60 protein-coding genes and 1 pseudogene are annotated in these 56708 nt (G+C 41.9%); 8 read left to right on the forward strand and 53 right to left on the reverse strand.

Annotated features, from left to right (window positions below):
• Positions 1-149 precede the first annotated feature (149 nt).
• On the reverse strand, positions 150-935 hold the full coding sequence (gene blaOXA, locus HP456_RS00280; RefSeq protein WP_172248008.1) for a class D beta-lactamase: 786 nt from the start codon (positions 933-935) through the stop codon (positions 150-152).
• Between the two features lie 140 nt (positions 936-1075).
• Between blaOXA and HP456_RS00285 the strand changes: the two genes are divergently transcribed.
• Complete coding sequence (locus tag HP456_RS00285; protein WP_172248009.1) at positions 1076-2434, forward strand: aminotransferase-like domain-containing protein; 1359 nt, start codon at positions 1076-1078, stop codon at positions 2432-2434.
• 94 nt (positions 2435-2528) lie between these two features.
• Here the strand turns inward: HP456_RS00285 and HP456_RS00290 are convergent, their stop codons facing one another.
• The 15 genes from HP456_RS00290 to HP456_RS00360 all read right to left on the reverse strand — a co-directional run bounded on the left by HP456_RS00290 (position 2529) and on the right by HP456_RS00360 (position 14353).
• Positions 2529-3359 (reverse strand): glycerophosphodiester phosphodiesterase, encoded by an 831-nt coding sequence (locus HP456_RS00290; RefSeq protein ID WP_172248010.1) that lies wholly within the window; start codon positions 3357-3359, stop codon positions 2529-2531.
• A gap of 293 nt (positions 3360-3652) precedes the next feature.
• Positions 3653-4408 carry an HAD-IIB family hydrolase gene (locus HP456_RS00295; protein WP_172248011.1) on the reverse strand — a complete coding sequence of 252 codons (756 nt, stop codon included), beginning with the start codon at positions 4406-4408 and terminating at the stop codon, positions 3653-3655.
• Positions 4409-4819: 411 nt separating this feature from the next.
• The gene (locus HP456_RS00300; RefSeq protein WP_172248012.1) at positions 4820-5131 is read right to left on the reverse strand and encodes a hypothetical protein; all 312 of its coding nucleotides are present in this window, start codon (positions 5129-5131) and stop codon (positions 4820-4822) included.
• A gap of 147 nt (positions 5132-5278) precedes the next feature.
• Positions 5279-5902: a class I SAM-dependent methyltransferase gene (locus HP456_RS00305; RefSeq protein ID WP_172248061.1), complete on the reverse strand. Its 624-nt coding sequence runs from the start codon at positions 5900-5902 to the stop codon at positions 5279-5281.
• Between the two features lie 14 nt (positions 5903-5916).
• Positions 5917-6387: a GNAT family N-acetyltransferase gene (locus HP456_RS00310; protein ID WP_172248013.1), complete on the reverse strand. Its 471-nt coding sequence runs from the start codon at positions 6385-6387 to the stop codon at positions 5917-5919.
• A 97-nt stretch (positions 6388-6484) separates the two neighbouring features.
• Positions 6485-6703 (reverse strand): hypothetical protein, encoded by a 219-nt coding sequence (locus HP456_RS00315; protein ID WP_172248014.1) that lies wholly within the window; start codon positions 6701-6703, stop codon positions 6485-6487.
• A gap of 562 nt (positions 6704-7265) precedes the next feature.
• Positions 7266-7970, reverse strand: a complete 705-nt coding sequence (locus HP456_RS00320; protein WP_216663123.1) for an alpha/beta fold hydrolase — start codon at positions 7968-7970, stop codon at positions 7266-7268.
• A gap of 136 nt (positions 7971-8106) precedes the next feature.
• Complete coding sequence (locus HP456_RS00325) at positions 8107-8763, reverse strand: zinc dependent phospholipase C family protein (protein WP_172248015.1); 657 nt, start codon at positions 8761-8763, stop codon at positions 8107-8109.
• Between the two features lie 45 nt (positions 8764-8808).
• Positions 8809-9738 carry a zinc-binding alcohol dehydrogenase gene (locus HP456_RS00330; RefSeq protein WP_172248063.1) on the reverse strand — a complete coding sequence of 310 codons (930 nt, stop codon included), beginning with the start codon at positions 9736-9738 and terminating at the stop codon, positions 8809-8811.
• Positions 9739-9913: 175 nt separating this feature from the next.
• Positions 9914-10294, reverse strand: a complete 381-nt coding sequence (locus HP456_RS00335) for a GNAT family N-acetyltransferase (protein ID WP_172248016.1) — start codon at positions 10292-10294, stop codon at positions 9914-9916.
• Positions 10295-10428: 134 nt separating this feature from the next.
• Positions 10429-11364, reverse strand: coding sequence for a sigma-70 family RNA polymerase sigma factor (locus tag HP456_RS00340; protein ID WP_172248017.1), 936 nt, complete (start codon positions 11362-11364; stop codon positions 10429-10431).
• Positions 11365-11484: 120 nt separating this feature from the next.
• Positions 11485-12066: a histidine phosphatase family protein gene (locus HP456_RS00345; RefSeq protein WP_246288611.1), complete on the reverse strand. Its 582-nt coding sequence runs from the start codon at positions 12064-12066 to the stop codon at positions 11485-11487.
• Between the two features lie 76 nt (positions 12067-12142).
• Positions 12143-12868: an alpha/beta fold hydrolase gene (locus tag HP456_RS00350; protein WP_172248018.1), complete on the reverse strand. Its 726-nt coding sequence runs from the start codon at positions 12866-12868 to the stop codon at positions 12143-12145.
• Positions 12869-12989: 121 nt separating this feature from the next.
• A complete protein-coding gene (locus HP456_RS00355; protein ID WP_172248019.1) occupies positions 12990-13445 on the reverse strand; it encodes a GNAT family N-acetyltransferase in 456 nt (151 codons plus the stop codon).
• 116 nt (positions 13446-13561) lie between these two features.
• Positions 13562-14353, reverse strand: coding sequence for an AAC(3) family N-acetyltransferase (locus HP456_RS00360; protein ID WP_172248020.1), 792 nt, complete (start codon positions 14351-14353; stop codon positions 13562-13564).
• Between the two features lie 835 nt (positions 14354-15188).
• On the opposite strand from HP456_RS00360, the gene HP456_RS00365 reads away from it, so the two are divergent.
• From HP456_RS00365 to ulaA, 3 genes are read left to right on the forward strand one after another with little or no spacing between them, the layout of a single operon-like run.
• A complete protein-coding gene (locus HP456_RS00365; RefSeq protein ID WP_172248021.1) occupies positions 15189-17300 on the forward strand; it encodes a BglG family transcription antiterminator in 2112 nt (703 codons plus the stop codon).
• A 19-nt stretch (positions 17301-17319) separates the two neighbouring features.
• On the forward strand, positions 17320-17586 hold the full coding sequence (locus HP456_RS00370; RefSeq protein WP_172248022.1) for a PTS sugar transporter subunit IIB: 267 nt from the start codon (positions 17320-17322) through the stop codon (positions 17584-17586).
• 28 nt (positions 17587-17614) lie between these two features.
• Positions 17615-18982, forward strand: coding sequence for a PTS ascorbate transporter subunit IIC (gene ulaA, locus HP456_RS00375; protein WP_172248023.1), 1368 nt, complete (start codon positions 17615-17617; stop codon positions 18980-18982).
• A 188-nt stretch (positions 18983-19170) separates the two neighbouring features.
• Here the strand turns inward: ulaA and pdxA are convergent, their stop codons facing one another.
• The 5 genes from pdxA to HP456_RS00400 form a co-directional block, all read right to left on the reverse strand.
• Complete coding sequence (gene pdxA / locus HP456_RS00380) at positions 19171-20169, reverse strand: 4-hydroxythreonine-4-phosphate dehydrogenase PdxA (protein WP_172248024.1); 999 nt, start codon at positions 20167-20169, stop codon at positions 19171-19173.
• Entirely contained in the window at positions 20166-21467 is a 1302-nt protein-coding gene (locus HP456_RS25470; protein WP_172248025.1) for a four-carbon acid sugar kinase family protein, read from the reverse strand. The genes pdxA and HP456_RS25470 overlap by 4 nt, the downstream gene beginning before the upstream one ends.
• Positions 21468-21482: 15 nt before the next feature.
• A complete protein-coding gene (locus tag HP456_RS00390) occupies positions 21483-22472 on the reverse strand; it encodes a 2-keto-3-deoxygluconate permease (protein ID WP_172248026.1) in 990 nt (329 codons plus the stop codon).
• A 160-nt stretch (positions 22473-22632) separates the two neighbouring features.
• A complete protein-coding gene (locus HP456_RS00395) occupies positions 22633-24333 on the reverse strand; it encodes a sigma-54-dependent transcriptional regulator (RefSeq protein WP_172248027.1) in 1701 nt (566 codons plus the stop codon).
• A gap of 249 nt (positions 24334-24582) precedes the next feature.
• Positions 24583-25743 (reverse strand): FtsW/RodA/SpoVE family cell cycle protein, encoded by a 1161-nt coding sequence (locus tag HP456_RS00400; protein ID WP_172248028.1) that lies wholly within the window; start codon positions 25741-25743, stop codon positions 24583-24585.
• 709 nt (positions 25744-26452) lie between these two features.
• Between HP456_RS00400 and HP456_RS00405 the strand changes: the two genes are divergently transcribed.
• The gene (locus HP456_RS00405) at positions 26453-26944 is read left to right on the forward strand and encodes a CBO0543 family protein (RefSeq protein ID WP_172248029.1); all 492 of its coding nucleotides are present in this window, start codon (positions 26453-26455) and stop codon (positions 26942-26944) included.
• 92 nt (positions 26945-27036) lie between these two features.
• On the opposite strand, the gene HP456_RS00410 is transcribed toward HP456_RS00405, so the two are convergent.
• The 7 genes from HP456_RS00410 to HP456_RS25275 form a co-directional block, all read right to left on the reverse strand.
• Entirely contained in the window at positions 27037-27273 is a 237-nt protein-coding gene (locus HP456_RS00410; protein WP_172248030.1) for a hypothetical protein, read from the reverse strand.
• A 442-nt stretch (positions 27274-27715) separates the two neighbouring features.
• Complete coding sequence (locus HP456_RS00415; RefSeq protein WP_172248031.1) at positions 27716-29182, reverse strand: sodium:solute symporter family protein; 1467 nt, start codon at positions 29180-29182, stop codon at positions 27716-27718.
• Positions 29182-29403 (reverse strand): DUF3311 domain-containing protein, encoded by a 222-nt coding sequence (locus tag HP456_RS00420; protein ID WP_172248032.1) that lies wholly within the window; start codon positions 29401-29403, stop codon positions 29182-29184. Before HP456_RS00420 ends, HP456_RS00415 begins: the two co-directional genes overlap by 1 nt.
• Complete coding sequence (locus tag HP456_RS00425; RefSeq protein ID WP_172248033.1) at positions 29400-31010, reverse strand: amidohydrolase; 1611 nt, start codon at positions 31008-31010, stop codon at positions 29400-29402. Before HP456_RS00425 ends, HP456_RS00420 begins: the two co-directional genes overlap by 4 nt.
• 114 nt (positions 31011-31124) lie before the next feature.
• On the reverse strand, positions 31125-32360 hold the full coding sequence (locus HP456_RS00430; RefSeq protein WP_172248034.1) for a Zn-dependent hydrolase: 1236 nt from the start codon (positions 32358-32360) through the stop codon (positions 31125-31127).
• Between the two features lie 701 nt (positions 32361-33061).
• Entirely contained in the window at positions 33062-34156 is a 1095-nt protein-coding gene (locus HP456_RS00435) for a hypothetical protein (RefSeq protein ID WP_172248035.1), read from the reverse strand.
• 67 nt (positions 34157-34223) lie between these two features.
• The gene (locus HP456_RS25275) at positions 34224-34544 is read right to left on the reverse strand and encodes a CPBP family glutamic-type intramembrane protease (protein WP_172248036.1); all 321 of its coding nucleotides are present in this window, start codon (positions 34542-34544) and stop codon (positions 34224-34226) included.
• A gap of 127 nt (positions 34545-34671) precedes the next feature.
• Between HP456_RS25275 and HP456_RS00445 the strand changes: the two genes are divergently transcribed.
• The gene (locus HP456_RS00445) at positions 34672-34833 is read left to right on the forward strand and encodes a hypothetical protein (RefSeq protein WP_172248037.1); all 162 of its coding nucleotides are present in this window, start codon (positions 34672-34674) and stop codon (positions 34831-34833) included.
• 348 nt (positions 34834-35181) lie between these two features.
• Here HP456_RS00445 and HP456_RS00450 read toward each other — a convergent pair whose 3' ends face one another.
• The 4 genes from HP456_RS00450 to HP456_RS00465 all read right to left on the reverse strand — a co-directional run bounded on the left by HP456_RS00450 (position 35182) and on the right by HP456_RS00465 (position 37407).
• Positions 35182-35343: a hypothetical protein gene (locus HP456_RS00450; protein WP_172248038.1), complete on the reverse strand. Its 162-nt coding sequence runs from the start codon at positions 35341-35343 to the stop codon at positions 35182-35184.
• 271 nt (positions 35344-35614) lie between these two features.
• The gene (locus HP456_RS25575) at positions 35615-35812 is read right to left on the reverse strand and encodes a YesK family protein (RefSeq protein WP_376766179.1); all 198 of its coding nucleotides are present in this window, start codon (positions 35810-35812) and stop codon (positions 35615-35617) included.
• A 149-nt stretch (positions 35813-35961) separates the two neighbouring features.
• On the reverse strand, positions 35962-36402 hold the full coding sequence (locus HP456_RS00460; RefSeq protein ID WP_172248040.1) for an NUDIX domain-containing protein: 441 nt from the start codon (positions 36400-36402) through the stop codon (positions 35962-35964).
• A 249-nt stretch (positions 36403-36651) separates the two neighbouring features.
• Positions 36652-37407: a YdcF family protein gene (locus HP456_RS00465; protein ID WP_172248041.1), complete on the reverse strand. Its 756-nt coding sequence runs from the start codon at positions 37405-37407 to the stop codon at positions 36652-36654.
• A 279-nt stretch (positions 37408-37686) separates the two neighbouring features.
• On the opposite strand from HP456_RS00465, the gene HP456_RS00470 reads away from it, so the two are divergent.
• Complete coding sequence (locus HP456_RS00470) at positions 37687-38442, forward strand: DUF2087 domain-containing protein (protein WP_172248042.1); 756 nt, start codon at positions 37687-37689, stop codon at positions 38440-38442.
• 19 nt (positions 38443-38461) lie between these two features.
• Complete coding sequence (locus HP456_RS00475) at positions 38462-38812, forward strand: GIY-YIG nuclease family protein (RefSeq protein WP_172248043.1); 351 nt, start codon at positions 38462-38464, stop codon at positions 38810-38812.
• Positions 38813-38868: 56 nt separating this feature from the next.
• On the opposite strand, the gene HP456_RS00480 is transcribed toward HP456_RS00475, so the two are convergent.
• The 21 genes and pseudogenes from HP456_RS00480 to HP456_RS00575 all read right to left on the reverse strand — a co-directional run bounded on the left by HP456_RS00480 (position 38869) and on the right by HP456_RS00575 (position 56613).
• On the reverse strand, positions 38869-39111 hold the full coding sequence (locus HP456_RS00480) for a hypothetical protein (protein ID WP_172248044.1): 243 nt from the start codon (positions 39109-39111) through the stop codon (positions 38869-38871).
• Positions 39112-39408: 297 nt separating this feature from the next.
• Positions 39409-39585 carry a hypothetical protein gene (locus HP456_RS00485; RefSeq protein WP_172248045.1) on the reverse strand — a complete coding sequence of 59 codons (177 nt, stop codon included), beginning with the start codon at positions 39583-39585 and terminating at the stop codon, positions 39409-39411.
• Positions 39586-39624: 39 nt separating this feature from the next.
• Positions 39625-39828, reverse strand: a complete 204-nt coding sequence (locus tag HP456_RS00490; RefSeq protein WP_172248046.1) for a hypothetical protein — start codon at positions 39826-39828, stop codon at positions 39625-39627.
• Positions 39829-40053: 225 nt separating this feature from the next.
• Positions 40054-41322: a histidine--tRNA ligase gene (locus HP456_RS00495; RefSeq protein WP_281357927.1), complete on the reverse strand. Its 1269-nt coding sequence runs from the start codon at positions 41320-41322 to the stop codon at positions 40054-40056.
• Positions 41323-42249: 927 nt separating this feature from the next.
• The gene (locus tag HP456_RS00500; RefSeq protein ID WP_172248047.1) at positions 42250-43098 is read right to left on the reverse strand and encodes an SDR family oxidoreductase; all 849 of its coding nucleotides are present in this window, start codon (positions 43096-43098) and stop codon (positions 42250-42252) included.
• Positions 43098-44168, reverse strand: a complete 1071-nt coding sequence (uxuA, locus tag HP456_RS00505; protein ID WP_172248048.1) for a mannonate dehydratase — start codon at positions 44166-44168, stop codon at positions 43098-43100. The genes HP456_RS00500 and uxuA overlap by 1 nt, the downstream gene beginning before the upstream one ends.
• A gap of 16 nt (positions 44169-44184) precedes the next feature.
• Positions 44185-44844: a bifunctional 4-hydroxy-2-oxoglutarate aldolase/2-dehydro-3-deoxy-phosphogluconate aldolase gene (locus tag HP456_RS00510; RefSeq protein WP_172248049.1), complete on the reverse strand. Its 660-nt coding sequence runs from the start codon at positions 44842-44844 to the stop codon at positions 44185-44187.
• A 54-nt stretch (positions 44845-44898) separates the two neighbouring features.
• Positions 44899-45921, reverse strand: a complete 1023-nt coding sequence (locus HP456_RS00515; RefSeq protein WP_172248050.1) for a zinc-binding alcohol dehydrogenase family protein — start codon at positions 45919-45921, stop codon at positions 44899-44901.
• Positions 45922-45957: 36 nt separating this feature from the next.
• Positions 45958-47232: a TRAP transporter large permease gene (locus HP456_RS00520; protein ID WP_172248051.1), complete on the reverse strand. Its 1275-nt coding sequence runs from the start codon at positions 47230-47232 to the stop codon at positions 45958-45960.
• Positions 47232-47708: a TRAP transporter small permease gene (locus HP456_RS00525; protein WP_172248052.1), complete on the reverse strand. Its 477-nt coding sequence runs from the start codon at positions 47706-47708 to the stop codon at positions 47232-47234. The genes HP456_RS00520 and HP456_RS00525 overlap by 1 nt, the downstream gene beginning before the upstream one ends.
• Before the next feature lie 207 nt (positions 47709-47915).
• The gene (locus tag HP456_RS00530) at positions 47916-48887 is read right to left on the reverse strand and encodes a TRAP transporter substrate-binding protein (RefSeq protein ID WP_376766180.1); all 972 of its coding nucleotides are present in this window, start codon (positions 48885-48887) and stop codon (positions 47916-47918) included.
• 132 nt (positions 48888-49019) lie between these two features.
• Positions 49020-50030 carry an ureidoglycolate dehydrogenase gene (allD, locus tag HP456_RS00535; RefSeq protein WP_172248054.1) on the reverse strand — a complete coding sequence of 337 codons (1011 nt, stop codon included), beginning with the start codon at positions 50028-50030 and terminating at the stop codon, positions 49020-49022.
• A gap of 27 nt (positions 50031-50057) precedes the next feature.
• Positions 50058-50603 (reverse strand): 6-phospho-3-hexuloisomerase, encoded by a 546-nt coding sequence (gene hxlB / locus HP456_RS00540; protein WP_246288617.1) that lies wholly within the window; start codon positions 50601-50603, stop codon positions 50058-50060.
• A gap of 41 nt (positions 50604-50644) precedes the next feature.
• On the reverse strand, positions 50645-51595 hold the full coding sequence (locus HP456_RS00545) for a sugar kinase (protein WP_172248055.1): 951 nt from the start codon (positions 51593-51595) through the stop codon (positions 50645-50647).
• Positions 51596-51624: 29 nt separating this feature from the next.
• Complete coding sequence (locus HP456_RS00550) at positions 51625-52629, reverse strand: substrate-binding domain-containing protein (protein ID WP_172248056.1); 1005 nt, start codon at positions 52627-52629, stop codon at positions 51625-51627.
• Between the two features lie 1142 nt (positions 52630-53771).
• Positions 53772-54328: pseudogene (locus tag HP456_RS00555) on the reverse strand (DEAD/DEAH box helicase family protein).
• A 71-nt stretch (positions 54329-54399) separates the two neighbouring features.
• Positions 54400-54609: a hypothetical protein gene (locus tag HP456_RS24810; RefSeq protein ID WP_216663124.1), complete on the reverse strand. Its 210-nt coding sequence runs from the start codon at positions 54607-54609 to the stop codon at positions 54400-54402.
• A gap of 800 nt (positions 54610-55409) precedes the next feature.
• Entirely contained in the window at positions 55410-55646 is a 237-nt protein-coding gene (locus HP456_RS25580) for a DUF2651 family protein (RefSeq protein WP_172248057.1), read from the reverse strand.
• Positions 55647-55653: 7 nt separating this feature from the next.
• Positions 55654-55989: a hypothetical protein gene (locus HP456_RS00565; protein WP_172248058.1), complete on the reverse strand. Its 336-nt coding sequence runs from the start codon at positions 55987-55989 to the stop codon at positions 55654-55656.
• A gap of 74 nt (positions 55990-56063) precedes the next feature.
• Positions 56064-56246 carry a DUF4083 domain-containing protein gene (locus HP456_RS00570; protein WP_172248059.1) on the reverse strand — a complete coding sequence of 61 codons (183 nt, stop codon included), beginning with the start codon at positions 56244-56246 and terminating at the stop codon, positions 56064-56066.
• Between the two features lie 118 nt (positions 56247-56364).
• Entirely contained in the window at positions 56365-56613 is a 249-nt protein-coding gene (locus HP456_RS00575; RefSeq protein ID WP_172248060.1) for a DUF4181 domain-containing protein, read from the reverse strand.
• Between the last annotated feature and the right edge of the window lie 95 nt (positions 56614-56708).

Raw genomic sequence — 56708 nt, forward strand, 5'->3', positions numbered from 1 at the left:
CCACCATACTCCCGAAAATCTTTGTATACATATATTCTTTCATTTCTTCACCTGCCGCCATCTCTTCTTTGTAGGTATCGCCTCTTCCACTTTCCTCTATATTCTCCAAAATCAGGGGTAACTTTACTTTGATGGCTGGATGCATTTCTTTACTTTATTATGAGTTGTTTCTTCAATGCTTTGAGTGCAATGTTTTTCGCCTCGGATCCGCTTCCATTAATATTGACGGCGAAAACCCATGTGTCTTTTTTCGTCTCAACGTATCCAATGTACCATCCAAGCCCCGCGTCTGACAGTCTTGTACCTGTTTTTCCGTGGAGGGTATAGGAATCCTGTTCGTCTTGAATCATCGTTCTTTTCACAGTTTTTTGATGTTTTTCATCGAATGGCAATGTTTCATTTACGAGTTTTTTCATAAACTGCAACTGATCAAGAGCTGATATTTTCAGTGTGCTGTTCAGCCAGAATGAATCGATTCCTCCAGATATGTCCTGATTTCCGTATCCCATTTCACCCACGTATCCTTGCATTTCAGTTTCCCCGATGTCCCTTGCCATATCCTGATAAAACCATATGGCAGACTCTCTCATCGCAGATGCCAATGTGTGGTCACGGTTCCATGTTTCGAATTCCCTCACGACCCTATCCCAGCGCTTTACCTCGTACTCATCTCTCACTGCGTTCGTTTGTAAACCGATTAATGCGTTAGCCACTTTAAAAGTTGATTCAGGAGTTAGGTTTCGGGTGCTTCTTTTTTCATTGTAGACGTAAGTGTGGTTATTCTTAAGATTTGTCAACACCATCGTCCCCTCATCCCCGTTGAAAAACTCTTCAATCTGCAGTGCCTTTGTCTGCTTGGCACCGGACTCTGCTGTACCCGAAAAAACGAGTGCGAATGCAAATAATAATAGAACTCCTGCTCTCCATAACTTCATCTTTCATCCTCCCCGCATAATAGGAATATCTAATGATGTCCGATTCCTGTTGATACCCTATACTATAAGCAACTACATAGAAGACGGAAAGCGTTGTTATTCCCATCTGTACCCATACAGAACGAAGGAGAGAACCCATTATGCTGACGAAATATGAAGAAGTCATAAAAGAAATCGAAGCCAGAACGGAAGATGGCCGGCTCATGCCTGGGGAAAGACTCCCTTCTGTTCGAGTCCTGTCGAAAGAACTTCAATGCAGTATCAATTCAATCATCAAAGCGTATGCAGAGTTGGAGAGAGAACATAAAGTATATGCGGTTCCAAGGAGCGGTTACTTTCTTGTGGGAACCTCTGCCAAACAACAAAGCCGGCCATCCGGGCTTATCGATTTTTTATCTGCCGGACCTGACCGCAGCAAGATGCCATACCGGGACTATCAGCATTGTATGAATCAGGCGATCGACCTTTATAAAGAAAAAATGTTTCAATACTCCGAACCGCTTGGTCTACTTTCCCTTCGCCACCAGCTCTCCAAACAGATTCAAGATCTTCAGGTGTTCGCAGACCCTGAAAGAATCGCTGTTGTAACAGGATCTCAGCAGGCACTGGACATCCTTGTTTCCCTCCCCTTTCCAAACGGGAAAGAGGAAATCTGTGTGGAACAGCCCACACATTTTAGCTTTATAGATTCGATTACGTCCAGAGGCTTGCCCTTTGTCGGCATCGAGATGACGAATCGGGGCATCAACCTTGATCAATTGGAAGAGATATTCAGGGACCGAAATATAAAATGTTTTTACACGGTGTCAAGATTCCAGAATCCAACCGGCTACTGCTATTCAAACGAGGAGAAAAAGAGAATCGTAGAACTCGCGCAAAGGTATGACGTGTATCTCATTGAGGATGATTATATGGGAGATCTCGATACAAGCAGAAAGGCGGATCCAATGTTTGCTTACGATCCATCCGGCAGGGTGATTTATACAAAAAGCTTCTCTAAAGTGCTCCTTCCCGGCTTAAGGCTCGGCACTGCAGTCCTTCCCGAGACCATGATCGATGACTTCACGAAAGCGAAATTCGCAGCCGATGTGCACACACCTGTTCTCACCCAAGGTGCTTTGGAAATCTATCTGGAAAGCGGCATGTACGAAACGCACATCCATAAGTTAAGACAACAATACAAAAGAAAGGGAACGATCCTAAAGCAGGCGTATCTGGATTACCTGCCCAAAGGGACAACCTTCTCAGGAGCAGAATCAGGTTTCTATTCGACCATCGAACTGCCAGGGCACATAAAAGCAAAACACCTGGCCGAGCACCTCAAGAAAAAAAGAGTCCTGGTCCAAGACGCAGCAAATATGTATCTCCCTCCTTATAAGAAGGAAAACTTAATACGGCTCAGCGTGTCCCAGGTTGCAGATGAGCACATTGGGGAAGGGGTTAGGAAGATAGGTGAAGGGATAGAGGAAGTTTTGGTGAAGTCGGTTTATTTTATGTAGGGAGAGCCTGAAGGACAGGTACCTAAGCTTTATTTTTCCGTACAAAAAAACCACGGGATTCTTGTCCCCGTGGTTTCTCCTTTTAACAAATGTATTAATTTCTAGGATCTACATAATCCGGGTAATCCGTGATAATGGCATCGACGTTCATATCGAATAAAAAGTCTGCCGCTTCTTGACTGCGTACCGTCCATGATCCGATTTGCATGCCTTGGGCGTGAACTTGATCCACTACTTCTTCTGTTACAATTCCATAGCTTGGGTTGAACCATTCCGCATAGGTTGAAAATTCTTTCAACGCCTCTGCTGTTGTATGTGTCCGATTGGATGTTAATACGCCGACTGGCACTTTGGGCAGCAGCTGGTCCGTTTTCTTCATTGATTGAAAGTTAAAGGATTGAATAATGATCTTTTCATTTTGTGGTTGATCAAGATTTCTCTCTTTCAATGCTTCGGCCACTTGTTCTTCGATTCCCGGGTACAGTTCTGGAGCCTTCAATTCGATTAGAATACCGACTTTTCCGTGGTATCGGTCAAGAATCTCTTCAAACGCAGGAATGGTTTCTCCTGCAAATGATTCTTCTTTCCAACTGCCTGCATCAAGTTGTTGAAGCTGTTGAAGTGTTAAATTCCCTACTTTTCCTGTTCCATCTGTTGTCCGATCCACTGTTGTATCATGGATGACGACCAATTCACCATCTTTACTTCTTTGTACGTCGATTTCGATATAATCAGCCTTCATATCAACTGCCAGATCAAAACCGGCAATTGTATTTTCAGGTGCATACCCTGCCGCCCCGCGATGTGCTACATTATCCACTTGCTTTCTTTCCCCCGTTGTCGGCTCCTCTGCAAACGCCTGACTGAAAGAGCTGAATAATAACGAAAAAGCCACTCCTGTACCGATTAATAATTTTTTGCTCATTATTTCATCTCCAATCTAAAATATGTATTCAACTGTATTTTAGATTGGAGATGTTGATCTTGTGTATCGATAGATGTATAGCTTCTTAAAGATTGCGTTAACAAAATTCGTTCTTTTTCCTTACGTATTTTTACAATCTACTTAACAATCTTAGATGTGTAATTGGGGTAGTCTTCCCGTTAATTGACTTGTTTTCATCTTTTACTCGTTAATAAACCATAGGTTAACAGCGTAATCGAAATATGTTAAAGAGAATGCCCAAACAATATAGTTAAGGCACCCTTTTTTTGGAATTAAGAATTGATTAGTAAACCATTCTTGAACGATTCACTCATATTTCTAATGGCTGCGGAAACACATTCGACTTCAACTACAAGATTGGCATTTAAATGTACTGGATGGTTCCCCACACATACACTGTATTTGGCATTTTTGAATAACTCCAGGTCATTTTGATCATTTCCGAATGCAATGAACTCCCCGGGGTGTATACCTAAACCTCTCAGTCCCTCCATCTTATGTATTCCCGACGGACTAATGTCCAACACCCCCTCCTGGCCATGTTCGCAGACTTCCAAGGGTAAACTCTCCAGTTGCTTTTTGATCGATTCATCAGCAGTGAATAATAAACATTTGGCTATCTTCTTCAGATGACTTAATTCCATGTTTACCGCACGTTTTTCAGGGTCAAGATTTCGAAAGATGGGATGTTGTACATCTCCTGTATAGCTGTAATCCCAATCACTGTCTATCAAATAAGTAAGCTGATTTTCTCCAATAATTTCTTGAATTTGTTCCACCAGTTCTGGTTTGAAAGTATGGACGCTGATTTCCTCATCTTTATATGTAAACGCACCATTCCCTCCAACCATTCTAAAATGCCGATACTTCTCAGGCAAAACAGGTAGTAGATCTCGAATCGGCCGGGCTGAAGCAAAAATAACTTCATGCCCCTGGTGCAGACAAAAGTCCAATGCTTCACAAATGTCGTTAGTCAAAGGTTCACCCTTAAAACAAATGGTTCCATCTAAATCAAATACAAAAATCACATGTTTCACCTCTCTGCTGGAAATTCAGGAATGATTACTGTTGAAGCAACGATCAGGTATTAAAGGGTACTTGATCATTTAGTTATTTCTTCTTTTGAATTCTTCTCCTTATGAATGATTACTAATACAATAGACATACTGATAACAGCCACAAAGGATAAGAATATTGATAAGTAGTTAAATAAAGATTGAACATTGACTAGATCAAAGGCGGTTCTGATGAATGAAAAGAATAAAATAAGAAATAAAATCAAATGTGCTTTTGATATGATTTTATCTACCAAAACGATTCATCCCTCCCTTACGTATCACTTCCAAATCATTGTATATTCTGCAATCAATCATTTTTGTTAACAATAAATCCGAAGCCCCCGGTTCATTCGATATGCAAAGATGAACTTACCCTGTTTTTTAACTTGCCTTCCTCCCAAGGTACCTTCCAAACAAATAGCCTGTACCTGTTAAAGCTATTGATACATCATTCACACCAATCCCTATACTGAAAAATTGGTCAATAATCAGCAGCACTAAAGTCACTGCACAGTAAATGAATAGAAACTTTTTTCCTTTAACAATCGTGTATCCCAGAAAGCCTCCGGCAAAATAATTTATAAAATAAGTCCAATTATAAAAGTCATTGTAAAGACTGATACAGTAGAATAATGCAATAGCAGTTAAAAAGATTAGAACAAAAGGTACTAAGGGTAATTTTCTACATTCCACGATCAATCCTCCGCAACACATGGTCTTGTTAATTTATACAACAACAATGACAGGCTGTAGTGTCCGACTCATATTAGAACCAAAGCACCTGTTGAATGAATATAGAAGTAAGCTTACTGTCAGCAGGAAAGTAACTTTGAGAAATCGTTAAACATTGATTTTGCCCAGCACGATCTTTCGATACATCCCCCTGAGCATTAGTGACGTGTCTTCTTTGATATATGTAGTATTCTTATTCTTCTCACACAACTCTTCAAAATTGATTCCAATGTCAGTACCCAAAAGCTTGATAAACGGTCTAATTGCTTTTTTAATACGAGAAAGCCCTTTTTCTTTTGGGGCGAATTTGTCAAAGATGACCACTTCTCCGTTCGGCTTTAATACTCTCAGCATTTCTTTAAGGCATCTGTCAGCATCGGGAACAACTGATAATACGAGACTCCCTACAATTACATCAAACTGATTATCTTGTAAACTCATTTCTTGAGCGTCCATCTTAATGAATTGAATAGTCGACCCCTTGAATTTCTCTCTAGCTTTATTAAGCATGTCATCGGAATAATCTATTGCTGTGATCATTAAATTGTTGTGATCAAACAGTTCCAAATCCGCTCCAGTTCCTACCCCAACGAATAGAATCTTTTGATTTTCAGCAAAGTGATATCCGCTGAATATCTCCTTCCGTGCCTTGAGGAATTGCCCGCTGTTAAAAAACTTATCGTAATAAGGAGACCAGACTTTATATATGAATTCATTCCAGCGATTATCTATTTCCTCACCTCATTTTATGCGAGTTGACTGCTCTTCAAACTTAAAGAAAGCCGAATCATATCCCTGCACTGTATCCCATTTTCATAGATTTCTTCAGGGTAATGTCTAATGAAAAAGTCCAGATCGACACCCACGATTCTGAATCCACATTTCTGATAAAGAGCCAATTGTCCAATGCCGGAGTTCCCGGTACCCACTTCGATTGTTTTGCAGCCTTTGGTCCTGGCTGTCTTGATCGCATCCATCACCAGCTGTTTCCCAATACCCCGTCCCTGCTGCTCCTCTGCAACAGCAACGTTCACCAACTCGATTGTTTCCGGTCTTGTTGGCAGCAGAACATACACCCCGACAAAATTCTGCTCCTGTTCCACAACGAAACATTCTCCCCTGTTCACATATTCCATAACAATTTCTTCTGAAGGATCGGCCAATAACAATAATTCCATCGGAAGTTTTTCACCTTGGGTTAGTTTTCTGATATTCATTTTTTAACCTCATTTTTACTTTTGATGTGCTTTAAAAGAGTACCATCAAATGTTGCGAGAGAATAATTTAGCAGTTCTTTTGCTTCAATGGTATACATTATTCAGTCGGACCTCCGCCGCCACCTGGTTGATTAGTAGCATTCATGGCTTGTTGGGAATGTTGAGCAGACTTTTCGTATGCTTGGTCCCTCCTATTGTTAGATGTTTTCTTAATGCTGTCACCGTAAAACTCTATTTTCCTTGAACCGATCCAAATTCTGATTCCAAAGTATAAAACTAAAACCCCTGCAAAAATAAAGAAGTACATCATTTTCATTTCCCCTCCCAATCTCATACCGGAAGGTACATATTACCTGCCAAAAAATTTTGGAAAAGGTACACCCATATCAAACAAAGCACTAGTGATTATAAAGAAAAACAAAATGATCACACAGATGCTCACAATAATCTTCCACATTCCATTATTGTTTACAGCTGCCTTCTTGTGGTACTTTTGCCTTCTATATACGCCTTGCACTTTCCTTAGACTATCCTTTTTATTTGGATTCACCGATATCACCTCTGTTCCAAGAGTGAATTTCATCCTAAGGAATTCCATATAGTGAGCACTAAACTTAATACCAATTATTTCACAATGCCACAGCTAATCATCTTTTCTTTTTACTTGTTCGTAGATCAAATCTACTTTCCTCTCAATTGTTTCGAGCTGTTTCCTGCGTTTAGACAAAGAACGAAAATGGTTCACAATGAGGAAATAATCAGTGCCATACATGCAAAACAAAAAATTTGATACTACATGTCACCGATGAAATATCCATTCGTACTAAACACCTCCTCACGTTTCCCTAAAGAACTTGCTGTTTATATTAGTCGAGCTCTCACAAAAATTCTTCAATCATTCTATTATATATTTCCGGCTGGTCTATATTTGCCGTATGACCTGCATAAGGAACCAATCCAATATTCACTTCATGATTCATTTTCTTGATATAAGCAGCTGCTTCGACTTCATGTAATTCATTACCGCCATTCAGAATGAGTGTTGGAACTTTAAGGTTTTGAATGTCCTCTTGAGCAGCAGCAGGATAACGAAAAGTCATTGTTTGAAGAACGTTCTTCATGGTCTTTTTCCACTTATCTCCGTGCAGAGTGTTAAAGTGCTCAGCTGTATTTGGATCGTTTTCTTCAATATTTAAGAAGTATTCATATTGTTTTTTCATTACGTCCTCTAACTCTTCAGGGATGAACGGTGAGTAACCTGTAAGCACAATTCCGTTCACGAGCTCCGGTTCTTCAAATGCAAGATGTATTGCCAGAGAAGCTCCTAATGACAAACCTATTACATACCCTTCTCCTTCTTCCCTGATTTTAGTTGTAACCCAGTTAAGTGCATCTTCAAAATAATGATCAGTTGCCTCCACTAAAGAATTTCCATGCCCAGGTAAATCTAATAGAATGAGTTCATAACGATCCTCCAAGCCAGCTATCTGATTTGAAAAATGCGTTTTAGCTGTACCCATAAAACCATGTAAGAAATAGATTCTCTTTATGGTAATCTCCCCCTTTGTCCTACTTACTTCCATATTAACATATTATTCCATTAAACATCTTTTATAAAATAAAGACGATCACTTACTATTGGTGATCGTCCTTTAAAATGAATGGGGCCAGACCGGCAGTTTCTGATGAAGTGATTCAATTGTTAGTCAAGATCACCCCTTAAACCAGCTGCAGCCCTCTCTTCTCGTTCAATCCTTCTTTTACCTCTTGTAACGTTTTTCTCACGAAATCATTTACTTCATCTGCCTTAAGATAAATAAACTCGTGATCTTCTGAAATCGAGCTGGTTTGATAGAAACTCTTTATGTTCTGGATCTGTTCAAATGTCTGGCCGTTTTTGAAGAAGCTCAAGTACTCTGGAAAGGCTGTGATATGTTGAAATTCCGACCAGAATATATTGTCTTTATGATGCTTGAGGTATAAGAAATCCAACCCGTACCAATCTTTCTTGACGAGTCCAGCGTATTCGGGAGAATTCAATATATCCTGATACACTTTTTCCTTCTTCTTTCTGTCTAAGAGCTTAATCCATTTTTCATCCGTCACCAGATGAATGTAATAGCCAAGATAATATGAGAACTCACGAGACAGGGTCACTTTGTCATCGCGAAGATACTGCTTATAAAAAGAATCCGCGCTGATTCTGCCTTCAACCTCAAAATGTGTAATCTCCTTTGGAGGCTGCGGGACGCCATCCTCTCCAATAAGTCCACAATCCGGACCGATATTGCCAACCAAAAACTCTATTGGTGAAACAGGGATATCTGTTTTTAACAGTTCCTCAGCAATCCTAAAGTGGGTCACCCAAGTAGCCAACTACGCTCACTCCTTTATTTTGTAAGTAACGGATCCTGCAGCTCTTCAAAGATACCTCACTAATACTTTTAATGGCCTGATTGTTTGATTACTGAGCTCCGCGAAACAATCGATTAACTGGTCTGAGGAGATTTCATGTTCAAATAGGGTTGATAAATAGGGGGCTTTGACACTCTCCGGAAAGAACCATCTCGAGTGTTCCTGGTAATCCCAACCGTCACTTGAACATACAATTCTTAATTCTTTTTCGTAAAAATCTTCATTAAGGCAGAAAAGTTCCTTATTGCCATCTGATAAAATGCAAGCTTCCGCGTGATGCTTCAGTGATTTTAGCAAGGTATGAAATGCATTCCCGCTCGCCGAACATTCCAGTCCAAAGTCATAAAAAGCTGTTGGAACCTGTTCTCTATCAGAATAGGAATTGGCTGCACCAAAAGTATATGTCAATGCTCTTCGCGATTCATCTGGCTCCAATACATCGATATGTTTTACATTCATATAATTTTTAAGGAAATGAACGGTTAATAATCCGATAGTCCCTGCACCAGTGACTAGAACTCTATCATCGGGTTCAGGTTGAAGTTTCAACACCCCTTTTCCGGCATCACAAGATAGCGTATTAAGCAGAGCATGCCGATATGGCACAGCATCTGGAACCTTGACCACTTTATTGGCTTTTACTATTTCTGCATTTTTATGCCCGTAGGATGCCAGTACATGATCCCCTGCTTCAATGTCTGTCACACTTTCTCCTATGTCTATGACTCTGCCATAGCTTTCATAGCCTGTCTCCCTTGGGTAATGAGGATTGGAATCAGTAACGTCCGATTCATTATATTGTGGCAATTCTGCACCAATACTGATTGCTCCAGCGATGGTTTGGACTAAAATCTCATCCTTTTCTATGTGCCTTAGCCCGTTTCTTCTCCAGTCTAATTTTTGCTTTCCGAGTAGAACAAGTGAATGTTGAATCATCATTTCAGTCCTTAGTAAAAAAAATTTTTCCTTCGAGTTTATACTTTAATACTTTTCCTGATAAATGAACTTACTACCAATTATTTCAAATAAAGACAGTTAACTCAATCGTTTATTTCAAAAAAAGCCTACCCTGTTACGGATAAGCTCCCTTACGCTGAGTCTCGTTTGTTATTTACTTTCTATGCATCACTAAATGTGATTTGCTAAACTTAAAGTTATTCTTCTCGTAAAACGGGAGCAATTCTTCTTCGCAAAACAGGCTAATAATATCTATGTGTGAAAGTTCGTCTACGAGTTGTGCCAGAAGCTTCGTTCCTGTACCAGAGTTTTGATAGTCTTTATGTATGACAACATCTTCTATGTATGCTCTGAATTTACCGTCTGATACAGCTCTGGCAAACCCTATAAGTTCACCTTTGTTCCAGGCACCAACTGAATCCCCCTGTTTTAGCATCTCTTCAATATCCTCTTCTTTTCTTTCTTCCCACCAACCTTCCCCTTTATAAAGTTTAACAAGTTCAACAGCCTTTATTTGTCTTACTTTATAACTCATAACTTCCACCTTAGATTCCCCACCTTTACTTATATAACGGGATTATTATTGCTACGTCTATGAAATAAAGATTTGCTGAAGAACCACCTGACGTTCTTCAGCAACCTTTATTCATCGCTCTTAGTCATTTTCAGTTATGCCCCAAAATAAATATATCCATTTTCATGAACTGGTACTTGTAATTCCCCGGCGACTGCCTCCAGCAAGTCCTGACAGAAGTAATAAGTTCGTTTTTTAACAATAGCACCAGTATCAAACTCTAATTCTATTAAGCTATACACCGCTTCATTTCCATCTTTTTCAGTCATAACAACAATGGCTGGTTTGCCCCAGAGCATTTGGTAAACAGCTTTCATTGGCATTGGATCATTTGCCCATCCCGCCAGAGAATGATTCCTGATTGTGTCCTTCCCGTATTCAAATGAAGTATGGACAATGTCGTTTACAGCATTTTCATCAAGCATTTCAGCAATTGCATCAGGGTCTCTCCGGTTAAAAGCGTCTAAGTAGGCTTCAACCACCTTATCTGTTGCAATAACACTTTCTTGTTCTATTGCAGAATGGTGCTTCCCTTGATTTAGTTTCTTCAAATTTGTACGGGCTCTATGCAGAAGTGCCTTCACACTCCCTTCCGTTGAACCCATCATTTCTGCCACCTCACTTCCTTTAAATTGAAAAACGTCAAACAGTAAGATAACTGCACGCTGCTTTGGAGACAAATTGGTTACCAGCCTCTCGATCGCTTCTCTAATCTCAAACGGATCCAAGTCTATATGTAACTCATCGTTATGTTCTTCCACTATTATTCTATCTAGCTTTCTTTGTTGATTCAGCCATGTATTCGTAGCGATTCGAAATAAGTAACTTTTCGGAATCAACGGCTGAAATATTCTTGGCAGAGCGCTGTATGCCTTTAAAAGTGTTTCCTGTACTAAATCCTCTGCATCCCAAGGCGAGCTGGTGATCATCCTGCAATATTTCCATAGTGCCGGCCTGTGGGGAATTATAAGCTGATCAAACTTCTGTTTCAGATCCCGCATATCGCTGGATACAGTTTCAAGTTTATCCATTGACACTCCCTCCTTCTATTCTTTCACTTTATAAAACACAGTTAGGAGAATAAAAGATACGGGTAAGTTTTATTTTCAACTAATTAGCAATTACGTTAACTCTAGCATTTTCAAGAATGCTTAAGGAGCAGGCACCTCCCATAACCGTTGAATATCCACTAATTCCTGACCATTGAATTCCATTCTATAAATATCCGGTTTAGATGTATTTTGTAAGAATTTCAAATCAAAGCCGCGATCGTAATGTGCCATCATCAACGTCATAATGGCTCCGTGAGTACCTACTACTACTTTCTTTCCTCTATATATGTCCGATAGATCTGTCAATACATTTATCGCTCTCTTTTGACACTCAGTATTTGACTCTCCACCTTTTAAAGAGTAACGTGGGTCAGAAAAAGATTTTTCCAACAACGAAGCTAATTCCTTGTCAGATACTCGTTCGGGCGCAGATGAAAATACCCTTTCTTTTAAATTTTCCATTACAATCACTTCTTGTCCTATTTGTGCTGCTGCTTTTTCAACTGTTAGTATCGAGCGCAAATATGGACTTGAAACTATAACATCTACGTTTTCTACTTTCAATCTGTCAGTTATTCGTTGAACATCCAGAAGACCTTTCTGAGTTAACCCTCTTGTTCTTTCATTACCCTCTTTAGGTGAATCTCCGTGTCTTACCATATAAACCATTGTAGTCGACATACATTTCCTCCAAAATCAGTTTCTCCTGCTAGTAGGTTTAACATCAAGTTCTTTCCACTGAGTCACACTCACATTCTTAACAGAGGTCTATCAATCTTCTCATTGCATCGATGACCACTTCCGGCTGATCATTCTGAATATAATGGGCACTATTTTCAGCAATGATGAACTCAGCATCTGCAGATAGATCCAGAAGTTCACTCTGCATTTCATTCCATAATTCCTGTGAGGCTTTTGAGTAATGAGCTTTTTGGCCAGCTGAAAGAACGATTAGTGGCATATTCAATTTTGTTTTTGAGTCTTTTATCTGTTTTAAACTTTCCATAAATTCATCATAGTTGCCTTCGTGAACGAATTGCTTGTTGTATAATCTTTGAAACTCTTCTGACATTGCAGGCAGAAATCTCTCTCTATAATTTTCAGGAGTTGAATCTATCAAAACCATGCCGCAGACTTCCCTCTGAAATTCAGTTGCATATAATCGTGCATTTACTCCCCCAAATGAGTGACCGACTAATATGTATGGAGGCTTTACCTTAGTTTCTTTAAGAAGCTGGTTCAATTCTTTTACCATCTCTCTACTGGTTCTTGGGGCATTACTTGGTTCACTCTTTCCAAGACCTGCGCGATCATAAATGAGAACATTAGACATTTCTGATAAATGATCGATTACTTTATCCCACGCCTTCGAGTAGTCTCCATATCCCGCGTCCATTACAATAGTAGGTTTGCCGGTTTTATTGCCAACTAATTTAGCAAATAGTCTACAATCGTCTATTTTAACCATCATTTCTTTTGCCATTAATGCAGTGCCTCTCTTTCTATTATGCTGCAATTCTAATTGAGCAGTGGTATCTAAAAAACAAATCTCAATTACCAGCTGTCTCGGAAAGTGGTTTCATTCCGAAGCTGCGTTATTTACATCATTTTTTAAACGTCCACTCATATAGAATATCCGGTAGATTTTCTTCATTCTCAGTTCCCCTGCCGATGATAATAAATCCATGCTTTTCATAAAACCGCTGCGCGTTTTTATTTTTTTCAAATGTATATAAGGTCAGGCTGCCGCTTGAATGTTTTTTTGCGATATTAAGCAGTGCTTCACCTATACCGATCCCTTGGTGATCAACATGAATATATAGTTGGTTGATTTCAGTTTTGTTATAAGCAATCAGGCCCACTACTTTTTCATTGATTACCGCTAAATTGATTTGAAACCGTTCGGGTAAAATATGGTTGATAAAATAAACATGATTTTCAAAGGGATGGATTTCTTTTTGATCTATAGCTTGCTCCTTGCTATCCCGCCACATTTTAACTGTCTTTGATGCATACTTGGGATGGTATTCAATGATTGCATATTGTTTGTTCACATTCATTTCCTCCATGGATAATTGATAACACTTGCCGCGATGGTCCCAACGTTCCCGTAAACAGCAGCCCGCCCCGAAATATCTGAAATCCAGATCCAAAACCTTCATTAAAATGCTGAGCCTTACCCTCTGTTTGCATTCATCCATTTAACGGCATATTCCACCATTTGCCTCATTGGTATTAGATAACTTCTTGCATCACCAACTTTGCCCCCTGCTATATAGTTTGTTTCTTTCTGAAAATCAGCAAATATTTTGTCGAAGTCATCTGAGTCATTGTTGATGTCTTGGTACGTTGTCCACCTTTCTTCATTATTTATTTCAACCTTCACATCCCATATTTTTTCTTTACAAAATGTATTTTCCTGTCTGTATTCAGCTAAGTGCAGGGAAGTATTTGAATCTGCCGGCGCACCCAGCATCAGTATGAATCCATTTAATTCGTAAATTTTCCCTAAAGGAGATTGTTCATTTAAAGCAAAATCCATATTATGATTTTCTGTTATATATTCAGCGTTTTTTCCCCACGCAGCAAATGAAGTGTGCGGATGGGAGCTTCGGTGCACCCCATTTTGCTTCCTAAAAGTTTCAGGGATAAAGCCCATATAACAAGTAGGTGTCAGATCCGGGTGGTAAATCGGCATGTGCTCTCTTATGATCTGAATTTCTTCATCTGTATAACCGCTCCCGTAAACTGTCGGATCACAAAGTTGCTCGGTCTGTGTGGGCATGACAATGTTTCCGTCTGTTCCGACAGCTTCCTCTAAAGCTAAGATAACAGAAACCGGACCTCCAATAACTCTTCCTAATGATTTTAATGAAGAATGCACAATGACTGTCATCCCTTTTGTTACACCTAATTTCACCAGATCATCCGTTATATGACTTTTCGTCAGTAGGTTTCCTTGTTTCATTGAACGCCCAGCCTCTCATTCTTTGTTTGAACTCGATATCCGTATCTTTTTCCGATTCCAATTATCCATTAATTTCTATTTTTTCTCAATGCTTATATCTATTAAATGGGCATCAAATAGGAAAACAAATCCATCATTTGTCCAAATAATAAAAAAAGAAAAGCTGGAGATCAGTCTTCTGAACTACAGCTTTTCTTTTCTCACTTTCACCCCTTCAAATAAAGATACACAATAAGGAAAACGATCAACCCCATAAGGAAGACAGGGCCAAGCCCCATACTGTATACGATGTAGACTTTCGCGTAGAGGATGAAACGAATGACATGAATAATAAGTAAGCAAAAGAGTATGAAAATGACTAGATTCACAAGTGAGCTCCGCTTATTCCGATACAAAAAATCAGCCCCAATCCAGAGCTTTAGTAAAGATGCTAGTGCCAAAATCGAACTTGTACCATGAGTCTTTATATATACATATTCCCGTCAGCTCTTATCATTCATGAAAATTTGTCTGTATGGATTTTGGAGGTAAACAAAGGGACTGAAAGTATCTCACCGTACTCAATCATCCATTATTCTTCGGGATAATTATGTACTAACGCCAGAATCACAAAAAATGGTTCCCAACCAAAATGACAATAATTTACACTCACATTCGTGCATACCCACCCCTTCTGTTCAATTTTGCAAAAATACACAAACGAAATCTGCACACTGAAACCCCTTTCATCCCAAACAAATAGCGAATATACTAGATATATAAGATGATCATCGATTAATATAACAATATAATTATGCAAAAATGACATGGTTGAAATAATACAAGGAGGATCCCCATGGTACTGGATAAAAGACGTGCACACCTATTATCCATCATTCAACATTCGCATGAGCCGGTTCCGGCAAAAGATCTGGTTGCCAGAATGAATTTGTCTCAGCGCACCATTTATTATGACCTAGATCACATTAATAGTTGGCTGCGCTCTAAAGAACTAGAACCAATTGAAAGTAAACATGGAAAGGGATTATTTTTGCCTCCTGCATCAAAATCAAGCTTGATGGTCTATCAAGATCAGAGTTTTGAAGATTGGCAGTATCAATTATCAAAGCAGGAGCGCGAAGTACTGATTAAAGCAAAAATATTACTGGAAGAACAAGATGCATCAATGAAAAGGTTTATGGATTTAACAAGTATGAGCCGAGGAACGATCACCAAGGTGATTAAAGTGATCAAGCAAGAGTTCAATGAGGCTGGATTGGAGCTGTATTACAAGAAAGGATCAGGATATCGATTGGGTGGTCCCGAGGATGCAAAACGAACCATGCTTTCAACTATACTGGCAACTATATTCTCTCACCCGGATTGGCAGAACGTCCGGAATGAAGTCTATAAGATGATCCATCCAGAAGCCGCCACATGGTCACACGAAACCGATCAGAGACGCTTGGTGAGAGAGATTCTTTTTGAAGCTGAAAAAGAACTTGGATTGACTCTGACTGACGAAATGGTTGAGATGCTTTCCCTCCAGATCCTAATGGTCATGAACCGTATAGAGCTGCACAAGTATATCCTTGTTCCACGTGCAGAAAAAGAGGTTCTAAAACAAACAAAAGCATACAAGGCAGCCATGCTCATTACCAATAAGCTTGAAAATGCTAAAGGAATTACTTTCCCTGATGATGAGGTTTGCTTCATTACCATGAACCTGCTCGGTTCGAAAGTCCAGCATGATAACTTCGACCGATATACCGAATGGGAATTATCAGGACTTAAGGAAGTCGTTCAACAGATGATTGATGATTTCCAACTCTATTCCTGTGTTGTGTTTGATGATAGAAACGGCCTTGAAGAAAACCTGATTTCCCATATAAAACCGACGTATTATCGCCTAAAGTATGGATTGCAAATCGCGAATGACCTATCTGACAGCATTCAAAGGACTTATCCAGACATCTTTCATTTGACAAAACGGGTGATGAGGCACTTGGAACTGTATGCAGGGAAGACCATTCCAGATGAAGAAGCGGCATACATTACCCTGCACTTCGGAGGATGGCTGACGAAAGAGAAAAAGAAGGTAGAGACGAAGTTCAAAGCCCTTATTGTTTGTGAAAATGGAATCGGAACTTCCAATATGCTGCGCACCCAGTTGGAAAACTTGATTGCCGGGCTGAATGTCGTCACTACTATATCGATGAGAGAATATCGAATGAATGAACACGTAGCAGATGTAATCTTTTCAACGAATTATATCAAGGCGAAAGAAGTTCCCGTTATCCACGTTCCCGCCATCTTAACGAATCCCGAAAAGGAACGAGTCATACAACGCATGAATGAACTTTTCGATTCGAAACCACCGGAAAAGAATGAAGCCGATCGTCTGATGGAAGTGATCAAACGCCATTCTACGATTCATCAAGAAGACGAACTGAAAAAAGAGTTGATCCACCTGTTAGAACAAAATACTCCCCGAACAAAGGAGCTCAGAAAGCCTATGCTCAATGAATTATTGACAGAACAAACGATACAGCTCAAAGATCAGGTAAGCAGTTGGGAGGATGCAATCAAAGTGGCTGCTCAGCCATTGATCGAACAGCAATCGATTCGCCCGGGTTACGTTGAGGCAATGATTACTAACGTGAAGGAGTTAGGTCCTTATATTGTCATCGCCCCGGGAATCGCCATCCCCCATGCGCGTCCAGAGACTGGAGTCGAACAACTGGGGATGAGTTTCTTACGACTCAAAGAACCCGTTAATTTCTCAGAAAAAGAAAAACATCGTGCTCAGTTAGTCATCGTGCTGGCAGCGATTGATAATCAAACCCACTTAAAAGCATTAGCCCAGCTCACAGAAATGTTATCCAATGAAGACAACGTGGAGCAGTTAATCTCAGCGAAGGATAAAAAAACCGTAATTGAATTAATCAACCAAACAATCGAAGGTTAAATTAGAGGAGGAAACAAAGATGAAAAAAGTATTAGTTGTATGTGGAAACGGTTTAGGCAGCAGTATGATTGTAGAAATGAATGTGAAAGCAGCACTTAAGGAAATGGGGAAAGAAGCGGAAGTTTCCCACACAGATTTAACAACAGCCAAGACGGAACAGGCTGATATTTTCATAGGTTCTGAGGATATTGTCGAAAGCCTGGAAGACGGCCATAAACATATTGTGAAATTGAAGAATTTAATGGATAAGAACGAACTCCGCGAAGCGCTAGAACAAAATATGTAGACCACTATAATTCGAAGGAGCGATAAAAATGGTTGATATAATAATGAAGGATATCTTAGGAACACCTGCAATCCTTGTCGGTCTATTCGCCTTAATAGGGCTCCTTGTGCAGCGCAAAAATTCAGGAGATGTCGTTTCCGGAACACTTAAAACAGTAATGGGCTTCGTCATCCTTGGGGCAGGAGCGAATGTACTCGTCCAGTCGCTGGGGCAATTCAGCAGCATGTTCAATAAAGCCTTTGCCGTCGACGGAGTGATTCCGAATAATGAAGCAATCGTTGCCCTGGCACAGGAAAGCTTCGGTACAGAGACAGCAATGATCATGCTGTTCGGTATGATTGTCAATATTCTGATAGCACGTTTCAGCCCTTTTAAATATATCTTTTTAACCGGGCATCATACCATGTTCATGGCCTGTTTAATCGCTGTCATCTTAACTACTGGAGGATTTTCCGGTCTGACACTGATCATTCTTGGTTCGATTATTCTTGGGGCATTGATGGTGCTTTCACCGGCAATGCTTCAGCCTTTCACACGCAAAGTCACCGGGTCGGATGACTTTGCCATCGGCCACTTTGGATCAATTGGTTATTTGGCTTCTGCCCTGGTCGGTAAAGCTGTCGGCAAAGGGTCAAAGTCAACAGAGGAAATCAAAGTCCCAAAATCACTCGGTTTTCTAAGAGACACATCCGTCTCAGTATCGTTAACCATGGTCATCTTGTTCTTTATCGTCGCAGGGGCAGCAGGTCCGGCATTTGTTGAAGCAGAATTAAGCGGCGGACAGAACTTCCTTGTGTTTGCCTTTATGCAGGGGATTACTTTTGCCGCTGGTGTTTATATCATTTTAGCAGGTGTACGTATGCTTCTTGGCGAAATTGTCCCTGCCTTCAAAGGAATTGCGGATAAAATCGTCCCGCATGCTAAACCGGCACTAGACTGTCCAGCCATTTTCCCATTCGCAGGTAACGCCGTCATCATCGGTTTCTTGTTCAGTTTTACCGCTGGTCTTGTCAGCATGCTATTTTTACCTTTATTAGGGTTGAAAGTAATCGTACCAGGACTTGTTCCTCACTTCTTCACTGGTGCAGCTGCCGGGGTCTTCGGCAATGCAACCGGCGGGCGGAGAGGGGCCGTCATCGGTTCCATGGCGAATGGTGTGATGATCAGCTTCCTGCCAGCCCTCTTGCTGCCGGTTTTAGGCTCATTAGGGTTCCAGGGAACAACGTTTGGAGATGCAGACTTCGGTTTAGTCGGAATCGTGCTTGGTAACCTCATCAAAATTGTCGATTCAAATATTATCGTGTTCGCATCCATCATTCTCATCCTGGCCATCTTGTTTTTCATCGGTTTCAAATCAAAAGCAAACCAACAAAAAAAAGAAACAGATGCTGCATAGTCCAACTCAAAAACTCGCTTTCTGATTCAAGGAAGCGAGTTTTTGACGATATAAATGAACATCAAGATCTGATTTCTGTGATTTGGCACTTTTATTTATTCCAAATCCATCAGATAAACTGAAAGCCGGCGTGCTTGTAAAAAGAGCACACCGGCATATTCTAAACTATTCGTTGTTGCAGGTTCCTCTTACCCCGCGAACTCCACAGCCTGGCGAATCGCTTCCATCAAACTTTTCTCATCTGCAATTCCTTTACCAGCAATATCAAATGCTGTTCCATGATCTACACTTGTACGAATGATCGGCAATCCTACTGTAATGTTCACTCCTGCATCCAAGCCAAGAACTTTAACCGGGCCATGTCCCTGATCGTGGTACATCGCTACAACGATATCAAAGTCTCCGCGAACAGTACGGAAGAATAAAGTATCTGCAGGAAGTGGACCAACAACATCCATTCCTTCACCTTGTGCTTTTTCTACACCAGGAATGACTTTTTCTTCTTCTTCTCCGTATCCGAATAGTCCATTTTCCCCTGCATGGGGGTTTATCCCGCAAACAGCTATTTTTGGAGAAGTAATGCCTGATTTTTTCAGCGTATCATGAGCAAGTTTTATTACATGATAGACACGTTCAGGGTTAATCATTTTCACTGCGTCAATAATTCCCACATGTGTGGTTACATGAATAACTTTTAAGTCAGGGGCAGATAACATCATTGAGAAGTCCTCAGTATCTGTTAGATCAGCAAGAATTTCCGTATGTCCGGGATATTTATGTCCGCCTTTGTGTAAGGCTTCCTTATTTAATGGAGCTGTACAAATCGCATCAATTTTGTTTTCCTTCGCTAATTCAATCGCTGCCGCTAAATATTCAAATGCTGCATGACCGGCTTCTGGCGACACTTGCCCAATTGGCAGACTTGCATCTAATAGATTCAAATCCAAACAGTAAACGGTTCCTAATTTGTAAGGAAGATCTTGAATACGATCAGCTGATACAGATTCAATGTTAAGCTCACTGTTTACAAAACTCTTTGCTCTTTCAAGAATTTTGCTGTCTCCGATAACAAGCGGACGACTCATATCATATATCTCTTTTACGGCTAAGCTTTTTAATATAATTTCAGGACCAACGCCCGCCGCGTCTCCCATTGTAATCCCAACGATAGGTTTCAGTTGATTCATGCTCTCACCTTTCTCTTGTTTGTCATATAGTTCACAACGTTTACTAATGATTGCTCATGTCCAAAGCCACCGGCTTTTGTCACTGCCCAATAGGTGCGCTCCGGACTGCGTAAGCGGCCGAACGGCAGACCTGGTTCGACCTCAGAGTATAGCTCCATTTCGGAAATGTTTAATTCTGAGCAAACCGCCTTTGCTGTATCTCCACCTGTAAGGACTAACCCTTGGATAGACGTAAACTTTTCTAAAAGCCCTTTTGCAATCCGGCCTAAACCTCTTGATATTACTTCGCTTATCTCAGTAAATGTTAATCCAAGCTCATCTCCCGCTTCCTTTGCAGATAAGCGGTTTTTCTCCGACGCTTCCACATATAACACATAGTGTGATGAATGCGCATTCTGTTTTAATTGTGCAATATAGGAATCAAGTTCAAATGCATCTTTCACTAAAATGGCAGGATCTACTTCCATAAAGTAAGAATTCTGTAATGAATCCACCTGACAAAGCTGTTGTCTCGTGACCTCAGATAAACTTCCAGATACGATCAACGTCTTATCAATACTGGTTTCTTCCTGATATGCCTTAGTTGAATTTGTTAATTGAAGTGCTTCGGGCAGATATTCAATCAACCCTGCTGAACCAGCCCAGACTGTTTTTTTGTTAAGGCTTGAAAACAAGCTGCATATTCTTTGAAGATCTTCTTCTGTTTCACTATCGCACACAAACCATGTTACCCCTTCATTTAGGAAACTATTAATGGTTTGTTTTATTTCTTTTTCATTTTGGTCCAACATATTCTTTTCCACTAAAGCAATTTCTCTGTCTTGATATTGCTTTAATAGTTCTGGTATAAACGCCTCTGTTACCGGCGTTTTTGGATCCTGTGAAAATTCGGTATCGGTGATTAACTCGCCATTCACATAGTGATTTCCATGTATCGTTTGACGCTTCATTTTTGGAAATGCCGGAGCAATCACAACGATCTCAGGTTGATACACCTGTTCAACCGCAGTTAATTCTGCTGCGATATTCCCTCTCAATGTTGAATCAACCTTTTTATATAGATGATGATAGCCTTCACTTTTAAGGAATAAAGCAGCTTGGGAGGCTGCTTTATACGCTTCTTCATCCTCCTTGGCCCGGCTATCCGTATCAACGATTAATACGTCAGGCTTTATTGGAACAGATGCTGTTTCATAATCAAACACTACTATTGAAGATAGATGTTTCTTTGCTAATTGTACACCTGAGTCATTTGCACCTGTTAAATCATCCGAAATAATGCCTATTCTTCTCTCCACTCTAATCACACACCCTTAGACGTTTGCTTCTTTTACGTCTTGTTCAAATTTATATCCTTTTTTCTCCAGTCGTTTTACCAAAAATCCAACATAAATCGGGAGTAAAATAGCTGTTGTCACAGTTGATGCAGCAACTTGTACAGTTGCAATGTCTACAACTGATGCAAAGCTTGCATTCGCGGCTGCAATCGCAGCTGGTGTTGCGACTGCGTTTCCAGCTGTTGAACCTTCCGCAGCTCCAACAATCGGGTTCCATTTCAATGCTTTAAATACGAAATAACCGGCAGTACCAGTTACAAACACCGTCAATAACCCAAGAATAATACCTGCCAATCCACCTTCAAGGATTGCTCCAAAATCAATCCCCATACCAAGTGCAAACGCGAAGAATGGAATTAACATTGAGCTCCCTTTGTCTAAGAAAGAACGCATATCTTCATCAAGGTTACCTAATACCATACCAACAACGATTGGAAGTAACACAGAAATAAATGAAGTGATTGAGAACATACCGTCAACAAAGCCCATTGCTCCGAAAATAGATAACGCAATCATCGTTAAGAATGGACCATCATTAAGTGCTAAAAGTGAATAAGCTGCACGGTCTTCTTTGCTTCCGTATTGACCCACTAATGCAACAAATAAACCGCCGTTACTATTCGTCATGGCTGCAATAACTGCAATTGGAGCTAATCCTAACCATAAACCATTGTCACCTGCAAGCATGTAAGCGATCAATCCAAACACCGCACCTACTGCCCATTTTGTCGCTAAAAGAGTTGCTCCTTTACCAACGGAAACACCAAAAGATTTCACATTAATTTGCGCTCCTGTACATAATAGGAAAAGTGAAATCAGTGTGCCTGCACCATCTACAAACAACGCTTGAGTAAAATTACCAATTCGTAATATATCCGGGAAGAATGTATTAATTAATGCTGCAATCAGCAACGGCACAACCATCATACCGCCAGGAATCCAATCTAAAGTTGCTTTAATCTTCATAATTGTAACACTCCTTTTATATTTGTTTCAATATTAAACACTAAATAAAATAAGTAACCGGTTTCAAGGATTATTGTAATGGCTTACATGATATTTTGCAACACTTTGATTTAAAGTTGTTTAATTTTGCAACAAAAATAAAAAAACAAGCTGAAACATTTTACTGTTTCAGCTTGCGCCATAAAGTGGAGCGGTTAATACCTAATCGATCCGCAGCTCTTGTTTGATTATAATTCTCCTCTTGCATAATATGCTCAATAACTCTTTTTTCTATTTCCTCCAGTGTGCCGGAAAGAAATTCTTTATCTGCAGTTATTGTTTCTGCATCCTTTTCTTCCTCTAATTGTTGTTGAATAAGCCTTTTACCGATGACATATCCTCTTTCCCCTAAAACAGCAGCATGAAGAAGTGACTTTAACTGCGCCACATTGCCCGGCCACGAATACTGCTCTAAGAGATCCATCGCCTCTTCCTTCATCTTGATAGCAGAAGTACCGATCTGACCGTGAAAAAACGCGATGAAATAAGTGGCTAACGGTCTAACATCTTCCCTTCTAGCTTTTAATGAAGGAATATGAATCGTTAATATATCTTCATGATAAATGAGAGAATGATAAACCTCCTCTTCATTAGATAAGCCTAATATAACGGTTAAATTCTCTCTTTTCAATTTTTGAACAACGGAAGAAAGTTTTTTTACTTCTTTCATTGATAAAACTTCTACATCATTAATGTATAGAGTACAAATGTCAGGATCAATCCCGTCCTGTATTGCCAGCAAATTCTGGGCCGTTACGTTTGCATAAAGCCCATTACCGGTATGTTTACGATAATGAATATACTGAGAAATCAACTGCTTCCCAGTCCCTTCTGCTCCTAAAAGCAGCCATTGGCTGCTCTTCAAGCTCCTATCAATCATAGAGACACATCTCTTCATTGACTGGCTGTTTGAAATGAGCATTGGCTGCTGGGAGATCGTTTCAACATGAAATCCTTGTTGATGCACTTGTTGGGTGATTATCCCTGAGAACAAAAACAGGTAGTACGTCTGGTTGTTTATCTCTTTCTTCTTAATCCGTTGTTTAATCTGCTGCTTCTCACCAGTCTCTATAATGTTCACTTCATTACTTAAGTCGCTTTCCTCTATCTGCTGGGTAAGTTTAGTTATTGGCAATGGGCACGATTTGAAGTCCGTCCAATTCTGATACACGGTGCGGCCATCCTGTGATAATACAATCATGTTTGATTCAGTTTCTTCTATAAGAGAATGGAGTAAATTTATTTGCAGTTGCTGACTTCGATGCAAGCGATAAATAGACTTCGCTTTTTGAAACGCTTCAAATATCGCTTCCCTGCCAGACTGGATGAGAATTCCTTCGACGTTATGCTTTAGCGCAGCATCCATTGTAATAACATCACCCATGATGAGCTCATAACCCTCAATCTTAAGCTTTTCAACAAGGGAATCCACTTCTTTTGCCTCTTCAACTGTAAACACATCAATTTGGATTTCAAGTAAGTCCTTGATCGCCTTTCCGCCAAGCGTAATGTTTGAGAACCCTACAATCGCCTTCTTACCTGGGAAATCATTCGCTAACGTCAAAACCCTCAGCATATCATAACCTGATACATGAATATCAATGACGGGAATAGTAACCGCTTCTTCAATCAACTTAGAAGTTCCCCCGCGGCTGATGATCACATCAAATCCGCGGTCTTCTGCAGCTTTTGCAACCGGAAGTGCCTCCTGAAGATTCGCAACCTCAATATGTATATCAAGTTCTTTATACTCATGACGGCATTCTTCTAATAAATGAGTCATTGCCGGATAAGGAGCAATGATAAGTGTTTTAATTTTCATTGAATCACACCTGTTTGTTTATTTAACATGATAGCATTAGTATGTTTATGTTTATTTTAACGGTTCGTGGGAGATTAACCAAGCGAGAGCTGGTTTGGTAGAAAATGCAATACATCTCCACTTTGGTAATTTATTGACTGCTTGTCATCATTCATTACTTCAATTAAAAATAATCAGCTATTATGAGGGCAATATCGATTCCCTACTAATGTCTTAAACGAGAAAAGAATCTTATTTGCTCTTGATAAGTCAATCTCTACTTCCAAACATATAATGGTTTGTAGTTGCAGATATATTATTAATAATACTTAAAGCTAATATGGTAGCCAGCACCGAACTCCCTCCGTAACTTAACAAAGGGAGGGGAATTCCTGTGATGGGAACTAATCCGATCACCATCCCGATATTTTCAAAGATATGAAATGTCAGCATTGAAATGACCCCGGCACCGACCAGGATCTCATATTCACCTTTATTTTTCAGAACGATCGTAACAATCTTATAAATTAAAACAAAATATAAGCAAAGAACAAGGGATGAACCGACAAATCCGAATTCTTCCCCTATCACTGTAAAGATAAAGTCTGAATGAGCTTCAGGAACTGCCACTACTCCATCATAAAACCCTTTACCCGTAATGATTCCTGAACCGGAAGCCAATATCGACAACCTCAGTTGATAGCCTATACCCTGCCCATTTTCGAACGGGTTCAGCCAGGAATGGATTCGATCAAGCTGATAATGATCCAGGAATACCAATAATAATTCAGGTTTGTATAAAAAAACGAGGACCAGAGAGGCAATGACCATAATCCCCATAGAAGAAAATAGAAAGAGTATTTTTTTATTTATACCTGAAAGAAATAACATCGCGATCATAATACTCGTGATGACCATTCCAGTCCCGGCATCGGGCTGTTTCAGAATGAATGCCAGCGGGACAAGGGTAAATGAAAACACTTTGAAAAGTAAGAATGTATCTGAGGTTAACGTCCTTTCTCCGTGTTTCTCATTATGGGTTTGGATCACATTTGCTAAAAAGAGAATTAAAAATACTTTCATAAATTCCGAGGGTTGTAAAGAACCAAAGCCAGGAATAGAAAACCATGCTTTCGTTCCTTTAATAACAGGTGCGACACTAGCTGGAGCCAGCATCAATATTGATAGCAGCAGAACACCAAAGCCAAACAAAAATGGTGACAATCTTCTGAGCTGTTCAAAGTCAAAATAGTATACGATGGATGTAAGGGTCATCCCACCAATGAACCATACCGACTGCTTCAGAGCAAAATTCTCCTCATAGGGCAGAAATTTCTGTGCACTATAAATGGATATGCAGCTAATTGCCATAAAAACAAAAACGATAAACATTAAATCAAGATCTAGCTTCTTAAATTTACTAGTTTGCATAAAATCTCCTGTCTATTAAGGTGTGGAAAGTTATGTAGTAATAGTTCGTTTGCTTATAAAAGATAAAGATGGTACTCATTTTCCATTAGGTGGCAATAGGCTCTTCATACTACGCAGCACATGTTGAATGAAACAATAGGATAGGAATAAAAAAGAAAATGCCCAAATAGTTCAAGTTTAATCCTAATCATTATAGTTAGACGATCAATCTAGAGTTTTGGTTTCAAGTTATTACAGAGTTTTGGGATTCTTATACACTAAAATATGAAGTGTCGCCTCTTTTTCACTTTCCTCTGGACATATAAAAAAGAACCTCACCCTGTTTTAAGAGTGAGGTTTTCGCCGGTCTTGAAGTTGTTAAGTACAGGGCTCTGAAGGACGATCGTCCATTATTGCCTCATTGGATAGAGATCAGTCAGCTGCATGCTCCCGTCAATGGAAAAATGCCTTAAACGAATCGTTCACCTATTCACTCCATTGGACAATTTCTATTTCTTCTATATAGTCCAATCTCTCTCAGCTAAATCAAACCAGTTCTTTTGGCATCTATAATCAAGCTGAACTTGCCCCTCAAAGGTAACAAGAGTTGGTGCAGATCTTCAGACAAAATCTGCATACTGAGATGTACCTGCTAGTATAAATTTGCATTTAAAACGCAATATTAATTTAAAGCGCATTATTGCATTACTCAAATGGAGGTGTAACTGAGTTGAATCAAACTTTCGAAAAAAACACCCTTAGATTTCTGTTGGTTTTTGGACTAATAGCTTTTTGTAAATTAATGAAAAAGCCTCCTACAAAGGATTGGATGATGGTTTTTTTATTTAAAGGCTATTTGTCATCTATTTTGGATAAACTCGTTGTTCGTAAAGGATATATTGCATATCCAGTTAAGTTATTTAAATCATTTGATATCAGCTTTATTTTTGATTATTTACTTTATCCAATATCCTGTGTCTACTATAATCAAGTTACGAGAAGTTCAAATATTTTTGGAATCATATTAAAATCATTTTACTTTAGTATCCCCATGGCGCTCGTTGAACATTTTTTTGAAAAAAAGACTAGCTTAATCAAATTCAAAAAAGGGTGGAATACATACACAAGTTTAATTTCATTGACGATCACATTTCTTATATCCCGCGGGTTTATCGCTATAATAAGAAAAGCAAACAACAAGCCTGTTCCTGAGAATAGTTAACGCAGATTTCCATTGGATGATCTGATGTCCCAGGGTACCGTCCTCTCCCTCAGGTGTCATTACAGAGAAAAGAAATTTAGCGAGGCGGATAACTATTCTCCACCATCATGGTGGTATCCGGCAAAACCGTCACTGCCTCCATCATTACCCTCACCATGAAAAATATCATTTATAGTCTCAATTAGGTTCTTTTTCTGGCGTTCATCTTCTAGATATCGAGTATTTATAAAACTCTCTAACGTCATCACTTGTATTGCTTTTTGTTTGTATTTGAAAATAAAGTAGAGACAAAACATTATAATTACAATAACAAGAAACACGATAGACAATACAACAAACCCTATTCACATAAATCTCCCCTTACTTGTCCTGCTGTATAAATATGAGAAGATCAAAGTTAAAATCACAAATTTTAACAAGAAAAAAAATAGAGTCAGCATTAAAAAACAGCGGTTTCTACTTTTCACAGGGAGTGCAATATATCCGAACCTTGTCAACTTATCATCAAACTATACTAAATGTTCAAATTTAGAAAATGAAGAAATATCAACAAATTTGCCCGAATACCAGCGGATACATATGGCTGACCTGCCTCCTTCTTCGTTGTAATCTGCAAAATAAGGGTGTACATACTTTCCCTTTCGTTAGGTGTTCAGTCTCCATTGCTATTCGTTGAGTAAGGGAGACTGTCATAAATCATAAGGTGAGCCAAGGGTCTTTACCCTTGGCTCACCTTGCACAAAAGCGGGACAAGGGACCTGTCCCCCTGTCTCACCCGATATTCCGGTACTCTTCCGCCATTTTCCCGCTTTTTTGCCGGGTGATGGCGCTGATTGCGACGACGATGATGATGTTGCAGATCAGGCCGAGGATACCGGCGTGGATGTCGAATGGCGTTGTTTCAGCGACGAGCTGGTAGTAGTAGTTGACGAATGTGCCGACGATGAGGCCGGTGATGACAGCCGGGCCTGTTACTTTTTTCGAGTAAAGGGCTCCGTAGACACCAGGGGCGAATTGAACGATCGACCCGTATGCTCCGAGCAGGAGGGAAATGAGCCCCTGGCCGCCGAAGACGGTAATGACGTAGGCAAGTCCGCCGACTACGAATACACCGGCTCTCATAAGGAATAACGTCGTTTTATCCGGAAGATCCGGTTTCATGTTCTTGATGACGCCGTCCGTGAACTCGAGGGATGCACTGTGCGTGATGGCATCGGCTGTCGACATCGCTGCGGCCAACGCCCCCGCACCGACGAGTCCGTATACCCAGCCCGGCAGACTGAGGACGGTGGTGATCAGATAAGGAAGGATTTCATCCGGTGCCCCGACATCCGCCGGGTTGACCACATTTACTGCGGAATAACCGACGAACAACAGCGGGATCAGAAACAGGGCAAAGATCGGATAGACCAGCACCGTCTTCTTAATTGTACGGGCATTGGACGCATACGATTTCGAGAACAGATGCGGCCACATCAGGAATCCGATCAGGGATACAAGGATCGTTGTCGTATAGGCCGTTCCTGACATCGTCGAGCCTTCATTCCCTATTTCAAGGAATTGAGGGTTGTCCCGGACGAGATTTGAGAACATTTCTCCAACGCTCCCATGCATCTGGTTGACGATGGCGAGACCGACGACCCAGGAGATGATAATCATCAGCAGCCCCTGGAAGACGTCTGACCAGGCTGCTGCCCTGAGTCCCCCTGTTGCAACGTACACGACGACGATTCCATATGCGAGCAGGGCACCAAGCCATAGCGGAATCCGTCCCTCCGTCATGATATTGAATATGTACGCCATGCCTTTCATCTGTGTGGCAAGGTATTGAATCGAAGCAAGCAGCGCGATGACTCCGATCAGGACCGGCAGCGTCTTGCCGCCGTATCGTTTTTTCATGAAGCCTGCAACGGTGTAAATATTGAACTTGCGGCCGATTTTCCCGATCTTTGGGCCAATGATATACCATGGGAGAATTGCAAAAGCAGTATAAGTTAAAATATAAAGTGCAGGGGCGCCTTTCGAGTATGCCCAACCGGGAGCTCCTAGGAATGAAAAGGCACTGAACACAGCCCCTCCCATCAAGAACCACATCACAACCAGGCCGAGCCCTCCGCCCGCAACCGTAAACTCATCCAGCGAATTTTTGTCATGACCTCTTCCTGCCATCACACCCACGATGAGTGCGATCACCAGGTAGCCGATCATCATGATCATTGCAATCTGCCAATCTGCCATCAGTTTACCTCCTCTTCATCTTTATCGGGATCGATTCGATAGAGTGCCAGTACGATCAGAAAGGTAATGATAATCCACACTATTACCCAGAACACTGAGAATGGCATGCCCATCACGACCGGCGTTGCCCTGTTCCCGATCGAAAACAATGGGAAAATCAGTAACAGAAACGGAATTCCCAGAGAAATGCAATACAATTTGGTAAACGTACTTTTACTCATGTGACGCCCTCCTTTTTGGCTGCGTATTCAATTTCCCCATCTAAAATCGTGCACTCCACCTTTAACTCTCGCAATCTATCAAGTTCACAAGTCAGTATGGAACCATTCAAGATGACCAGGTCAGCAAGCTTTCCCGGCTCGATGCTGCCTTTCACGTGTTCTTCGAAACTGGCATACGCCCCATTCCATGTATATGCCTTGATCGCTTCCTGGACGGTGATCCGCTGTCCGGCCCCGATGATGTTACCGGAATTACTTCTCCTGGTGACTGCCGTGTAGATGCCATGAATCGGGTCCACCGAAGTGATGGGACTGTCAGATCCAATGGCAAAAGGGACGCCGTATTCTGAAAAGCTCCTCAACGGAAAGATACTGTTTACCCGGCCGCCATAGTCTCTGATATATCCGTCCCCGAATTCATAAATAAAAGCAGGATTCGGGATCGGGATTACCTCAAGATCTTTCATTCTTTGAAGAAGATCCGGTGGTGTGATGCCCGAATGTTCGATCCGGTGGCGGTGATCTTGCCTCGGCTCCACCTCAAGCGCGGTTCGGATTGCTTCAATCATCATTTCGACGGCTTCATCCCCGATCGCATGAGCCGTAATCTGCCAGCCGTCCTTGTGCGCTTTTCCGAGCGACTCGTTCAGTTGTTGTTTATTCAAGTAGAGAATTCCCGAATCATCCGGGTTATTTGTATAAGGTTCCCGGGTTTTGGCGGTCGGTCCGCTGCTGCTTCCGTCAATGAAGACCTTGGCAGGGCCGATTTTCATCCAATCGTCGCCGAGGCCGGTCCGTATCCCGCTTTCAAGTCCTTTTGCTACCATTCCGGGGGAATCATGAAGCGAACCGTACAGGGCATAGATTCGTTGTTTGATCCGTCTTGCCGAGACGGCCTCTTGAAGAAAACGGATATGGTCGGGACCGTAGCCGCCTGCATCATGCACACTCGTGATCCCTTTTTCCAAATAGTCTTCTGAAGCGAGTGCAAGCCCTTGCTGAACCTCCTCCTTTGAGTAATTCGCAAACAAGAACATGTTCATATGCGCAGATTCCATTAGAAGTCCTGTCATCTCGCCGTTCTCCCGTACATATTTACCGCCGTTCGGGTCTTCCGCTTGCGGGTCAATCCCCGCAAGTTCCAGAGCTTTGCTGTTCACGCAGGAGATATGCCCGCACGTCCGGACAACGATGATCGGATGATCGGTGGACACCTGATCGAGATCCCAGCGAGTCAGATGCCGGCCTTCTTCATAGTGATTCTGGTTATAGCCCCATCCCCTGATCCATTCACCAGCCGGCGTCGTTTTCACTTTCTCTTTCAGTTTCACGAGAAGTTCCTTGATACTGCCCGCTTCCTTGCCGTTCACCCCGAGCTTGTTCGTACCATAAAGCTCAAGGTGGGCATGTGCATCGATGAAGCCGGGAAGGATACTTCTGCCCTCCAAATTGATGATGGTAGACCCTTCACTTCCCTGCGCAAGAATTTCTTCATTCGTTCCCACTGCAATAATCTTGTTCTCCTCAATCGCCACCGCTTCTCTTACAGAAAATTCAGAATCAACAGTGACCACTTCTCCGTTTATAAAGAGCATTGCTGCGCTCATATCAACACCTCCTGGTATATATAGTTGACGTGCCATTGAGATAGCTTATCGATAAGGCAAATTGAATCGGATGCCTTGGCGGGAATCGCTGTCCAAAGAGTTGAGCCCCCTGGCTTATGCTTGGCTGATTCGTACCGCCGTTCTATAAAGCAGCTGGACTCCTTTTTCAATATCCTCCATTTCAGCGAATTCGAGCGGATTATGGCTGATTCCTTTTTCGCAGCGGACGAAGATCATACCGTAATCGCTGATATAAGACATGATCAGCGCATCATGAAACGGACCGCTCATCAAGGTCGGGGAATCAAGGCCGAGCTTCCCATCTTCCTCTTTCATGATGTCCTTTATCCAATCCGCACAATATCTCGGCTCGCTGCGCGTGTCCTCTTTGATTTCATACTTCAGTTTGTATTCCGCTGCAGATTCTTCAATGATGTTATACATCTTTTCTTCAAGACGTGTGCGCGCTTTGAGGTCGATATCACGCAGATCGACTGTGAACTCCACTTTTTCTGCAATGATATTCCGGGAGTTAGGGAATACCTGCATGCTTCCGACCGTCCCGACTGTCGTTTCGGTCCCTTCCTTTTTAACGAGATCATCGAATTTACGAATGATGTCGGATGCACCGAGAAGGGCGTCCTGCCTCATAGGCATCGGCACCGACCCTGCATGACCGGCGAAACCTTCAAGCGTGACAGTCAGCCAGATCGGACCCGAAATGCCGGACACGATCCCCACCGGTTTCTTCTTCTGCTCAAGGACTGGCCCCTGTTCGATATGCAGCTCCAGAAACGCAGCGATATCCCCTTTTTGATAGACCGGGCTTTGAGAAAGATCAGGCTCGACGCCGAATTCCTTCAATGCCTCCCTTCTCGTCACCCCTTGTTTATCCTTGCGATCAAGTTCGCCTTCCTCCAGCATACCTGCCAGTCCCCGGACCCCGAAGATCCCCTTATTGAAACGGCACCCCTCTTCGTCGGAGAAGCAGATCACTTCGATGGTACGCTGTGGCGTGATCCCATTCTCCTTCATGCTGTGGACGACCTCAATCGCCCCGAGTGCACCGGCTGTACCATCGAATCGTCCGCCATATGGCTGGGAGTCGATATGGGAACCGAGAATGAGGATCGGTTTTTCTGGCTGAGAGCCTTCAATTCTTCCAATCAAGTTTCCGAACCCATCGATCTTAGTCGTCAGGCCGGCTTCTTCCATCCAGCCTTTAACAACTTCTACCGCCTTGCGGTCTTCCTTCGAATGAGCCAGACGGCATACCCCTGTCTCGCCTATTTTCCCGATCTCGGCCAACTCCTCGAGATGCCGTTTTAAACGTTCTCCATTGATTGACATAGTGTGAATCCCCCTTGGTTTTGTTGGACAGTTTGGTGATTTTTTTCATGAATGGTCCTGGTGGCTGGATAGATTTAGTGGTTGTTTGGGCGCTGATTAGGTATATGCGAAAGGTTTGTTTTTAACAGGGAAGATCCAGTCTGCGCCACGAATGGTTTGATTTATCATTTAGTTTATTTTGAAAAAGCTTATTATTCATTAGACACTTTGTCTATGAAATTGTGAATAACCCTTACATAACGTAAAAAAGATGGAATATTCGGAAAATAAATAATGCAGTTCATTTAACGTTTTGTCTGCCGACACCCCCCTTTTCATTTTGAAGAGCTCTTGCCCTCGTCATGTTAGGTTCTAGACCGGGTGGAATTAGTCCTGCCTGGTTGTCGAAAATGAAACAATGGACTCAAAATGGAGCGGTTTTTGTAGAAGGGTCGGGGAATAATGATGAGACTCGGGCATTATTTTGGATGCGTCGTATTTTATTATATGAGTTTTGAGCACTATACTATGAGTTTGAGCATTATACTATGAGTTTTTGCTGTTATTCTATGAGTTCCGGGATTAATCTCCCGTTTTTTCCAATCGTCTCTTAATCCGGCAGCATATATCCCTGTTAATAAATATAACCTCTCACTACGAGCATTGGCTCTGCAGTAAAAGGCTGATCCAGTCGTACATCGGGCAATATCCTGCAGGACTGTTCACTTCAACTTCCTCAACTCTACTTTACCTACAGTAAAGTAGAATGGCGAAGGAAACGGAGGTACTTTCCGTTTTTTCATGCGGTCAACGGCTATCGAAAGCCAGTTGCGTTTCTGATGGAGCCCGGTGAAATACATGTACAGGGTACCTTCATCGTCTACCGATTCACCGTAATGACCGCACGGACTTCCGATTCCGTTCCGGTACCATTCTTCACCTTCATCTGCATCGAGGATACATAGCGGGGACGGCGACCAGTTATCCCGCAATCCGTTCGGCTCTGTTCCTTCAAGCAGCCACAAACCTTGCTTGGGGAAATCTTTCCTTCCATATAAATTCGTGCTTCTGCAGACAGCCATTTCATAGCCCGGACCAATGGAAGGATGAACGGATGCATCATAGTAATTTTCATTTTCATCAAACAAAGTAACCGGTTTTGACCAGTGATGGATCCCATCCTTGCTTTCAGTATATTGAATCCGGTAACTTGGATATCCTGTTTTGCCTGTTTCCTGCTTAGTGGTCACATACCAAATCCGCCACAGGCCATCGAAGTATCTCGCTTTCGGTTCTAGCACATTGAGACTGTCTTCCGTGCCTGTCAATATAGGAGCAGGATGACGCCTCCAGCCCTTTGGTGTCTTTTCGATCACGCCGATCGAATAGGGTGCCTGGTTATCGACCACCTTGTTCGAAGCCCTGCCAGTATAATAGATCCGTTCAACTTCCCGTCCATCCGTATCCCTTCCGGCGACATAGCAGGGTGTATGATAACCGAAGGAATCCCAGCTTCCCTTCCCCGAATTGGAAATGATCGGCATGGCTTTATTCGAATGACCCTCCCTGGTTGTGATCGTCCAACGGTCACTCCTTAGAGTCTCCCCCACAGGGAGTGTCGCGGTAAAGATATTATTCTTAAAATTTGTCTGGAACCCGCCGATGAACATCGTCCATTGATCCCGGATCTTCACGACATGAGGATCCCCAATCCCGAGAACATTATTGATGGTGCCGTAACCCTGGATTTGATCAAATAGTTTTACAGGCTTGCCGATATGGAATTCCATTTCATGATCATCCCTCTCTCTCTTCATGGGTCTATTCTTCCCAATTTTTACTTGTTGTAAAAAGCAGGATGTAAGCTGTATTCAGTTATACCACTCATTCCTTCACGAGCATTGGTCCCGCCACATGCAGAACTACATCTGCTGTAAAGTGGGCGATGATGGCAAATTCAAGTCCCATGAAGATAAAGAGTGCACCGAATACGAAACCGCCGATGCCGTTGATGATGAGCATGCTGAAGAAGATACCCGTCGTCATATCGAAATTGGATGAAGCAACACCATGGTGCATGAGGCCGAATACCAGTGAGGAATGCACGATTGCCGTCCATTTCTTGGGTGGTAAAGACCTTTCATCTATGGCTATCCCAAGATAATCAAGGATATATCCAAAGCCTTTTGCCCGGTGAAGACACACATTCCTATACCTATGAATTGAGCGGGCTATCCGCAGCGGGATTAAAGAGCACTCTTCAGGAGATAAACGAAAACCTTGAACTCCCAGCAAAAATTGAATTTGAATAAGAATAAAAGGAGGAATGATCATGATTTGGCTGTATATTCTAATCCCCGTACTTATTGTCTCGGCAGTTGCAATCTATTTTGACAAGAAATCGGGAATGAAGATGCCTGACTCCCCGGAGAATGCGATAAAGGTCGACCAGGCGGAGAAGCAGAATCGGTTGAATACCTATGGGAATGATTGATAGCGTCAATTAGAATATTATGTAAATTAACTAAATTAGCTGTGGATTTGGCAAGAATAGTGACGGATTTGGCAAGATTAATACTCTTTACGGCAAGAACATTCCTCATTTCCGCAACAATATCACTTAAATTAGCAAGAACAATTGACTTATCCGATCAAGACCTTCAGTTGTCTGCTTAAAGACCGGTCTTATTTGGGGACAGAGATCCGTTTGTACAGGGGGAGGGAGTCAATCCTGCCGGAATCACCGCTAATCCTGCCGATTTGGTCGTTATTCCTGTCTAAATCAGTGTTAATCCTGCCGATATTGAGGATAATCCTGCCATTTGACAGAAAATGCAAATTATCACCCAGGTAATTTTGTTTTCAAATTGGGAATTGTCCAACAGAATAATATCCAAACCGTCCAACTATATATTTCTTCACACTGTTTCTCCCTTACTTTCGTTACTACCTTCATTGCATCAAGGTCTTCGGCTGAAATATCGTTTTGTATTTCCAACTTCATTCAAACACCACCTCTGATCACCACCGATAGATTATCAGCAGGAAATGTATAGTCGAAACTACGATAATGAAGATAGCTGCCCCTAAGGTCCAATGTCCATTTATCCGTCATCCTCTTTAGTATTCATCTATTGCTATAACGAAAGAAAATAACCCCGTTAAAAAACTGCTAAAAGCAATCCAAACAATATTTCCTGTCTTCAAAATATAAATCCAAACCAATATAATCACGGACGCCAGAAAAATCTTTGTTAAATGAAACCGATTCAAACTCATCTTGCTTTTTTTACGAACGGGCTTATCGCTGTCCCTATTGAAATCCCGAATAGCGCTGAAAGGGAATAAAAACCTATTGCCATCCCTTCCCATCGCCCAATACCAAAGATGCTGTAGATGAATGTACAAATACACAGCAGCCCCAGAATCGCTGAAACGGTAAAGAACATAGTCAACTTCATTACTTTCGACATTACCAATACAACTACCGCCGAAAAGGCGCAAAGCAAGATCAATGGTAACCATCCCTCTAAGTACAATGTAAAATCCCCTTCACTTCTATTTAAGAATTAGACGTAAGTAGAGATAAGGATGTTTGATAGAAAGAATTTATTGTACACGCCTATAAATCAACCTTGATGTTTCCCATCATCTTTTCAATCCGGTTAAAACTTTCCTTCAACCAAGGCGGGGCATCCGGGTGTTGTCGAACCTCATCACTCGTCATCCAATAGACACACTCAACCTCTTCATTGCTTTTGTTATAGGCTGTTCCCTCACGGTGTTGACAAAGAAATACGACATCAACAACCGGACTCCCCTTGTCAGTGACGAAACTTGAGCTGTGAACATAGTGCATCTCGTCTTCGATTTCCACCCCAACTTCTTCATCGATTTCTCTTTTCAGTGTATCTTCCAGCACATCATAAGAGGCACCCGTCCAATCAACTTTGCCTCCCACTAATGCCATTGTCCCTGGTGCATGCTCTTCATTGGCGTCTCTTTTTATAAGCAGAAACTTGCCATCTTTCATGATTGCGGCTTGTACATTAACGATAAACATATGAATCACCCCAAAATTAGTTATTTTTAAGTTTTTATCCTGGGAGCAGGCAGTTCTTGCTTCTCCCTTGGCTTGTTACAGACAAACCAAACGAATCCAGTCGGTACGTGGGGTAATACTGCAGGAATCACTGTTTCCCCTGCCTATTAAGGAATTTTTCTGTCGAAATATTGTTCATCCTGCCAAAACCAAGGTTACATTAAATGTAAAAACCCCGCTTCAAACCGCCGCCTCTTCAACATTCACTACTCACAAAATCCGCTCTCCAACCGTCTTCATAATCGCAAAATACTCCCTGATAAAATAATTCACCCTTACGATGAACGGGGAACCTCCGCCAAGCCCTTCACTATCAAGGCCAAGTTCGTCAGCGAGCATCATCGCGCGGACGACGTGATAGTCGCTTGTTACGATGAGGATGTTGGGATCTTTGAAACCCTTCTGGTTTAGGATTTTCTTAGAATTCAGCAGATTTTCAAAGGTGGTGGTGGAGGTTTTCTCGTAGATGATACGGTCCTCTGAAATACCGTGTTCCATCAGGTATATCCCCATCGCTTCGGCTTCCGGTATCGATTCCCCTTCGCCCTGACCTCCAGACACCACCACAGGCAGGTCTTTGTTTTCCAGCAAAACTGTTTTTCCAGCTTCCAGTCTTGATAGCAGTGTTTTTGACGGGATGTCGCCTTTCAGTCCTGCCCCAAGAATAATGACCGCATCGATTTCTTCCACATCGACATCCTTTGACTTCTCAAGCTCGTAAAAAATGAATCCTTCGACCGCTATGAAGGATAGCAGGAACAGACCGTAGACAGCCATTAAAAACCTGGCCGTATAACTGAGCGGTTTCTTCAATGTGGCTCTGTACTTTTTTTGAAGAATAACGATCATAAGGATGAAGACAAGATTGGCTGCAATGAACAGTACACCGAACGTACGGCCGAACAGGACTAACAATAATCCGATGATCAGAATCGGGAATATGTAAATGGGTTGCAGATTTTTCATGTCTTTCTATCCCCTCTCTGGTGCAGCAATGATACTTCAGCTACTTCACTTACTTTCTATTAAAAGGGAAAGAATTCCTTTTTTTCAGGTAAAAAGAACGTGGATGAGTTTGATCTCCCCAACAAATAATTTATTTGTTTATATTTATACAGACAATTCACCTGAGTGTTTATCTATAAAACGTTGACACTTAACAAACTTTATAATAATATGTTTACAATAAAGCAAACGTAAATTATTTTTGTTTGTATTATTTTGAATGACGGGAAGTGAACCACCATGGAACTTTCAACATTGTTTTGGGAAGCCTCTTTGGAGGAACTGAAGAGCGGATATATACAGGAGAACGATTCCTTTACTTGCCTGCTGTGCGGCGAGAAGGTCGAGAAAGGGATTGTGTATCCTTTTGAGGATCGTTTATACGATGCGGAGAGGTATATGAGGATTCATATCGAGATGGCGCACGGAACGGTTTTTGACTATTTGGTCGGGATGGATAAGAAACTTACTGGCATTACCGATCATCAGAAGAGCCTGCTGCGCCTCTTTTACCAGGGAAAAAATGATAAGGAAGTCCAGAAGGAACTGGAGATCGGGAGTACCTCTACCATCCGCCATCATCGTTTTGCTTTGAAAGAGAAAGAACGGCAGGCCAAGACGTTCCTGGCGATGATGGAGCTGCTTAAAGAAAAAGACGAGTATGCACCAGCCTTTTTGCCTGTGCATAAAACGGCCGCCATGGTCGATGACCGCTATAATGTCACGCAAGAAGAACAAGAGAACATTTTGAAGAAATACTATCCAGACGGGACATCTGCCCCTTTGCTGAAATTCCCGCCAAAGGAGAAGCAGCGCCTGGTCGTCCTGCGTGAGATTGCTCAACAACTGAAAGACGGGCACTTGTACGGTGAACGGGAATTAAATGAATTCCTGAAACAATTTTATGAAGATTATGTCATGATCAGAAGATATTTAATTGAATACGGCTTTGTAGACCGCAAGCCGGATGGAAGCCAGTATTGGGTGACAAAGTAATAGAAGGAAGGTGAAAAAGGTGGACTATAAAAAAGAATTGAAACAGCAGTTCAAAGAAGCCCCCGTCGATGCCGGGGTTTACCAGATTAAGAATGAAGGAAACGGGAAGGTATTGGTAGGCAGCACCAAAAACCTAAAGACGCTGAACGGGATCAAATTCATGCTCGCGAACGGCACTTACACCACTCACAAAGAGCTTCAGGAAGAATGGAACCACTTTGGGAAGGACGCATTTGAATTTGAAATATTAGAGAAATTAAAGAAGAAAGATGACCCTTATTTTACCGAGAAAGAGGCACTGCTTGAGCTTGAGGAAAAGTGGCTTGAGGAGCTTCAGCCGTTTGGGGAACGCGGATATAATAAGAGATGAAGCAGTGAGAAACGACTCGTTCCGGGAGAATGAGTCGTTTCGTTTTTTATGGGTCTCTATTCTTTAAGGATCTGTTCACTTTCGCCACTGTCCGGCTCCTTACCATTCAAGATCCGAATCATATAATATGAAACGAAAATCAGGACCATTCCAAATGACAAAAATATGCACCCTGCTGCAAGGAAGGAATCGATGTAGCTCTCCATCATAATATGATACATGTCAGTATCCGCACTGCCTTGCTTTGTGAGCCACTTCTCTGCTGCAGCCATGCCGAAGTTGCTGCTGTTAAACAGCATTACTCCGCCGGCTATCGCTGCAACAAAACCTATGATTACCCTTGCCAGTCTTCTTTATGCATAATGCTCCTCCCTTATATCCACTATCCCATTCCTCGATATATTAGCCATTGGTGAAAGCTGTAAAAAGAACTTCCCTTAAGATAAGTCAGCAACTGCAGATGGTGATGATTTTTTTCTTCATTATCTGCAGCGATTGATGCATCGGCTTATGATTCTACTAACTTCTCAATCTTTCCTTGTAACCGCAATGCTTCTTCTCACTGCGGAGGATTTTGTCTATTTTGAATCGGCCGATTAGTACACGGACATCTTGATCTTTCTGGAAAAAATCTTGATGCTGTATGTATAGTTGATGGAACCACTCCAATGCCAGCAATCGTCGGATGTTTTCATTAATCGTTCCTTCTTCGGGTGTCCGCGCAAAAATATCTGCATGGACATGCCGAAATTGGCAAGAATTTCAATCAGCATGGTTCACCTCTCCTTATTGCAGACTTTAAGTTGGAACTACTAATCCCTGTTCAACTTTTGGGCAATGTCCCATAATAATCCGATTATCACACCCAGGGAGATCGAGACAAAATAATAATCTGTCATATCTGTATCGGTAAGCATATTCAATGAAGTGTTGCTTGTCCAGCCAACCACCCCTCCTGCAAACGCACTGAATGCGGTGAGATTCCCTTTTTTCTTTTCGGTTTCGGTTTGTTCCATGTTTGATTCTCCTTTTCTGTTGTTTTCACTCCTAGCATGATGATGGCAGGAGTATGTTAACTAGTTTGATATTACCATAAAATGTTATTACTTAGTGAGTAGTATAGGGGAAATTTTCCTGATAATTGTGATCCATTATTTGTCTCCAGTCAGTTTTTTAATCCTCTTCAAAACAGAGCATCAGTGGCCAAGTCCCCGGAATAATGAAACACTTCTCCTCCTACCTTAAAACATAAACTTCCTGAACTCTTCTGCCCCTGTCTCCATATTTTTCACTTTAATTTGATTGCTGTTCACTTCCTCTTCTCCGACAATTACAACATACTTCACTTTTTCTTTATTAGCCCTATCCAAAGCCTTTCCTAACTTTTTATTATTCATTTCAAGTTCCACTGTGTGCCCTCCTTCCCTAAGTTTCTGTGCTACCTGGAAGGATTCTTTTAAAGTATTGACGGGAATCACGTAGTAATCGATGTCAGACTCAGCCCAATTCGCCTTGCCGGTTACTTCAAATGCTGAATAGATGACATCCAGTCCAAATGAGATTCCTACGGTGGAAAAGGTTTTCCCGTTTTCAAGCAATCCGCCAATGATATTGTCGTACCTTCCACCGCTGCCGATGCTGGATTTGATTTCTTTATTTCCAAGGAAAATCTCATAAATTGTTCCAGTGTAAATGTCGAGTCCCCTTGCCAGGAACGGATTGAATTCACATTTACTTTCCACTCCAAGAATCTCTAGGAATTCCTGTAGTTCTTTAAGTTCTGTGAGTCCTCTCTTTATTTCTTCATTTTCATCTTCAGCATAAAACGTAAGGTCTTTGGCTTCTTTGATAAAATTTTTAATCTGTTCAATGGTTTCTCCAGAGATTCCTTTTTCATTCAACTCTTCTGTGACAGCCCCGATCCCCTTCTTTTCCAATTTATCCAGGACAAGGATCACTTCGCTGCGTTTCTCTTCAGGTGTCCCGCATTTTTTCAACATTCCGGCAAGCAGGTTTCGGTTGTTGTATTGGATGGTGACGTCCAGCTCCAATTTGTTAAAGATATCTAACGCCATCACCATCATTTCCGCTTCGGCAGCCTGTGATTTAACGCCGACGACATCGACATCACACTGAGTGAACTCTCTGAACCTTCCTGCCTTAATCGGACCGTCCCTGAACACCTTTCCAATCTCATACCGTTTGAAAGGCAGCTTGATTGTCGGATTCATCGCCGCTACTTTGGCAAACGGGATCGTCAGGTCATACCGTAATGAGAGGTCGCGCTCCCCGCGGTCTGACAGAGTGTACATTTCTTCAAGAATTTCAGCTCCACCGGCATACTTAGAAGCAAGAAGACTCGTATAATTCAGGATCGGTGTCTCTAAAGGCTTGCAGCCATACTGAATAAAGGAATCTTCAAGTGTCCTCCTGATCTTCCGTCTAATCATCTCTGCCTCAGGCAGGTAGTCCTGAGTTCCCTTTACATTTTGATAATCCATTTTCTTCATAATGTCTCTCCTCCATTTTTCCGTAAATAAAAAACCGCACTTGAGTTAAGTGTTAAACTTAATCAAATGCGGTTCATGAGAAATAGCCTTCCTATGTTGGATTCTTTTAAAAATCCACCAGCAAAGCTACTTGATATGATGATGCAATTGTGACTGGGTTATGGTCTTACGATATTTGTCCATAGTGGTCACCTCTTCATTTTATGTATAATATCATATAGGTTGAAAGCTTTCAATATTTATCCAATTCATGCGAACGTGTGCCGGTATCCAAGTTTATATTAATAGGCTGAAATCATTGATGTTATCGGCAAGAATGTTGGCCATAACGGCAAATTATTGTTCAATCCGGCAGGAATTTCGCTCAAACTGGCAAGATTTTTAATGAAATCTGCAAGAATCAAAGGGTTAACTTGATCAAACTGTCCGAAGAGCATGTTTTCATCTGTTAAACTCCGTCATCATGGTTTCGTATGACCGGTTAGACCTGACTCGTCGTCTTAATCCTGCCGATTTGAGGGATAATTCTGCCGGTATCACACGTATTCCTGCCGATTCCGCTTATGATTCTGCCGGAATCATACATAATCCTGCCACAATGACTGCGAATCCTGACGATTAACATTAAATCCCAAAACTGCAGCCGATCTACATGAATGCCAAAGCAATCCCTACAAAATCAATCCAGACTTCAAGTCCACCTCTAATACCTGGTCCACAGACCCTCGAAAAAACTTAATTTGTCAACCCAATTTTTCCCCGCCAGATTGAACATACCCTGACGCACAGCACTGTGGAATGTAAATACCCCAGGAGGCAGCCTCCCTAATCCACAAAAAAAGCCCGGCCGCGTCTACGTTGAAATTTCAACGGATCTGGCCAAGCTTTATAATTTCATTTATATCAGATTGCTGCAGGTCAACATCATCAAACTCCGGAATAAGACATAAACCCGCCGTCAACAGGTACCGTTATACCTGTTACAAATCCGGAGGTGTCTTCATCCACCAGCCACAGAAGGGTACCCAGTAAGTCCTCTGGCTTACCGAATCTGCGCATTGGGGTGTGCGAGATGATTTTATTAGATCTTTCTGTTAAACTGCCGTCTTCATTCGTTAAGAGTGCCTTATTTTGCTCGGTCAAAAAGAAACCGGGGGCGATGGCGTTGATTCGAATGCCAGAGTCAGCCATGTGGACTGCGAGCCATTGTGTAAAGTTGTCGATCGCTGCTTTTGCTGCGCTATAGGCGGGAACCTTCGTCATCGGTGACGGAGCGCTCATGGAAGACATATTAATGACCACAGCACCTTTCCGGTTCACCATTTTCTTCGCGAAGACCTGTGTCGGGATCAGGGTACCGAGAATGTTAAGATCAAATACAAACCCGAATCCTTCCGGGGAAAGATCGAAGAATGTCTGGATACTTTCTGTGTCCAGGTCTTCAGCGTTCAAGGTTTCATTCGTAGTGGTACCGCTCGGATGGTTTCCGCCTGCCCCATTGATTAAGATGTCGCAAACGCCCAGTTTCCCGATGATCTGCTTTTCAGCTGTGATCACACTTTCACGATCGAGGACGTTACATGAGATGGAGATGGCTTCGCCGCCTTCCTCTCTTATTTCCTTCGCAACAGCTTCGCCTTTCTCTGCCGTCCGATTAAGGATCGCCACCTTCACTCCCTGCCTGGCTAGTTCCTTTGCCATCGAACTGCAGAGGACTCCGCTGCCTCCTGTGACTACAGCAACTTTCCCCTTCAAGCTTTCATGATTCGGCAACATTATGAATTCCTCCCGATGCGTTCCAATGAATCCCAGATTCCCCATAAGTACATGATTCCGAGTCCTCGATCATACAAGCCATATCCCGGTCTGCATTCTTCTCCCCAAATATGCCGCCCATGGTCAGGTCTCACGTATCCCGTAAAGCCTGAGTCATGGTACGCTTTCATGATTTCAAGGATATCAACCGTTCCATCGCTTGATCTGTGGGAAGTCTCAATGAAATCACCATTTTCATAGACTTTCACATTGCGGATATGGGCAAACGGGATGCGATCGGCGAATTCCCGGACCATTTCCGCCACATTGTTATCAGGATTTGCCCCAAGCGAACCGCTGCACAGGGTCACTCCATTAGAAGGACTGTCCACCAGAGAAAGAACTCTCCTGATGTTCTGTTGATTGGTCATGATCCTTGGCAAGCCGAATATGGAGAACGGGGGATCATCCGGATGGATGCCCATTTTGATATTGTTTTCCTCAGCAACCGGGATGATCTCTTTTAAAAAGTATTCGAGATTCTGGAATAAGTCTTCTTCTGACACATCTTTGTAGGCTTCGAACAATTCCTTGAGCTTCGATAATCTCTCCTCTTCCCAGCCGGGCATGGTAAAAGCAGAGTTGCTTGAGATTTTATCAACCAGTTCAAATGGGTCCATGTCTTCCACTCTGGCTTTTTCGAAAAAGAGAGCAGTCGAACCATCTTCCATTTCCTTGAACAGTTCGGTTCTCGTCCAGTCGAATACCGGCATGAAGTTATAGCAGATCACTTTTACACCTGCTTCTGCCAGCTTCACGATCGTGCGTTTATAGTTTTCGATATAGTTATCGCGTGATGGCAAGCCAAGCTTGATATCTTCGTGTACGTTTACGCTTTCGACGACGTCTATGTTTAGACCATATTGCTCAGCCTGATTCTTGACTGTTTCTATTTTGTCTGACGGCCATTCTTCACCGGCAGGTACATCATGGAGTGCCCAGACAATTCCTTCAACACCGGGAATTTGTTTGATTTTTCCCAAAGAAATACTGTCATTTCCCTCTCCATACCATCTGAATGTCATCTTCATCGATAGAACCTCCTTCTTATGTAAGCATTGTTGCTGTTCTTGCTTCTCTCACAATCTCGCAATATTCTTTCGCGAGTTTTGTCACTTCATCATAATTTCCTATGGATGCAGGCTTGGTGAGATCACTGCCGATCCCGATTGCGACCGCCCCGCTTTTGATCCATTCTGCTGCATTTTGAAGGTTGACCCCTCCGGTAGGCATCACAGAGACTTGCGGAAGCGGTCCTTTGATGGATTTGATGATCGAAGGGGCGAATGTGTTGCCAGGGAAGAGCTTCACGACATCAGCTCCGTATTCCATGGCTGTCTTCATTTCTGTGATCGTCATGCAGCCAGGCATATAAGGGATACCGTATCGATTGCAAAGCTTTGCTGTATCTTTATCAAAGCAAGGGCTGACAATATATTCAGCACCTGCCAGTATCGCGATCCTGGCAGTCTCGCTATCCAGCACACTTCCTGCGCCTACGAGTAATTCTTCAGGACTGAACATATTTTTGAGTGAACGAATAACCTCTTCAGCTCCAGGCACTGTCAGGGTGACTTCGATTGCCTGTATCCCGCCCCGGATACAAGCGCTGGAGATTTTCTCAGCATCATCTTTATTTTCCGCACGAACAACGGCCACTACTCCTGACTCAACTATCCGGTTAATACTATCGATTTTTTTTATCATTGTTTTCGCTGCGCAAAGTGCGCATCTTCCCTCCTTCAGTAAAATCTTCAGGTCTTACTGCTCGAATGAAATGACCACTTTTCTGACTTGCTCCGGTGAAGTCTCGATTAATTGAATCGCTTCATGTATTTGTTCCAACTGGAAAACCTGAGTGACCATTCCAGTGGTATCGATTGTCTTGTCGTTGAGCATCTCAATGACCCCGGGGAATTGGTTCGTCTGCAGCCTTGATCCCGTGATCGTTACTTCTTTTTTTGTGATGGGAAGCTGGTTGATGGATGATGGCCGCTCATCAAATCCAAGGACCACTACCCTTCCGGCAGCTGAAGCAATTTCAATCGACTGCTCAAACGTTTGAGGGATGCAAACCGCATCAATGACGACGTTTGCGCCTTCCTGTTTCGTCAGCTCCATTACCTCTTCCTGTACATTTAACCTTGAAGCATCAATGGTGTGATCAGCTCCCCACTCTTTTGCAAAAGCCAGTCGGCTTTCATTTAAATCACTGATGATGACGGTCGCTCCTTTTGTTTTAGCGACTTTTAAACAACAAAGACCAATCGGACCTGCACCCATTATAAAGACCGTATCGCCATTTCTGACATCTCCGCGCCAGGTCGCCTGTGCACCGATCGTAAATGGTTCAGCCAATACAGACTCTTTCCAATCCAACTCAGGATTGACTTTGTGAACGAGTTTCTCCGGCATCACTAGATATTCCTGCATGCCGCCATCCCGGTGGACACCGTATACTTCCAGGTTGCTGCACACATTTCCCCTGCCCGAGCGGCATGCGTAGCAATCGCCGCACGGCTGAATAGGTTCAATGACTACTTTATCCCCTTCAGAAACAGATTCTACTTTTCCCCCGACAGCTTCTACTTCACCTGTTACTTCATGGCCGATGACCCTCGGCAAAGTGGCAAGAGGATTAGTCCCGTGGTAAATATGAATATCCGATCCGCATATTCCGACCATTTTCACTTTGACCAGGACTTCATGTTCATTTGTAATGACAGGCTTCTCTCTTTCCACAATGCTCAACTGATGGGATCCGGTGACTTGAACGGCTTTCATCGATTAGCAACTCCTTTATCATACGTTTGATGTTTCTTATTCAAATAAGCTAGGTAAGAATAGCGTGATCTCTGGAACGAAAGCGACCAGCAGCAGCACGACGAGACTCGCTCCGAGGAACGGCAGCAATGCCTTCGATGTTTTTCCAATTGAGACCTTTCCTATACTGGATGCAACGAATAAACACACACCGACAGGCGGAGTCGATAATCCGATGACCAGGTTCAGCACCATCATCACTCCGAAGTGAACCGGATCCATGCCTACACTCGATGCGACTGGTAATAATACCGGGAATAGAATGACTAGAGCCGCGATCGTTTCCATGAATGTTCCCACAAATAACAGCAGTAGGTTGATTAATAGAATAACGACAATTGGATTCTCTGAAATTCCCAGTATCCCATCTGCCACAAGAATAGGAATTTGCTCACTCACCAGTATCCAGCCGAAAAGGTTCGCAAAACCGACCAGGAACATAATGGAAGCTGTACTGACCATAGAGTCCAAAAGAATCTTCGGGAGATCTTTAAGTTTTAACTCTTTATAGACGAACATACCGACGACCAGGGCATACACAACTGCAACGATTGAAGCCTCGGTCGGGGTAAAGTAACCGCCAAGGATTCCGAATAGGATGACAAATGTCATCAGTAATGCCCAAAAGGCACCTGTAAACGATTTGGCAATCACACCAATCGGCTGCCTTTTGCCTTTGGGATATTTACGTTTTACGGAAATAACATATGTAACGGCCATTAAACTGAGACCCAACAGTACACCAGGAACCGCACCTGCCAGGAACAGATCACCAATCGATACACTCGCCAGTGTCCCGACAATGATCATTGGCAATGACGGCGGAATTATTGGTCCGACTGTCGAGGAAGAGGAGGTGACAGCTGCTGAAAAGTCAGCATCATATCCTTCTTTCTTCATCGCCGGAATCATGACTGCTCCTATACTTGCCGTATCTGCAAGGGCAGTACCGGAAATACCTGCAAACCCCATGGAAGACCCGACATTCGCCAAGCCAAGCCCTCCTCTGATATGGCCGACAAAGTTATTTGTGAACCCGATGATCCGTTCCGTGATTCCCCCGGCATTCATTAAGTTACCTGCCAGAATGAAACCAGGTATACATAACAATACGAAGGAATTCAGCCCTGCAAACATTTTTTGAGGGACGATGGAAAGAGGGATGTCAGCGATAAGCAGATAAATAATAGAAGAGATTCCTAGACTGAAAGCAATTGGAACACTGATAAAAATTAAGATTAAAAAAGAAATAAATAAGATGGCTGCTAACATCAGCTTTCACTCCTTTCTTTTGGACTGCTCAAAATGGTGATGACATGTACAATCGAATAGATTGCAATGAAAATAAACGAAATCGTAATACTTGCGTGAATGATCGACATATCCAGAGCCATTGTGGCTGATGTCTGCCCTCTTCCCACAGAAATGAATGTGTATCCATAAAAGGCAATGACTAAAGATAGAACGACAACCACTAAATAGATGAACGCTTCGTATATCTCTTTTATCTTTTGTGGTAATAACCCCGTTAAAATATCGACACTGATGAACTCTTTATTCTTAAGAGCAAGAGGAGCGCCAAAAGAAATCGAATAGATAAACAGGAATCTGGTCAGTTCTTCTGTCCAAATGGCTGTGTATGGTAAATAACGGGAAAGGATTTGTATCAGCACGACCACGATGACACCCAGAAATGACAGAATTGTTGCTATTTCCAGTGTTCGTGTCAGTATATTGGTCCCCTTCATTCTTCCCCACTCCTTTCTTAAAGGCTGTTTTTATAATTATTGTTTTCGGGCATAATCAAGAAGTTTGAATGGCTCATGTCCCCTTTTTGAACTTAATGTAAAAGAGACAGGGATTTTCTTCTGTAATGCAACAAAGAATGTGAATAGATCCTCTTAAAAGAAGGCATATGCTTCACACATTGAACGTTTCACATATGCCTTCCGTTGTTATTTTACTTCCAGGATTTTCTCATATAGTTCGTATTGTTCTGCTGACAAGCTATCTTTGATCGCCGGTTTCATTGCTTCACGGAAAGCATCTTGATCGACTTCATTGAATTTCATGCCTTCATCTTTTAACTTCTGCTCATACTCTTTGATTTCTTTATCAAAAAGTTCCTTACCGTATTCTTGAGCTTCTTTAGCTGCTTCTTGAACGGCCTTTTTATTTTCATCAGATAAACTTTCAAACTGCTCATTTCCAACTAAGATGTAAATCCATGAATACACATGTTCTGTTTCATTTACATAGTCCTGGACTTCATATAATCCACCACTGTGAATGAGGTCGACCGGGTTTTCCTGTCCATCGATCACGTTTTGCTGCAAGCCGGTGAATACTTCATTAAAGTCCATTACCTGCGGCTTTGCTCCTGCTGCTTTCCATGCATCAAGGAATAGAGGCACGTTCGGCACACGCATACTGAAGCCATTTAAATCTTCAGGCTTGCTGATTGGTTCCTTGGACGTTAAATTTCTCGGTGCACGAGTATGGTAATAAAGAGGTGTCAAACCAACTTTATCTTTTATTTCATCTTCAATTTCTTTCCCGATATCGCCTTCAACCACTTTTTGCAGATGGTCAGCATCCCTAAATGCATAAGGTACCGCCATCAATGCTGCTTTCGGAGACCAGTTGGCCATCGTCTCACCTGAAATGACCATGTCTGCAGTTCCGGCTTTGATGCTGTTAATCGTATCTGTTTCGCCGCCTAATTGATTATTAGGATAGATAGTGATTTCGATCTGGCCATCTGTCTTTTCTTTTACTGAATCCGCAAACTTTTCAGCCGTTTTATGCCAAATATGATTCTCATCCGCCAAATGTCCAAATTTCCACTTTATTTTTTCTCCTCCGCTGCCTCCTGATGAAGATTCTGACCCACAAGCTGAAAGAAGCAACATGATAGCAGAGATCATGGCAATCCATTTGAATTTTTTCAATTTCATTTCCCCCTTGTTTTTCATTTTCACATTAGACCTGAATGGTTAGAATGGTTTCTGCCCCTGAAAAATTCCCCTTGGAATCACTCCTTTCAAGGTAAACGTTTACTAGTTTGATAGATACTGATAAACCGATTCGGTGATCGGGACGCCTTCTCGCAGATGCTTCTCTTCCTTAAGCTGTTCCGGTTCCCCGGGCACGAATACCTGATTGAATCCTTCAGCAGGTTTCACCTGATGAATCTCATTAATCATCTCATCCATCCCTGCAAGGAAATCCTCTTTGTTTGTAAAAAATGACGGATTGATCGCACAGACATAGTGTCCCAGTTTCCTGGATTTGTTGTAGTCTCCGTACATCTTCGAAATATGAGGACCAAACGCAGCTCCGGCCAGTAAGCCTGAGAAGATATCCACCACCATCCCAAGTCCATATCCTTTTGGTCCGGCAAATGGCGTTAAAGCTCTTACTTCGTTTGGATCAGTCGTGGAATTTCCGTCTCCATCCACTCCCCAGCCATCAGGAATTTCCTTCCCCGCTTCTTTTGCGTAAAGGATTTTACCGAGCGCTACATTGCTGGTAGCCATATCCAGAATAATGGGTTTATTCGTTTTTGCAGGGAATCCATACGCAATCGGATTCGTTCCAAGGAATGGTTCCGCGCCGCCGAACGGGACGACGATTTTATCGGTATGTGTCATCGCAACACCAATCAGTCCCTGCTCGGCAGCTTCTTGAACGAAATAGGAGAGCGCCCCGCAATGACTGCTGTTCATGACGGTGATCATTCCGATTCCATTCTCATTCGCAAGTTTTATCGCTTCATTCATTGCCTGCTTCGCAACTACATGACCCAGTCCGTCATCACCGTTGAATATCCCTGAACACGGCCCGGTCTGATTGAAGGAAAATGATGGGCTTTTATTAAGTCCTCCCTCATTTAACCGTCTGACATAATGCTCCGTTCTCAATACCCCGTGCGAACTGACGCCTCTCAAATCAGCATGGACCAATACCTGTGCCGTCATCTCAGCATGGTTCGGATCCAGTCCTGCCTGAACAAGTTTTAATGCTGTTAATTTCTGAAGTTCTTCATGTGATACAACCACTTCTGCCATTTCCCTCACCTCCAAGTTAAATGGATTCTATTCTAAATTAGCATGTCTTTTTTGCAGATCAGCGTTATGATCGTTCTCCTCAAGAAGCGCAATAATGATGGCATCCAGCAATAGATGAACACTTTGATCAAATTGGCTTCCAAGCGGCTGGATGGTTTGCGGTTCACCCTGACGGCGATTTTTGGTCGCTGCTGGTACCAGCAGTTTTCCATCCGGGGATAACTGATTTTCTTTTGAAGCAGTCACCAGGAATGTGAATGCCCTCTTTTCTTTTGCTTTAGAAATATGATTGGCTAATGAATTCGAGGTGCCGGAAGCACTGATTGCAACAAAGAAGTCATCCTTGCCTATACTCGGTGTGATCGTCTCACCAATGACATAAACCTCGTATCCACAATGCATCAATCTCATCGCGAAAGCCTTCCCCATCAAACCTGAACGCCCTTCACCATAAACAAAGATCCGCTTTGCTTCATTGATTTTGTTGACCAGATCATCGGTTTCCCCTGAACTGACCTGAGATAATACAAGTGAATCCTCTTGGAGAACCGCTTCTAGCAATTTTTTCATCATCAAGACAGTCACCCTTTCTCCCGCAAATCAAATCAATTGGATCATCTCTCAATAAATTCCTTCTCGCCAAGTTGAATCAGGACATCTTCCAGATATGGAAGCCCCTCATTATCACCCGATACACTGACGACCATTGAGCCGATTGTATTGGAAAAACGCAGGATCTTTTCTAACGGCCATTCCTGGAGGATCCCATAGATGAAGCCTGAATCGAACCCGTCTCCTGCACCCACTGTATCGACAACCTTCTTGGGCGGGACCGGTGCTGAATGGATCGTTTCCCCGTTGTAGTAGCCCACCGAACCTTCACTGCCTTTTTTTATGGCTGTATAGGAGATCCCCAATACCTTGGATTTCTCGATGATTTCCTTTTCATCTCTTGTATCAAACAGAAGCTCTGCTTCATCCACTCCCGTCAGCAGGATATCCACGAAAGGCAGGATGTCTGATAGGACTTCCTTCGCTCTCTCCTTGCTCCACAATTTCAATCTGATATTCGGATCGAAAGAGATGAGCACATCATTCCTCTTTGCGATGGAAACGGCATGCCTGATGAGGGCTACATTTTTCTCATCGATGGCTGGAAATACACCCGTAATATGTAAGACTCTCGCATTCTGAATATAGGATTCTTCTAAACAACCAGGCGTTAATGTCAATGTAGGAGAATTCAAGCGATAGTAAAACGTTCTCCCGGAACCATCCTCCTGCACTTCTTTAAAATTCACTGAGGTTGGATAACCATCCACAAGCTTCACAAGCGTTGTGTCGATCCCCTCACCCCTTACAAAATGTTGAATATAACGGCCAAATTCATCATTTCCCAATCTGCTGATCCAGCCGGTATTTAACCCCAGGCGAGCACAGCCGATGGCTACATTCAGTTCCGCCCCGCCTACATTGCGTTCAAATGAATGAACGAACCTCATAGGTCCTTTTGATGCTGGATTCATCGTGATCATGGCATCTCCAATAGTAATTACATCTTTCATTCGGCCATCCCCTCTTTCCTTTGCATGACTTAGCATGAATGTCGAACCATTAACTTCGGCTCAAATCGATACACATTCTTTTCTTCGATAAAATCCGGATTTTTAATTTTATTCAGTAATAATTCAGCCGCCTGCTTTCCCATTTCGAATGTCGGCTGGGCAATCGTTGTTAATTCCGGAGTAAATAAACTGGCAAATGATACATCATCTATCCCGATCAGAGCCAAATCTTCCGGCAGGCTGATAGCATTCGATTTTATGTACCTTAAGACCTCGATTAACGTTAAGTCATTCCCTGCAATCAATGCCTGCGGCGGTTCTTCAGAAGACAACATGTCATGAAGACCATCCTGCAGCAATTCAAGCTCCAACGATTTGATATATTCCTCCCTGACAGGTATCCCTTTTTCACCTAAAGCTTTTTTATACCCGGCAATCCGCTCCACACGAGGCGTCACATGTCTTTCCAGAGAGGTCGTCATGATGCCGATTCTTTCATATCCCTTATCTGTAAAATGATCCACCGCCAATTTAACAGCGCTTTCATTATTGAGCATAATTGATGAAGTTGCGAGACCATCGACAATCCGGTCCACAAACACAAGGGGATACTTTTCATTGACCATCCTTTCATACAGGTCAATATTCCCCCCTGTCGGAAAGATGATAAGCCCGTCAACCTGTTTGGCCCTCAGCATCTCGATATATTCCCGCTCCTTCTCAGGGTTATCATCTGCATTGCACACAATAATGTGAAAACCCTGCTCATTACAGATGTCCTCTACAGCCCGAATCGTTTGTGTCGAGAACGTGTGCAGGATATTCGCGACAATCACCCCGATCGTCGAAGTCGACTTTTGCTTTAAACTCCGGGCTACGATATTCGGCTGATAACCAAGCTCTTCAATCGCCTTGCTGATCCGCTCTTTCGTCCTTGGCGCCATATAATCATAGCGCTTATTCAAATATTGAGAGACCGTACTCTTTGATACTTCTGCATGCTGTGCCACATCTGAAATCGTTATTCGTTTCATAAATTCCTTCTCCATACCCTTTTACTAAATCGGTTTAGTAATAAGCAAAAAAGAAAAGACTTTATAAGTCATCTCATCATTCACCATATGAGTAAATCGATTTACTAAACCGGTTTAGTTATTTATTGTTTTCAATTATAAGAAAATTGAAAGCGTTTTACAAGGGGTTTTTATAAATTTTAAAACTTTCTGTTATTCACGAACCATTCATTCATAATAAATACCGGCTTCGCAGTCAGTATTGTGCCTAGGAACGGGAAAAACGACCTGTCCCCTCCGCCTCACCAATTAAACATAGAAACTATGATAAAATAAGGCTAACTTCATCATCTTAGGAGGCAACAAACATGAATAGAAGAATAATCGTATTATCAATCCTGCTGATCTTTCTGGGCATTGGATTAAGTGTGTTATTTATATAAAGTACATAGAAAGTGGCCAGTCCCCTGCGCGGTGAACTCTTGACTTGTTGGTGGGGGCTGTTTTTTTATTTGAGGGTTTTGTGGGGTTTGTGGTGTTGGTTGGGGTTTGTGGCGTTGGTTGGGTTGCGGACGACTGGAATAAAATGTAAAAAGGCTGAATTATTCGTCATTTCGGCTAGATTGCCGGCCAGACCGGCAAGATTAATCTTCATTCCGGCAAGAATAGTCGTCAAACCGGCAAAATTATCGCTGAAATCGACAAGATATCAGCGATAAAAGCCTTTAATTCATGAGAAAGAGGCCGCCATGAACCGCTTAAACCTCCCTTGGTGAACCAATCCTGCCAAAACGAGCAATAATCCTGCCAAAATCACCATTATTCCTGCTAATTAACAAAAAATTCCACAAATCATTCATTCGACCTGAGAATGGATGGAATGCGGATAATATGCTGGCACCTATTAGCAAGGTGACTTATCGGATGAAATTCAAAATCTACTGGATGGTGTATCAGCTGAATGGGAAAGTTATGTAAGGGATTTTAATCAATAGATGCAATAATTCTTGGGTTTCCCCAGACTACAATTCTTCATAATCTTCTTCCTTGTAAGCAATCGAAGACAAAAGGTTGATCCTGATATCTTAGAGTCAACACCAAACTTCTGTAAATACTGCAAAAACCCTTCAAACATTCATCGGTCCAGGTTCAACCAAACCCAACTATAACTGAAACTCATTCATAATCATTTCAGCAGCTTCTTCCGGACTCAATTTGGTATTATCGATTTTCATGTAATTCTTTTTGTCAATTTCTCCTTCTTTCGAGTTTAATCGCAGCCTGTCCAAAGAAGCTAGCAGTCTTTTCTCAGAGTCCTCGACATCCCTTTGGAAGGTTTATGCTCCAATCTGTTTGGGGTTACATTCCTCTTTAATCGCACGTCCAAATCAGACTCTAACTCTACGAAATACACTTCGCCGCCATTGGATTCGAAGATGCTGGTCACTTTTTCCACCCACTTCCAATCCTCCTGCTCATTAAATGCCCACATAAATGTAAAGACCATTCCGTAATGATCCGTTTTCGAATAAGCTTCAAAAATCTCTTCCCTCATCATAGTTGAGATCCTCCACATTTCCTCGGAAAACCCAAAGAACGGCTGAAGCAATTCGATCGTCATATGATTATGAAATAATTTCAGCTCCGTCTTTCTTTCTAACTCCTGTCCAACGGTCATTTTCCCTACTGCTTGCGGACCGAATAATAATACTAGTTTCATGATCTACTCCCCTTCTTTCTTATATCTCTTTGTAACACTACATTTTAAACTACGTTTTTTATATGAATTGGTCACAAGATGTATTCAACTATATGCTGATAGACAAATGGTAATACGGAAGCGACAATAACGCCGATTACAATTGAAGAAGCTGAAAAAAAAATGAGCTTACGAAGAGGTATTTCCTTTCTCTTATAAGCGATAATGAATACCTTCATCATAGAAAAGACAGTAATTAATATAATGATAGCGGAAAAAACACTAGTAAAAATGACTTCCATTTTTGTACTCCTTTTATAAAATGTAACCTATGCTTCAATCCTATCTCTCTTGAAAACCTTTTTCCTCCAATCGCAATAAACGGCTTAAAGCAGGCAATAGCTGCTCCCCAAATAGCAAGTACGGTTCCTGAAATAGTAACAGTCCCTTGCCGGAACCTAAATGGATCGCCTTCTTCAATTTTTCATAAAAACAAGATTGGAAGATTCCTTTATTCCAAAACAAAGCGTTAACACGCCCCTTTTGAAAAAAAAGTATGTAAAAACTCATTCATTTGTCATTTTTGCAAGGAATAATTGGCCAAAAAATGTAAAAATTCAGTAAGACCTGCTTTTAATGATAAGGCTCATCCCTTCTGTGAACGATACAAGCCACTTTCAATGATTTACATGCCAGTTTTGCAAAATTCAAGCCACTTTCCAAATTTCCAAGCCAAATCCGACCTATTCAAGCCACTTTTCCAAAATACGTACCACTTGTCGAATAATCTCGGCCACATGCTAAATATAATCCAGACTAATTGAGTAATGCAGAAGAGTCCCAATCGTAAATAATATCCTTGTTGCAGCAATAAAGTTTAAATTCCCAAGACAGCTTGCTCCCCTCCCTTAAATCGCGGAGGGCACACTCCATTCCGGTCGCAGCCCGAAACTCCCAAGGACCAGCCAGAATTCATTACGCTGATAGTTAGCATGAAAAAACGCTGCTGCAAGGATTGAGGTTTATGATTGTTAGAAAGACTTCGCTTTGTTCAACTTCCAGCAATTTTATCACCAGGGCATGCGAGTGAAGCCGTTCTAAATTATCTCCGTATTTTGCTGAGTGCCTTAACAATCATTCCCGATACCAGTGTCACAATCGTATACAAAAATACCCATATCAAAAACGTTTCATTGAAAATTAGAAACAGGGCAATCATGGCGATGATAAAAACCAGCGCCGGTGAAATAAATATATTCTTAAAGATTATATACCCCACTATACCTATAAGGACTGAAAGTAATGGAAATAAAATCAAAATCATAAAGAAGACATTCATCGGATCTTCACTCCCTTATCGATTTGTCATTCCTTGTCTCCACTTTTAACTTTAGCAATAACACCGTGCTATCTTCTTGAATAATCCTCTTTATAGATTCGGCATCATCAATATCCAGAGGATGAAGAGAATCGCCTGATTCCCTGTAAGCAGCCAATACAATGGTGTCTCCTATCGTTAACGTTTTCTTATCTTTCCCGATGGCATACTCCGAGTTTCTCAGAATAAAAGGGGCAGATTTAGTTTCTTTAATACCGGCCGGCTGCAAATGAACCCCGGGTCCGTAAAGGAATACCATCGTGTCAGTTGAATCCGGAATCAGGAAAGAAGGATGAAAGTACAAGAAAATTAAAGGTTCATAGATTCAAAATGTACTAAAAAGATGCTCATCCATATAGAGCATCAAAATAGTTGCATTTATTTAGATTGCTTTTCAAGCAATTCAATAATTCTATCTAATTTCTTGTTTATTTCATCAGAATTATTAAAATTTAACTTTGTATTAATAAGCAGACTTCGGATGAAACGGGCAAATGAAACAGCTCCCAAAATTAGTAAACAAATTATGAAAGCTAAGTAAAGATAGTCAACAGTAAACATTATTGTCCTCCGCCTTTTTGGATAATTATACCACAATTCAAATTATAGTGTGTGTCGCTGTACGGTGAAAGAATGTCTTTCTTACACAAGATATGCAATGAGAAGGAAACCGAATTGGCTAATACAGAGGAGATGAAAATGAAGATACCAGCGGTTCGTTCGAAATCGAGGCATTGTTTATAATGGAGCCAGTAATTAATACCAATACAGCCAGCATCCTCGTGGTTTTATCCGCTTTTTCATGATGATTGTTGACAATGTCATGAGCAAAGATATTCCGCTTGCTTACTTCAAGCCACCTGCTGATACTGTGGTGAAATACGTATAGAAGCAGGATATAAAACATTATGCATAGCAGGAACTTCAAGAACAATCTCCTCAACCTTTCTAAATCAGTAAATCAAATCTGTAACCGACTGTGATGAAGACGATGAAGCAAAAAAGGCCCAATACTGAAATCAT

Origin of the sequence: Bacillus haikouensis (genome assembly GCF_013179555.1) — a bacterium.
In the GTDB taxonomy this organism is placed as follows: domain Bacteria; phylum Bacillota; class Bacilli; order Bacillales; family Bacillaceae_B; genus Rossellomorea; species Rossellomorea haikouensis_A.

Coding starts and splice junctions, on each gene's coding strand:
- HP456_RS00490 (WP_172248046.1), bottom strand. CDS start 39,828: ATGGAACAAACCGAAACCGAAAAGAAAAAAGGGAATCTCACCGCATTC.
- HP456_RS00310 (WP_172248013.1), bottom strand. CDS start 6,387: ATGAATATCAGAAAACTAACCCAAGGTGAAAAACTTCCGATGGAATTA.
- HP456_RS00525 (WP_172248052.1), bottom strand. CDS start 47,708: ATGAAGGGGACCAATATACTGACACGAACACTGGAAATAGCAACAATT.
- HP456_RS00290 (WP_172248010.1), bottom strand. CDS start 3,359: ATGAGCAAAAAATTATTAATCGGTACAGGAGTGGCTTTTTCGTTATTA.
- HP456_RS00330 (WP_172248063.1), bottom strand. CDS start 9,738: ATGATTCAACATTCACTTGTTCTACTCGGAAAGCAAAAATTAGACTGG.
- HP456_RS00425 (WP_172248033.1), bottom strand. CDS start 31,010: ATGAGCGCAGCAATGCTCTTTATAAACGGAGAAGTGGTCACTGTTGAT.
- HP456_RS00430 (WP_172248034.1), bottom strand. CDS start 32,360: ATGTCAATCAATGGAGAACGTTTAAAACGGCATCTCGAGGAGTTGGCC.
- hxlB (WP_246288617.1), bottom strand. CDS start 50,603: ATGATGAAAAAATTGCTAGAAGCGGTTCTCCAAGAGGATTCACTTGTA.
- HP456_RS00355 (WP_172248019.1), bottom strand. CDS start 13,445: ATGAATGTGAACAAACAATATGCAATCATTGAATACCATCCCAAGTAT.
- HP456_RS00510 (WP_172248049.1), bottom strand. CDS start 44,844: ATGATAAAAAAAATCGATAGTATTAACCGGATAGTTGAGTCAGGAGTA.
- HP456_RS00500 (WP_172248047.1), bottom strand. CDS start 43,098: ATGTTGCCGAATCATGAAAGCTTGAAGGGGAAAGTTGCTGTAGTCACA.
- HP456_RS00320 (WP_216663123.1), bottom strand. CDS start 7,970: ATGGAAGTAAGTAGGACAAAGGGGGAGATTACCATAAAGAGAATCTAT.
- HP456_RS00435 (WP_172248035.1), bottom strand. CDS start 34,156: ATGAAGAGAGAGAGGGATGATCATGAAATGGAATTCCATATCGGCAAG.
- HP456_RS00550 (WP_172248056.1), bottom strand. CDS start 52,629: ATGAAACGAATAACGATTTCAGATGTGGCACAGCATGCAGAAGTATCA.
- blaOXA (WP_172248008.1), bottom strand. CDS start 935: ATGAAGTTATGGAGAGCAGGAGTTCTATTATTATTTGCATTCGCACTC.
- HP456_RS00445 (WP_172248037.1), top strand. CDS start 34,672: ATGATTTGGCTGTATATTCTAATCCCCGTACTTATTGTCTCGGCAGTT.
- HP456_RS00350 (WP_172248018.1), bottom strand. CDS start 12,868: ATGGCAAAAGAAATGATGGTTAAAATAGACGATTGTAGACTATTTGCT.
- HP456_RS00315 (WP_172248014.1), bottom strand. CDS start 6,703: ATGAAAATGATGTACTTCTTTATTTTTGCAGGGGTTTTAGTTTTATAC.
- HP456_RS00545 (WP_172248055.1), bottom strand. CDS start 51,595: ATGAAAGATGTAATTACTATTGGAGATGCCATGATCACGATGAATCCA.
- pdxA (WP_172248024.1), bottom strand. CDS start 20,169: ATGAATCAACTGAAACCTATCGTTGGGATTACAATGGGAGACGCGGCG.
- HP456_RS25575 (WP_376766179.1), bottom strand. CDS start 35,812: ATGTCGAAAGTAATGAAGTTGACTATGTTCTTTACCGTTTCAGCGATT.
- HP456_RS00340 (WP_172248017.1), bottom strand. CDS start 11,364: ATGGATAAACTTGAAACTGTATCCAGCGATATGCGGGATCTGAAACAG.
- HP456_RS24810 (WP_216663124.1), bottom strand. CDS start 54,609: ATGGAAGTCATTTTTACTAGTGTTTTTTCCGCTATCATTATATTAATT.
- HP456_RS00530 (WP_376766180.1), bottom strand. CDS start 48,887: ATGATCTCTGCTATCATGTTGCTTCTTTCAGCTTGTGGGTCAGAATCT.
- HP456_RS00395 (WP_172248027.1), bottom strand. CDS start 24,333: ATGAAAATTAAAACACTTATCATTGCTCCTTATCCGGCAATGACTCAT.
- ulaA (WP_172248023.1), top strand. CDS start 17,615: ATGGTTGATATAATAATGAAGGATATCTTAGGAACACCTGCAATCCTT.
- HP456_RS00390 (WP_172248026.1), bottom strand. CDS start 22,472: ATGAAGATTAAAGCAACTTTAGATTGGATTCCTGGCGGTATGATGGTT.
- HP456_RS00480 (WP_172248044.1), bottom strand. CDS start 39,111: ATGCTGTTTAACAGCAGCAACTTCGGCATGGCTGCAGCAGAGAAGTGG.
- HP456_RS00515 (WP_172248050.1), bottom strand. CDS start 45,921: ATGAAAGCCGTTCAAGTCACCGGATCCCATCAGTTGAGCATTGTGGAA.
- HP456_RS00470 (WP_172248042.1), top strand. CDS start 37,687: ATGGAACTTTCAACATTGTTTTGGGAAGCCTCTTTGGAGGAACTGAAG.
- HP456_RS00285 (WP_172248009.1), top strand. CDS start 1,076: ATGCTGACGAAATATGAAGAAGTCATAAAAGAAATCGAAGCCAGAACG.
- HP456_RS00415 (WP_172248031.1), bottom strand. CDS start 29,182: ATGGCAGATTGGCAGATTGCAATGATCATGATGATCGGCTACCTGGTG.
- HP456_RS00460 (WP_172248040.1), bottom strand. CDS start 36,402: ATGTTTATCGTTAATGTACAAGCCGCAATCATGAAAGATGGCAAGTTT.
- HP456_RS00520 (WP_172248051.1), bottom strand. CDS start 47,232: ATGTTAGCAGCCATCTTATTTATTTCTTTTTTAATCTTAATTTTTATC.
- HP456_RS00400 (WP_172248028.1), bottom strand. CDS start 25,743: ATGCAAACTAGTAAATTTAAGAAGCTAGATCTTGATTTAATGTTTATC.
- allD (WP_172248054.1), bottom strand. CDS start 50,030: ATGGCAGAAGTGGTTGTATCACATGAAGAACTTCAGAAATTAACAGCA.
- HP456_RS25580 (WP_172248057.1), bottom strand. CDS start 55,646: ATGAATGTCTTCTTTATGATTTTGATTTTATTTCCATTACTTTCAGTC.
- HP456_RS00345 (WP_246288611.1), bottom strand. CDS start 12,066: ATGTCGACTACAATGGTTTATATGGTAAGACACGGAGATTCACCTAAA.
- uxuA (WP_172248048.1), bottom strand. CDS start 44,168: ATGAAGATGACATTCAGATGGTATGGAGAGGGAAATGACAGTATTTCT.
- HP456_RS00335 (WP_172248016.1), bottom strand. CDS start 10,294: ATGAGTTATAAAGTAAGACAAATAAAGGCTGTTGAACTTGTTAAACTT.
- HP456_RS00465 (WP_172248041.1), bottom strand. CDS start 37,407: ATGAAAAATCTGCAACCCATTTACATATTCCCGATTCTGATCATCGGA.
- HP456_RS00360 (WP_172248020.1), bottom strand. CDS start 14,353: ATGAAACAAGGAAACCTACTGACGAAAAGTCATATAACGGATGATCTG.
- HP456_RS00570 (WP_172248059.1), bottom strand. CDS start 56,246: ATGTTTACTGTTGACTATCTTTACTTAGCTTTCATAATTTGTTTACTA.
- HP456_RS00450 (WP_172248038.1), bottom strand. CDS start 35,343: ATGAAGTTGGAAATACAAAACGATATTTCAGCCGAAGACCTTGATGCA.
- HP456_RS00365 (WP_172248021.1), top strand. CDS start 15,189: ATGGTACTGGATAAAAGACGTGCACACCTATTATCCATCATTCAACAT.
- HP456_RS00370 (WP_172248022.1), top strand. CDS start 17,320: ATGAAAAAAGTATTAGTTGTATGTGGAAACGGTTTAGGCAGCAGTATG.
- HP456_RS00485 (WP_172248045.1), bottom strand. CDS start 39,585: ATGCTGATTGAAATTCTTGCCAATTTCGGCATGTCCATGCAGATATTT.
- HP456_RS00495 (WP_281357927.1), bottom strand. CDS start 41,322: ATGAAGAAAATGGATTATCAAAATGTAAAGGGAACTCAGGACTACCTG.
- HP456_RS00420 (WP_172248032.1), bottom strand. CDS start 29,403: ATGAGTAAAAGTACGTTTACCAAATTGTATTGCATTTCTCTGGGAATT.